This is a genomic window from Glycocaulis albus (assembly GCF_014639075.1).
Classification (GTDB): domain Bacteria; phylum Pseudomonadota; class Alphaproteobacteria; order Caulobacterales; family Maricaulaceae; genus Glycocaulis; species Glycocaulis albus.
Genome location: NZ_BMFS01000002.1, coordinates 1 through 57,671, shown reverse-complemented (window position 1 = coordinate 57,671; position 57,671 = coordinate 1). Strand labels below are relative to the sequence as shown.

Here is a 57,671-nt window from a genome sequence, read left to right as displayed (position 1 = left end):
CGGATCGTCAGGGCAATCTGTTCAGCGTCACGCATCACGACAATCTCCGATACGCTCGCGGCGTCGAACGTTCCGGCAAGCCAGCGCACCGTGTTGCAAACACCGCTTTCGGTGGTATCGAGCGCCTGGCCGTCGACCGAGACTACCTCATCACCCAGCATCAGGCCTGCCTGCGCCGCGGCGGTGCCGGCAAACAGCTGAACCACCTCGACAGACCGGCCCGTATAGGCCAGCGCGAAGCCGGTCGGACGATCAGGCGTAGCCAGCTCAGCGCGCGGCTCCAGAACAAGGTTGTGGCGGGCAAAGTCGATGGTCACGGCGTAGCGGTCCAGCAGGCCTGCGCCGACAAGGGTTGGGGGATTGGATCGCGAAAGCGCAGGAACGGCCTCAAGCGTATGGCCACCCAGTTCCAGCCGGCTCAGTTCATAGTGGGCGATAGACCGGACAGGGCCGCGCCCGCCCGCGGACTCGCCTTCCGACCCCTCGCCTTCACGCAAGGAGCCGGGCACGATGGCACTGCGGGCCTGGCGGCTATTCATGACGCTTTCGAACACGCTTGCAAAACCGGCACTTCCGGTGTCGAAAAGCGCGCGGTCCTCCACGTCGCCGAGGCGGTAGGAGATCACAGGCGGGAAGGGATAGCCTGCCTGCATCAATTCCAGATCCAGCGCGCCGGCCGAAGGCGTCAGCGCGCCGATCTCCGGGGCGATGGTCATTTCGCCCCGCTCGGTGTCCAGCCGCCACACGCCATGCGGCAGCAGTTCCGAGCCGATAACCCCGCCATCCACCACACACCGTCCGGTTGGAAGGCTTGAAAAGTCGAACACCATCACCGGAATCTGTTCAAACCGCGCCGTGCCAATGTCCAGCGTGTCCAGAACAGCAATACCCATGGTCACCGGGTCGTCATTGGCATCGCGCCCGGTATTGCTCGCCACGATTTCAAGGCCAAGCTCGGCGGCGAGTTCCTCCGAAATTATGGACGGCGAACCGGTGTCGAAGATGAACTCGCGCTCGACCCCGTTGGCGGTGGCCCGCACGAACAGCTTTCCCATGCGGACATCCATCGGGATTGATGTGACGGTACCGGCATGGACAGCCCGCGTCTGCGCGTTCTCGATCACAGAGCGCATATCCTGCGCGGAAGCAGCAGAACTCGCTAACACAAGCCCCGCCAGGGCAACCCGCGAAGCCCTCCAGATTTGTGTGCCTGCCACCGCCGTCTCCCTGCCCTCGAGTTTGGCGCAAAACTATCAGTTCATGGTGAAGCGCAGCATTAAACTTGAGAAAGGCAGATGACCGCTGCAGGCTTATTTCCTGAACGCGTAGGTATTCGACCCGCAATCGCCGTGTTCCCCGCGCGCATGCGCTTCAGCCCGCGAGATCGCGCGGCAAGATAGGGAGCATAGGTGTCCCGCCGTGCGTCCGGGGTCAGTTTTTCTGCCAGCCTGCCCGCCGCATCGAAGTCCTCCAGCGCCGGGACGCCCTACCCGAAATCCTTCATCAGGCGGGCCTTGGAGCGGTTCCACTCGCGCTCCTTGATGGTCTCGCGCTTGTCGATTGTCTTCTTGCCCTTGGCGAGCCCGATCAGGAGCTTGGCAAGGCCCCGGTCATTGAAATAGAGGCGCAGGGGAATGATCGTGCGCCCCTCGCGCTGCACGGCGCCTGCCAGCTGGGCCATCTGCTTTCTGTGCAGGAGCAGCTTACGGTGCCGGCGCGGCTCGTGATTGAAGCGGTTCCCGCCCTCATAGGGCGGGAAATCGGCATTGATCAGATAGAGCGCACCATCGCGCTCCACGCTGACATAGGCCTCGGCGATATTGGCCCGGCCCTGGCGCAGGGACTTCACCTCGGTGCCAACCAGTTGCAGGCCCGCCTCGAGCGTATCCTCGATCTCGTAATCGAAGCGTGCGCGCCGGTTTACGGCGATCACACCCTTATCGTCGCCCTTGCTCATAACAGCGACAACTCTTTGAGCACCTGTGCGATCCGCTCTTTCACCGTCTCAGGGCATTCCACCAGCGGCAGGCGTACTTCGGCGGAGCAAAGCCCCAGCAGACTGGCGGCGTATTTGGCCGGCGACGGGCTGGAATAGGCGAACATCACTTCATGGAGCGGCTGCAGACGGTCATTCAGCTCCCGTGCCTCGTCCCAGCGCCCGTCCAGCGTCGCGTTCTGGAACGTGGCGCACAGTGCCGGGGCGACGTTGGACGATACCGAGATCACGCCCACACCGCCATGTGCGTTATAGCCCAGCGCGCTGGCATCCTCTCCGGAAAGCTGAATGAAATCATCGCCTATAGCCCGGCGGTGCTGGGTCACGCGGGCAATATCGCCCGTCGCGTCCTTGACGCCTACAATGTTCGGGTGCTTCGCGACACGGGCCATGGTCTCAACCGAGATATCCACGATTGACCGGCCAGGCACATTGTAGACGAAGACCGGCACCTCGACCGCATCGGCAATCGCCAGATAGTGGGCCGTCAGCCCATCCTGCGACGGCTTGTTGTAGTAGGGGGCCGCGACCAGCACCGCGTCAGCGCCCGCACTCTTGGCAAAACGGGCCAGCTCGATGGCATGCGCGGTATTGTTCGAGCCTGCCCCGGCGATTACCGGCACCCGGCCCGCCGCAGTTTCAAGTACGGTTTCGACGACATGGCGGTGCTCGTCATGGCTCAGCGTGACACATTCGCCGGTCGTGCCGACAGGAACCAGGCCGTGGGTTCCGGCCTTTATCTGGTGCTCGACCACGCGTTTCAGCGCGGCGGTATCGACCCGGCCGTTGCTGAAAGGTGTGATGAGTGCCGTAAATGAGCCGCGGAACATGGTTTGCATAGCCTTGTGAGATCAGCGCGCCTGCGCAAATGGGCGCGGACCATATCGATTGCAACAGCGCGCGCCAAGACGCTGCAATCGCTGTGGACAGTGCGCGCGCATTCGACGAGTCTGTAGCCCTGCCTGCCGCCAAGAGGTTTTGCCACCATGCTGTTGCGTGCCGCCCTGCTCGCCCTGTCAGTAGCCGCGCTGAGCTCGCCCGCTCTTGGCGATGTGCCGGTGCCGCGGCTGAAGCCGCCCATGGCCAATCATTCCGCCATACTCAACGACGCCGATTTCGACCTTCTGCGCCGGGGGCTGCGGGCCGCCGATGCCGGCGACTGGACCTTCGTGCGCGAGGCGCGTTTCAACATCAGCCACCCGGTTGCGCAGAACCTGCTTCTGTGGCGGCTTGCCTCTTCGGACCCCAGGGCGATCTTTTCCGAACTGCATATGGCGCTGGAAAGGCTCGAAGGCTGGCCGCGCGAGGCTGCCATCCAGCGCGAGGCGGAGTGGAAACTGGCCGATTCCGGCCTTGGCCCGGACCTGACGGCGAGCTGGTTCGCGCAGCGTGAACCCCTGACCGGTGAGGGCCGCATTGCCTGGGGCGAGGCACTGATTGCGCTGGGGCGCGTTGAGGAGGGCCGCGAGCAGATCCGCGAGGCCTGGCGCACCCAGTCCCTGCGCCAGACCTATCAGAGTCAGGTCTTGCGTCAGCACGGTGATTTCCTGACAGCCGCCGACCATGCCGAGCGCGTGGATTTCCTGCTATGGGCGGGACAGCGCAGCCTGGCGAGCGCATTGCTGCCACAACTTGGCGCCGGTGAGCGGCGGCTTGCCGATGCGCGCATCCGGCTGGCGGCGCGCAGTTCCGGTGTGGATGCGGCCGTCGATGCCGTTCCCTCCACCCTTCAGACCAATCCGGGTCTCGTCTTCGAGCGTACGCGCTGGCGCCGCCGCGCCGGCAACGCCGATGGCGCCTTGCAGCTGGCACTGGAATTGCCCGATGCGCATACCAATACCGCCGCGCTGGAATCGATGTGGAGTGAACGCAAGCTGATCATTCTCGATCTGATGCGCTCAAACGACCATGAGACCGCCTACCGGCTGGCCGCATCGAACGGCATGAGTTCCGGTGTCGCCTTTGCCGATGCCGAGTTTCTGGCCGGCTGGCTGGCACTGGTACATCTGAACCAGCCCGAAGATGCCCTCGCCCATTTCAACCGCCTGGAAGCAGGCGTGACCACGCCGGTTTCCCTTGGCCGTGCAAAATACTGGCAGGGACGCGCGGCAGAGGCAGCTGGCAATGCCGTCCTGGCGCGCGACCGCTTCATGGCTGCTGCCCAGCACGCCACCACCTATTACGGCCAGCTGGCCATTCTGGCACTGGGCGGCGACGCGGCCGAACTCGACTTGCCGCCGGATCCGGTCATCACCGAAGCTGACCGGGCCGGCTTCAACAACCGCGACCAGGTGCTCGCGCTGCGCATGCTGGGTGAGTTGAACCAGACTTTCCTCTTCCGCACGTTTGCGGCGCATCTGGAAGGGCGCATGGAGACGCCAGCAGAACAGGCCATGCTCGCCGACATTGCGCTGGATTACCTCCGGCTGCGTGAATCGGTACGGGCTGCCAAGGCTGGCCGCATGCAGGGCATGATCCTCGCCGAACGCGCCTACCCGGTCATCGAGGTGCCTACCGACGCGCCGGTGATGGCTGACCCGGCGCTGACCCTCTCGGTCATACGCCAGGAGACGGAGTTTGACGCCCGCGCGGTGAGTGGTGCCGGCGCGCGCGGCATGATGCAGATGATGCCAGCCACCGCCCGCCAGACCGCACGTCAGCTCGGCCTGCCCTACGAGTTCGAATGGCTGACCGATGATCCCGATTACAATATGCGCCTTGGCATGGCCCACCTTCAGGAGGTCGTGGAGAATTATGACGGCTCACTGGTGATGGCGCTGGCGGCGTATAATGCGGGCGGGGGGCGCGTAACCCGCTGGGTGCAGGAATATGGCGATCCGCGCTACGGAGCGATCGACCCGATTGACTGGGTGGAGAGCCTGCCCTTTGCCGAAACGCGCAACTACGTCCAGCGCGTGATCGAGAATTTGCAGGTTTACCGCGCCCGCCGGGCCGGACACACGGCTGTGCCGCTGGCCATTGAACGCGACATGGTCGGCGCGGGCGCGGGCTTGCGCCGTATCCTTCCCCACCTCTCCGAGGAACAGCTCGCCGAGATCGAGGCGGCGGATGCCGCCGCGCGCGAGGAGCTGGGGATGGCACCGGTCCCGGATGTCGACGCGGAGGATGGCGGGAGTTAGCCCCCTATCGCCTTCGCAAACAGGGCCGGATCCACATTGCCGCCGGTGGCAACAACCACTGTCGTCTTTCCCTTCGCGTCGATTTTCCCTGAAAGCACGGCGGCGAGCGCGCACGCCCCGCCGGGCTCCAGCACGATTTTGAGGTGGCGCCAGGCGAAGGCGACAGCCGCCATGGCCTCCTCATCGCTGACCACGCCAACGCCTTTCAGGCGGGGCTGATTGATCGGGAAGGTCATTGCGCCTGGCGCGTCCGACAGAAGCGCGTCCTGCAGGGAGCCGGAGCTTCGCGCGTTACGCTCACGCTGGCCTGAAAGGAGCGAGCGGGCGTGATCGTCGAAACCTTCCGGTTCCGCGCCATAGACCGCCATACCCGGCGCGCGTTCCGCCAGCGCCAGATTGATGCCGGCCAGCAGTCCGCCGCCGCCGACACAGCAGACAAGCTGATCCGCCGCCTCGCGGCGCTCCGTCAGCTGATCGGCAATCTCCAGCCCGCACGTACCCTGCCCGGCTATGACACCAAAATGGTCAAAGGACGGAATGAGTGTGGCGCCTGTCTCCTCGCACAAACGCCGGGAAATCACCTCCCGGTCCTCGCTTGAGCGATCATAGGTGACAACCTTGCCGCCGCGCGCCCGCACGCCATCGGCCTTGATGGCCGGGGCGTCGGCCGGCATCACGATGGTCGCCCGGATGCCGAACAGCTTTGCTGCCTCGGCAATGCCCTGGGCATGATTGCCCGAGGAGAACGCCACAACACCGCGCACGCGGTCAGCCAGTGTCATCAGGGCGATGGCATTATATGCGCCGCGAAACTTGAACGAGCCGGTGCGCTGCAGGCACTCGGCCTTCACCAGCACACGCCCGCCCACGGCCTCATCCAGCGCAGGGTTCCAGAGCAGCGGCGTTCTGACTGCAAACCCCTGAAGGCGTGCCGCCGCCTCCGCGACATCGTTGAAACCGGGTAGGTGCATCCTAATGCCTCCTCGCGCTGGCCGCAGACTGCTTCACGGCCATATCCGCTGAGGAGGAGTTGCGCAAAAGGTATTGCATCGCAGCGCGGGCAAGACTTTGATGTCGGCAACTTCAAACAACGGGCCAGACAGGCGGGCAGCACGCCCTTACTGTGAATGGCCGGTAGCATCCGAGCGGGAGGACAAACGCCATGTTGCGTGGACAGATGATGAATCGCCAGCTGATGATTTCTGGCATTCTACAGCATGCGGCCGACAATCACGGGGGCCGCGAGATCGTCAGCCGCCTGCCAGATACAGGCCAGATCCACCGTTACGGATGGAAAGACTGTCACGCCCGCTCCAAGCGCCTCGCGAACGTCCTGACCGGTCCGCTGAAGGTGAAATCGGGAGACCGTGTTTCGACGATTGCCTGGAACACGCACCGCCATCTGGAACTCTATTACGCCGTTTCGGGCGTCGGAGCCGTCATTCACACGGTCAATCCGCGCCTGGCACCCGACCAGATCGCCTGGATGCTCGACCACGCCAAGGCCAAGCACGTCTTCTTTGACGTGTCGTTTGCGCCGATCATCGACGCCATCTCGAAAAAGTGCAAAACCGTCAAACGCTTCGTCGTCATGACGGATAGCGCGCACGCACCGAAAATGTCGACGAAGTGCGAGCCCTACGAAGACCTGCTGAACAGCGCTTCGCCGGAATATGACTGGCCGGAGTTTGACGAAAACCTCGCTGCGGGCCTGTGCTACACGTCGGGTACGACGGGCGATCCCAAGGGCGCGCTCTATTCTCACCGCTCTACCGTGCTGCACGCCATGGCGTGCCTCGGTCAGGACGTGCTGGGCGTCGGCTCACGCGGCACGATCATGCCGGTGGTCCCGATGTTTCACGTCAATGCCTGGGGCGTGCCCTATGCGACCGCAATGGGCGGCGGCAAGCTGGTGATGCCGGGCGCGCAGCTGGACGGCAAATCGCTTCAGGAACTGATCGAGCAGGAGCAGGTCACGCAAGTGCTCGGCGTGCCGACCGTCTGGCTCGGCCTGCTGCAGTATCTGCGTGAAAGCGGCAAGCGCATCGACAGCGTCGAGAACGTTCTGATGGGCGGCTCTGCCATGCCTGAAGCGCTGCTGCGCGCCTACGAGAGCGAGTACGGCGTCGACATGCAGCAGGGCTGGGGCATGACCGAGATGAGCCCGCTGGGCACGGTCGGCAAGCTTTTGCCCAAGCATGATGACCTGTCTGACGACGAGAAGATCAAGATCAAGCTGAAGCAGGGCCGGCTTATCTATGGCGTGGAAATGCGCGCCGTGGATGATGATGGCAATGTGCTGCCGCGCGACGGCAAGTCCTCGGGCCATATCCAGGTGCGCGGTCCCTGGATCATCGACAGCTATTTCCGCGGCGCAGGCGCAGAAGCCTTCACAGATGATGGCTGGTTCCGCACCGGCGATGTCGGCTATCTCGACGAAGACGGCTACATGACGATTACCGACCGCTCCAAGGACGTGATCAAGTCCGGCGGCGAGTGGATCAGCTCCATCGACCTTGAAAACGTCGCCATGGGCCACCCGGACGTGCTGATGGCCGCCGCCGTCGGCATGCCGCACCCGAAATGGCAGGAGCGTCCGCTTCTGGTCATCCAGCCCAAGCCCCACACCACGCCGACAGTGGAAGCGATCCAGGAATTCCTGGCCGAGCGCCTGCCCAAATGGTGGGTGCCGGATGGCATCGAGTTCATCGACGAAATGCCGATCGGCGCGACGGGCAAGATCCTCAAGACCCGCCTGCGGGAGATCTACAAGGACTATCAGTTCCCCGACGCGGGGTAGGTCTGCCCAGCTCTCGTTATTCCGGGCGAGCGTAGCGAGACCCGGAACCCAGCCATGGATCCCGGGTTCCCCATTTTCACGGGGACAGGCAAGCCCGGGAACCCGGTTGAAAAGCTCGGTGATAAAAACCGGGTCCCCGCCCCCGAGCGGGGACCCGGTTTTGTTTCCGCAACGCACGGATTGGCGGACATCAACAAGAAACCCGTCCCGCCAAACCACCTCGGTAAAATTACGAACCTGTCACTTGCGGTCGCCGCGAAACACACTACCTTTATCGAAAATCGATAAAAGGAGCCCGTTCATGGAAATCCTCGTTCTTATACTGGTTGGTCACTTCCTGCCCACGCTGATCGCGCTGCTGCGCGGCCATCACAATGGCTTTGCCATCTTCCTGACGAACCTGCTGCTCGGCTGGACCGTGATTGGCTGGGTCGTGGCGCTGATCTGGTCGACCACGGCGACCCAGCGTCGGGTGGAAGTCATCAGCGCCTGATCATTCCGCGGGCTTTACCGGCACCCCGGCCCTTGCCGCCTGTGTCGGTGGCACAACGGGCCGGGCCTTGCTCTCCACGGCACTCATCGGCGCGTAGCGCAGCACGAGAAAGGCCGTAACCGCCCCGGCCAGCACGTTGGCCAGCGCATAGCCGCTGATCATGCCCGCCGGGCCGAACTGTATGGCACCCAGCCAGACCAGTGGCACCAGAAGCAGGAAGCACCGCATCAGATTGACACCAACCCCCAGCAAGGGACGTCCCAGCCCGTTGAAGCCTGCGGCCGCGGCCATGGCAATGCCGTAACCGCCCATGGTCACCGGAGCTATCCACCATGTCAGGCGCGCCATGGCTTGCGCTTCATCTGATGGCAGGAAAAGCCAGGAGAGCGGATAGGCGAGTGCCGCCAGTAAAGCCGCCATCGCCACACCCCAGCCTGCACAGAACAGGAAGGCTGACCGGAACGCCTCGCGCACGCGCTCGATATGACCCGCTCCGCCATTCTGGCCCGTGACGGGACCAATGGAGCCTGACAACGCAAAAAGCGGGATCAGGGCCAGCGCCTCGACACGGCCTGCCACGCCGAAACCGGCGACCACCGGTTCGCCGAACTGCGCAGCGGCGGCAAAGACCAGCGTCATCGCCATCGGGTTGATCATGTTGGATCCAGCGGCGGGCGCGCCGATGCGCGCGATCTCACCCCAGTTCCAGGCCATTTCGGAAAAGCCCGGCCATGACAGGTCGATGATCTTTTCGCGGAAGATCATGATCGCCATGGCGACGATGAAGACAACCAGGTTGGAGATGAGCGTGGCGAGCGCGGCGCCCTGCACTTCCATCGCCGGAACGGGGCCCAGACCGAAGATCAGGATCGGGTCCAGTATCATGTTCAGCACAGCCGCGATGATCATGATGATGCTTGGCAGGATCGCATCGCCCAGCGCGCGGAGAATGTTGCTGGCGATCATCGGGCCGACCATGAAGATGATACCGGCAAACCAGATCGTCATGTAGTCGTGCACGAACGGCATCATCGCCTCGCTCGCGCCCATCAGACGGAAGAGCGGACCGATAAGGGCGATGCCGATGGCTGAAGTGATCGCCGTGATGAGAAGGGCCAGCAGCACCGCATCGGTGGCCACGCGTTTCGTCCGTTCACCATCACCGCGCCCGGCGGCGCGCGCCACAACCGAAACGGCCCCTGCCCCTAGGCCAATGGCGATACTCATCACCGCCATTGAAACGGGAAAGACGAACTGTACGGCGGCCTGCTGCACCGTGCCCAGACGGCCCACCCAGTACGCATCGACAATGCCGACGAGCATCATGGCTACAATGCCGAAGCTCATCGGGATAACCATGCGCATGAGGTGCCCGAACACCGGGCCCTGCGTCAGGTCGCGGGCATTGCGTTTCTGAGCCATGAAGGGAGGTCCGGTCGTTCAGGAATTGCCCCCACATTTAGGCCGCTCCATCCCGTCCCGCCAGAGCCGCTTCATGAATTCTTTGTCACGGCCTGTGGGTAAGGTCGAAACTCGCCATGCCTGCAAGGTTCACGATGTCGGATACCGGCGAGCCGAGCCGGGCGATCTGCACTGACTTTTCGAGCCCCACGAGCAGGCCCTCGATCACTGTCGCGCCGCCGGTCGCTTTCAATAGCCGCGTCGCGATAGACGCCGAATGAACAGCCGGCATCACCAGCACATTGGCAGCGCCAGACAGGCGCGAGAAGCTGTAGGCCTCGTGATGATCGGGGTTCAGGGCGACGTCTGCCGCCATTTCGCCCTCGTATTCAAAATCCACGCCACGCGCGTCCAGCAGGCGCACCGCACTCTGTATCTTTTCGGTGCGGATACCCGGCGGATTGCCGAAGGTGGAATAGGACAGGAAGGCGACACGCGGGGTCAGGCCCAGCTTGCGTGCCGCTGCCGCCGCACCACACGCGATATCGGCCAGTTCCGGCGCTTCAGGGAATTCGGTGACATTCGTGTCGGCGATGACAACCGTCCGCCCGCGGCTGATCGCCAGCGACAGGCCGATCAGACGTCCGCCGGGCGCCTCGTCCAGTACAAGGCGGATGTCGGAGAGCGTGTTCATGAAGTGACGTGTGACGCCCGTCACCATGCCGTCCGCATCGCCAAAACGGAGCATGCAGGCGGAGAAGACATTGCGGTCATTATTGACCAGGCGCTGCACATCGCGGCGCAGATAGCCCTTACGCTGCATGCGCTCGTAGAGGAAATCCACATAATCCGGGTTCTGGTCCGACAGGCGCGCATTCCAGATTTCCAGCGAACCCGGATCGATCCCCAGCTCCTTCATATTGGCCTCGGCGATGCGCTCGCGCGCGACCAGGACCGGCGTTCCAAGCCCCTGTGCCTGGAAGGCAGCGGCGGCGCGGATCACGCTGGGTTCCTCGCCTTCGGCAAACACGATCCGCTTGGGCTCGGCCTTGATGACCTCGGTAATGTGCTGCTGCAGCGCCGCAGTCGGATCGAGACGGCGTGCCAGCCGGGCCCGGTAGCCGGACCCCGCCTCCGGCATGGGCAGGCGCGCCACTCCGCTATCCACGGCAGCCTGTGCCACGTAAGGCGGCACAAACGAGATCAGGCGGGGGTCAAATGGCGAGGGGATTATGTAGTCGCGCCCGAAGCTGAGGCGGGCGGAACGATTGGCTCTGGCCACCTCATCGGGCACATCGGTGCGGGCAAGGTCTGCCAGCGCCCGCGCGGCCGCCAGCTTCATCTCCTCATTGATCGTGGTGGCACGGACATCGAGCGCACCGCGAAAGATGTAAGGAAAGCCCAGTACGTTATTGACCTGATTGGGAAAATCGGACCGGCCCGTCGCAATGATCGCGTCGGAGCGGACCTGCTTGATGAGGTCCGGCATGATCTCCGGCACCGGATTGGCCATGGCGAAAATGATCGGGTCGGCGGCCATGGATTTGACCATGGACTGGCTGACAATGCCGCCCGCCGACAGGCCAAGCATCACGTCGGCATCCACCATGGCCTCATCCAGCGTGCGCAAGTCTGTCTCACGGGCATGCGCCGCAAGGCGCGGATGCAGGTCATCCCGGCCGCTATGCACCACGCCGTTCACATCAATGATGGTGACATGATCGTGCTGCACGCCGAGCGACTTGATGAGCTCCAGGACCGAAAGGCCAGCCGCCCCGGCCCCGATCAGCACAACCTTCAGGTCTTCAAACTTGCGGTTGGTCAGATGGCAGGCATTCATCAGGCCCGCAGCCGCGATTATCGCCGTGCCGTGCTGGTCGTCGTGGAATACCGGAATGGCCAGGCGTTCGCGCAGTTTCGCTTCAATTTCAAAGCATTCGGGAGACTTTATGTCTTCCAGGTTTATGCCGCCAAAACTGTCCCCGAATCCGGCCACGCAATCGATGAATTTTTCGGGATCCTCGTAGTCGATCTCCAAATCGAACGCATCGATATCGGCAAAACGTTTGAACAGCACAGCCTTGCCTTCCATGACCGGCTTTGAAGCCCGCGGTCCCAGATTGCCGAGGCCGAGAATGGCCGTGCCATTGGAGACAACGGCGACCATATTGCCCTTTGAAGTATAGTCGTAGACGGCATCAGGGTCCGCCGCGATGGCCTTGACCGGCGCTGCCACGCCGGGGCTGTAAGCCAGCGCAAGGTCGCGCTGGGTGGCCATGGGCTTGGTCGGTGCCAGAGCCAGCTTGCCCGGCGGTTCCTGGCGATGGAATGCCAGCGCGTCCTCGTCAGTGCGGGACTGGGCAGTCTCGGCGGCGGTCTTCTTGGTCATGAGCAGGTCCGGAAGCTGGATTCGTCTTCGCGTTGTCAGCTTTCAGCCTATAGCCCCGCCCACGCCGGAGGGCCATGGTTTATCTGTTACCGGGAAAGCCTTGCGAGCGCGCGCTGGCGGGACTGCTCATCAAGTGCGGCTGACAGCACCGCAGGAATACATCTGACCAGATCCCCGGCATTGCCGCCGGGCGGTAGCAGAAAGCCCGCCTGACCGTGCAGCCACACGGTACTGACCGCCGCAGCGAAGGGCGCGATGCCTTGCGCCATCAGCCCGCCAATCATGCCCGCCAGCACATCCCCGGTTCCGGCTGTGGCCAGCCGGGCACTGGCGCAGGCATTGATGTGTGCCTCGCCGGAGGGCGGCGCTATTACCGTTGCCGGCCCTTTCAACACGATAACAGCTCCCGCCCTCGCGGATGCCTGTTGTGCGGCCACGAGCGGTGTCGCGCTTTCGTTCAGCACACCGGGGAAGAGGCGCTCAAACTCGCCTGCATGGGGGGTCAGGACCGCGCCCGGATGCAGTGCCGCAAACAGGGCTGCCGGCGCATCTTCAAAAACCGTGAGAGCATCAGCATCCAGCACCAGCGGTGTTCCCGCCCGGAGTGCGGCCAGCACCCGCTCCTTGAGCCGCTGATCGGCACCGGCTCCTGGCCCCATCACCAGAGCGCTGGCGCGATGCGCGGCGAGCGTGTCTGCGAAATCCGCCTCGCGCACCGGACGGGTCATGACCGGCGCAGAGATCTGCGTGGACTCGATCAGCGAAGCGGGCGGGCACAGCAAAGTCACCAGACCGGCACCCATGGCCAGCCCGGCTTCGGCAGACAGCCGCGCCGCACTGGTCGCTCCAGGACCACCGGCCAGCACGCAAAGGCGCCCGCGCTGATGCTTGTGCTGGCTGGCGCGGTGAGCCATGACAGGCATGGCGATGTCTGATAGCGACGAGAGCCGCGCAACCGGGCCCGCCGCTTCCTGCCAGCCGGGCGGGATCCCGATACCCGAGCAGACAAGCTCTCCGCAGTGTTCGCGGGCGGGCGCGAACAGGTGCGCCGGCTTGAGCCGGTGAAAGCTCACGGTCAGATCCGCGTTGAACGCGGCACCTTCCACCGCCGCCGAATCGCCGCTTATCCCGCTGGGAACATCGACCGCCACGCGGATCAGGTCCGCACAATTGGCGGTCTCAACCGCATGGAGCGCGGCACCGTCCAGCGGACGCGACAGCCCTGCCCCGAAAAGCGCATCCACCACCAGCGAGAAGTCAGCCGGATCAAAGGCAGTCAACGGTCGCGCCCTGCCATGCCAGCTATCGGATGCCCGGCGCGCATCCCCGGCGAGCTTTTCCCTGTCACTGGCGAAAAACACTTCCACCGGCCAGCCCTGCTCTGCCAGCAGGCGCGCAACGACACACCCGTCGCCACCATTATTGCCCGGACCACACAATATCGCCGCCGGGCGCGGCGCCCACCGCGCAGTGATAGCGTCGGCGACGGCCTGTCCTGCCCGCTCCATCAATGCGGCTGATGGAACACCCTGATCGACCGCAAAAGCGTCTGAGCGGCGCATCGCGCCGCAGTCCAGCAATTCGGGACCTGGCAGGCCCGCTGCCATACATCTGAACATTCGTGCCTCACATTCGGGCAGGGCTGCCCTGCTGCGATGAGTGGCGCCCGGATTAGCTTGAGACGCGCCGCGCCTGGGCTATGCGTCTGACCATCAAGGAGACCAGCTTCATGAAGAAGATCGAAGCGATCATAAAGCCTTTCAAGCTCGATGACGTGAAGGAAGCCCTTCAGGAAATCGGACTGCAAGGCCTTACGGTAACCGAGGCTAAGGGCTTCGGGCGGCAGAAAGGCCATACCGAGCTCTATCGCGGCGCGGAATACGTGGTCGATTTCCTGCCGAAGATCAAAATCGAACTGGTGATCCCCGACAGCCGCGTGGATGCCGCCGTCGAGGCCATCCAGAATGCGGCCCAGACGGGACGTATCGGTGATGGAAAGATATTCATCATGCCGGTCGAGACCGCCATTCGAATCCGTACTGGAGAAACCGGCGACGACGCGCTGTAGACGCCGCGCCCCGCCTTACCATCATCCCCGAGCGCCTGTTCGGCGCACAACACTGAAACGAGGACGACATGTCAGACGCGATCCTGAAGAAGATCAAGGACGAGAATATCGAGTATGTGGACCTGCGCTTCACCGACACGCGCGGCAAGCTGCAGCACGTCACCTTCGACAAGTCCATGGTCGATGCCGACTTCTTCGAGGACGGCCAGATGTTTGACGGCTCGTCCATCAATGGTTGGAAGGCCATCAACGAGTCCGACATGGTGCTCAAGCCCGACACGGCCGGTGCCTTCGTCGATCCGTTCTTCCAGGAACCGACGCTCGCGGTGTTCTGTGACATCTATGATCCGATTACGGGCGAGCCCTATAATCGCGACCCACGCACAACTGCCAAGAAGGCCGAGACCTACATGGCAGCGGCCGGCATTGGCGACACCGCCTATTTCGGACCGGAAGCGGAATTCTTTGTCTTTGACGATGTGCGCTGGAAAACCGCCCAGAACGAGACTGGTTATGTGCTCGACTCCGAGGAAGGCCCATATAACTCCGGCACCATGATGGAGGGGGGCAATCTGGGACACCGGCCCGGGCCGAAAGGCGGCTACTTCCCTGTCCCGCCGATCGATTCGGCGCAGGACATGCGCACCGAGATGCTGGCCGTCATGCGCGAGCTGGGCCTTGAACCGGAAAAGCACCACCACGAGGTGGCGCCGAGCCAGCACGAGCTGGGGATGAAATTCTCCACGCTGCTGAACATGGCCGACCGGATGCAGCTCTATAAGTACATCGTGCACAACGTTGCCGCGTCCTACGGCAAGACGGCCACGTTCATGCCGAAGCCGGTCTATGCCGACAATGGCTCGGGCATGCACGTCCACCAGTCGATCTGGAAAGACGGCAAGCCGCTGTTTGCAGGCGACAAATATGCCGACCTGTCGGAGATGTGCCTCTACTATATCGGCGGCATCATCAAGCACGCGCGCGCCATCAATGCGTTCGCCAACCCGACCACCAATTCCTACAAGCGTCTGGTGCCGGGGTATGAGGCGCCGGTGCTCCTTGCCTATTCGGCGCGCAACCGTTCCGCCTCGATCCGCATTCCCTATGTCGGCTCACCCAAGGGCAAGCGCATCGAGGCGCGCTTCCCCGACCCGGCCGGCAATCCCTACCTGACCTTCACCGCGCTTCTGATGGCCGGCCTCGATGGAATCGCCAACAAGATCCACCCTGGCGACGCCATGGACAAGGATCTCTACGATCTGCCGCCCGAAGAGCTCAAAGACATCCCGACGGTCAGCCGGAACTTGCGCGAGGCACTGGAAAACCTCGATGCCGACCGTGCCTTCCTGAAAAAGGGCGGCGTGATGGATGATGACCAGATCGATGCCTATATCGATCTGAAAATGGAAGAGGTAAGCCGGATCGAGCACCACCCCCACCCGGTCGAGTTCGAGCTCTACTACAAGGTCTAGCCAGACCATTCTTCGCAAGAAGCAGGCCCGCCGGTTCTCCGGCGGGCCTTTTCGTGACTGTCATGGAAAGATTACAAGCACGTCTGAGTGGTCGACGGGCGCAGAAGCATCGTCTAAGACTCTGCGTGGCTTACTGCGCCGGGCAATTGCCGGGCCAGAGGGGAATGTCCGCCGGAGGGTCTTTATGCGCCGTCGTCTTCTTGCTGCTGCATCGGTTGCAGCCCTGTGCTCATCGCCGGTCTGGGCCGATGAAGAGATCAGCAATGAACGCACCAGCCCGGTGCGCACCTCCACCGCAGGTGATGTCGTCATCACCTCGAGCGGGCGTGTAACCCTCACAGGAAATAGCGGCCCGGCCGTGGTGATCGATTCCGACAACTCGGTGGAAACCGCGTCGGGCAGCGAGATCACAATCAACGACCGGAATGGCGCAGTCGGCATTTTCGCCGAGAGCGGCCGCACAGGCGAAATTGTCCACGGTGGCCGGATCGCAATGGCGGACGCCGACGTTAACGGCAACCAATCCCTCGACGAAGCATTCGAGAATTACACAAATGAACGCGACAAGACCGGAATACTGATCGGCTCCCCCGCCGGCGCGGCATTTTCCGGCGATGTGATAGTCGAAGGCGGCAGTACGATTAACGTCACCGGCCAGGATTCCTATGGTATCCGCGTGGCCTCAGACATTGACGGTGATCTCGCGTTCTCCGGCGGCGTAAATATCGTCGGTGAAAACTCGATCGGCATCGCGATTGAGGGCAACTCTACTGGCGATGTGAGAATTCTGCAGGGGGGGACAGTCAACACGCTGGGTAGCGGATCGACGGCTGTGTCCGTGACTGGCGATGTGGACGGTGCGGTCAGCATCGCGGGACAGGTGCGTTCAAACGGTTTTCGTATTAACGATCGTGCAAGCCAGGCAATCTTCGAAGCTTTGGCTGATCGTGAAGCAAGCGATGTTGCGGAGAATTCACGTCTCGCCGGGGCAGCCGTCATCATTGCAGGCTCCGTTCGAGACGGTGTCTTCATCGCAGGCCCCACTTCGACCAACAGTGCGGGGGGTAGCGTGCAGGTAACCGGTTCGGCGCCAGCGCTGGCCATCCAGCCCGGCGAAAACGCCTCCGGACCAGTTACGATTGGCGAAGTTGTCTACGAAGAGCCTGACACGTCAGAAGGAGCAGAAGAAGGCGACCTCGTTACAGTTGAACGCGGCTACGGCCTGGTCATCGATGGCAACGTCAACGCAGCGGGTGTGTTTGACGGAATCGACACACGCGCAATTCTGATTTCGGGGCGCGATGTTAATGGCAATATCCAAGCGGTAATCCTCGCCGAAGCCGGGATGCAAGTTACAGGCACCGCGACCGCGACGACGTTCGACGGGCACGCTCAGACCATTACGATCGGTGAAGGGGCCCAGATGGCCGGAATCAACAATTCCGGAACAATTTCAGCACTGGTTTTCCGCGGCTACGACGGTGACGGGTTCGGAGATCCAGTGTACGGCCAGGGCACGGCCGTCGCCCTGAGCATCGAGTCCGGTAGTGATGTCGGACGAATCGATAATTCGGGCCTCATTACGGCAACACTGAATGTTGGCGGATCTGCAGCAACAGGCATCGTCATTTCGTCCGACGCCGTTACCGACATCAGTAATACCGGGCGCATAAGGGCCGTTACGTCTAACTATGAGGCCACAAACTCGCCAACGCTCATCGCTGTTGATGCCCGGGCGATGACGTCCGGCCTGACTATCAGCCAGTCCGCACCGGCAGACGAGGATGCTGACGAGCCCGCAATTGTCGGAGATGTGTATTTCGGTGCCGGCGCCGACACCATGTCACTGACGGCTGGCCGGATGGATGGCGATATTTATTTCGGCAATGGCGCTGACCGGCTGATCGTTCACGGTGCGGAATTCAGAGGGGCGCTGAATACTGGTGATGGCCAGTTGGAGATTGATGTCGAAGACGCCACTCTGGCACTCGGCCTGACTAGTCAGACACATATCACGTCGGCGCGCTTCGGAAATGGCGGCGTACTCAACCTTGTCCTGGACAGTGACAGCACATCGAGCGCTGCCCTGATCGCGACCGGCGAGATTGCCTTCGAAGATGGCTCGGAGCTGTCAGTATCGCTGTCCGAGCTCGTCGGGCAAAGCCGCGAATACCGAGTGCTTTCTGCCGGAACACTTACGGTGGTCGACGAATCCGTGATCCTGGAAGCTGTCGACACGCCTTTCCTCTACACGGCAAACCTTGAGCGAGACGCCGGCGATCCCAACTCGCTGGTACTCAGCCTGGAACGCAAGACGGCCGAACAGATCGGGTTCGACCCCAACCGGGCTGCTGTCTATGACGCGGCCATTTCCCTGTTCGATGATGTCAGCTCGCTGGGCAATGCCATCGCCTCCATCCGCGATGCGGATGCGTTCTACAGAGCCTATGACCAGTTGCTGCCCGAGTATGCGGCCAGCGCGATCCAGTTTGCCCTGGCCTCTCACGATGCAGCAGCGGGCGCCGTATCCACGCGCCTGCGCAATGCCCGTCTCTCGCCCTCGGAGCTTGCAGGGCTCTGGATCCAGGAATTCGGCTATTACGCCGACAGGACCGACACGGCCCTCGGCCCGGGCTATCGCGGCTATGGTGTCGGCCTTGCGGTCGGCATCGACCGCCCGCTCGGCCCGTTCTATGCGGTAGGCGTGAGCCTGGCGGGGGCGGCCAGCGAGATCGAACAGATCGGCCTCGACAACGATCCGATGACGACCCTGATGGGTCAGGTGTCAGGCTACGCTGCCATAGACCTTGGCGGTATTGACGCCTCGTTCACCGCCTCAGCAGGCATCAACCGCTTCGAAACACAACGCAATATCGGTATTGGCAGCTATACCGGCTCCACCTCGGCCGACTGGGGTGGCTGGCACTACTCCCTGTCCGCCCAGGCAGGCCGGGACATTCCGCTGGGCAATTGGGTAGTCAGGCCGGAAGCCTCGCTGACCTGGCTTTCGATTTCCGAAGATGGGTTCAATGAAATCGCGCTCGACAATACGGCGCCCGAACTTGCCCTCTTTGTCGATAGCCGCACGACCAGCGCGCTGACGGGCGGCGCCACCGTTACAGTCGCCCGCCGTTTCGAGCGGGCCGGCAGCTGGTGGCTGCCCTATGCGCGTGTCGGCTATCGCGGCGACTTCTCGGGCAATTCAGGCGAGACCACGGCGCGGTTTGGCCAGAACGGCACTCCCTTCACGCTGCGCGCGGCCGAAATGCCGTCGGCCGGCCTGCTGGCTGGCTTCGGTTTCTCTGCGGGGTCAAACTACACGACGTTCACCTTCGCCTACGACGCCGATTATCGCGATGAATACGTGAACCACGTGCTCCGCCTCGTGCTGCGGATGAATTTCTAGGCCGGTTTAACGCCTTTTAACCATGACCGGGGACAATCCGGTCATGGTTATACGTCTGGCCCTATTCTGTGCATTTCTGGCGGCGGCAGCGGCTCTGGTAACCGCGTGCAGCCACCGTGCGCCTCCAGCGCAGGTCCAGAACGCCTGTGCCATCTTCACCCAGTACCCGGCATGGCGCAGGGCCACAGAGCGCGCCGAGCGGCGGTGGGGATTGTCTCAAGGCACCCAGCTGGCCTTCGTCAACCGCGAATCCAGCTTTGTTGCCAACGCACGGCCGCCACGGACCCGGCGTCTCATCGTGCTGCCCGGCCCCCGCGCCTCATCAGCTCATGGCTATGCGCAGGCGCTTGACGGCACCTGGGACTGGTATCGCGAGCAGACGGGCAATCGTTCTGCCCGGCGAACCAATTTCGAGGATGCGGTTGATTTCATCGGCTGGTACGCGTCCATGAGCCAGCGCCTGTCGCGCATCTCGCTAGACGACCCGCGCAATCTGTATTTCGCCTATCACGAAGGCCATACCGGCTATAACCGGGGCACGCACAACTCCAAGGCCTGGCTGCAGCGCGCCGCCAGCCAGGTAGAGGCAGATGCCCGGCGTTATGATTCGCAGCTGCGTTCCTGCCAGCGCAGGCGCTGGTTCCGGTAGGGGACAAGCCGCTCTGAACGCTTTCCCGCACTGCCCGCAATCGGGCATGGTGCAAGGTGATGACCCACGATTCGCAAAATGACCTGTTTGGCGGCGGCGCGCCTGCCCCGAAACCCGCCTCGCCCGCTCCGCGTGCAGAGCCTGAGCCCGTGAAAGCAGCAGAGCCGTCTGCGCCGCGCGCGCCCGCAGCCTCCCCTTCTCCGCCGCCACCGCCGCAGCCCGGCTATAACGCTTCCTCGATCGAGGTGCTTGAAGGGCTGGAGCCGGTGCGCAAGCGGCCGGGCATGTATATCGGTGGCACCGATGAGCGCGCGCTGCACCACCTCTTTGCCGAAGTGCTGGACAACGCGATGGACGAGGCCGTGGCAGGCCATGCCGACCGGATCGAGGTGCGCCTCGATGAGGAAGGCTTCGTCACGGTCACCGATAACGGGCGCGGCATTCCGGTTGACGAGCATCCGAAATTCCCCGGCAAGTCGGCGCTGGAAATCGTGATGACCACGCTGCATTCCGGCGGCAAGTTCTCCGACAAGGCCTACCAGACCGCAGGCGGCCTGCACGGGGTCGGCATCTCCGTCGTCAACGCGCTGTCAGAACGCGTCGAAGTGGAAGTGGCGCGCGACCGCACGGCCTGGGGCCTGAATTTCCAGCGCGGCACGCCGCTGGGCGCGCTGGAAAGAATCGGCGCGGCGCCGAACCGGCGCGGCACCAAAATCCGCTTCAAACCTGATCACGAGATTTTCGGCAGCCGGGCGCATTTCAAACCCGCGCGCCTGTTTGCCATGTCGCGCTCCAAGGCGTTTCTGCGCCGGGGCGTAGAGATACGCTGGTCATGCCCGGCAGAGCTGGTTGAGGGCACCCCCACGCCTGCCGAAGCGGTGCTTGCCTTCCCTGGCGGGCTTGCCGATCACCTCGAAGAACTGGTCAAGGGCGCAGCCCTCGTTACGGAAAACTTCTCCGGGCGTGTCGAGCGCTCCGAAGGACGCATGGGCGCGGTGGAATGGGCCGTCGCCTTCTCTGCAAACGGGTTTGGCGAGCATGACAGCTTTTCCAATTCCTACTGCAATACCGTACCGACCCCGCAGGGCGGCACGCACGAGGCGGGGCTGCGCGCGGCATTGTCCAAGAGCCTGAAAGCGCACGCCGAGCTCGCCGGCAACCGCAAGGCCGGCCTCATCACGCCCGACGATGTTATGGGCGGGGCGGGCGTACTGGTCTCCATCTTCCTCAAAGATCCGGAATTTCAGGGTCAGACCAAGGACCGGCTCTCGACACCGGAGGCGCAGCGCCTTGTCGAAAACGCCATCCGCGACCGGTTCGACCACTGGCTCGCGGCGAGGCCGAAGGAAGCGGCCCGGCTGATCGACTGGGCGGTGGAGCGCGCCGAGGACCGGCTTAAGCGCAAGAAGGAAAAAGAGGTCCAGCGCCAGAGCGCGACCCGCCGCCTGCGCCTGCCCGGCAAGCTGGCGGACTGTTCCACCTCAGGCGCGGACGGGACGGAGATTTTCCTCGTCGAGGGCGATTCGGCCGGCGGTTCGGCCAAGCAGGCACGCGACCGCAAGACGCAAGCCATTCTCCCCCTTCGCGGCAAGATCCTGAATGTCGCGTCGGCTACGGCGGACAAGATTTCTGCCAATCAGGAAATCTCCGACCTGATGCTGGCGCTCGGCACCCGTCCGGGCTCGAAATTCGATCTTGAAGACCTGCGCTATGAACGCGTCATCATCATGTGCGACGCGGACGTGGACGGCGCGCACATCGCCGCACTTCTGGCCACCTTCTTCTACCGTTTCACGCCGGGCCTGATCGAGAGCGGGCGCCTGTTCATGGCCCAGCCGCCGCTCTATCGCCTCACCGTCGGGGCCAAGACGCTCTACGCGCAGGACGAGGCGGAGAAGGACGCCATCATGAATGGCGAGTTCAAGGGCAAGCGCGTGGAGGTGGGCCGGTTCAAGGGTCTTGGCGAAATGACACCCGCCCAGCTGAAAGCCACCACGATGAACCCGCAGACACGCTCGCTCGCGCGCGTGACCATTGATGACGCCTTCCGCGAGGAGGCTGATGATCTGGTTGAAACCTTGATGGGCAAGAAGGCAGAGCTGCGCTTCCAGTACATCCAGGAACACGCACCGTTTGTGGAAGCGATTGATTTGTAGGGCTTAACCGCTCAACTCCTCGTGACGTAACACAATAACCCCCTTCCCCCTCCGGCAGATTCCAGCGAACCTGCTGGGCGCTAAGAAATCTCACGGGGAGGGTTGAACGGTGGCGATACACGGTTCACGGAACAAGGGCGCGCTCTGGCCGCTCATGGCGGGCGCGCTGGCAGGGCTGGCTGCCCTTGGCCTTGCCGCGTGCAATGGCGACACCAGCGATAGCGAAGGGAGCAATGGCGGCTCTGGCGATGGCGAGCTGGTCCGCTTCAACCCGGACCCCTACCCCTCCACCTACACCCCCTTCCCCTCTGAAGTGGTGCTCATCCAGGGCGCGACCGTGTTTGACGGCATTGGCGGCGAGTTCGAGAATTACGACGTCCTCATGCAGGACGGGCGCATCGCCGGTATCGGTGAAGGCCTTGAGGCGCCGGAAGGCGCAACCCTCATTGATGGTCGCGGGCGCTATGTGACCCCCGGCGTCATCGATATTCACTCCCATCTGGGCGTCTACCCCTCCCCGGGCGTCAGCGCCCATCAGGACGGCAATGAAATCACTGCGCCGGTAACGGCAGAGGTCTGGGCCGAACATGGCGTGTGGCCACAGGATCCGGGCTTCGACGCGGCGCTGGCTGGCGGTGTGACCACGCTGCACGTGCTGCCGGGCTCCGCAAACCTGTTTGGCGGGCGCGGCATCACGCTGCGTAACGTGCCGTCGCGCACCGTGCAGGGCATGAAGTTTCCTGATGCCCCCTACACGCTGAAAATGGCGTGCGGGGAAAACCCGAAACGCGTCTATGGCAGTCAGGGCCGCGCGCCCGGCTCGCGCATGGGCAATATGGCCGGATACCGAGAGGCCTGGCAGCGCGCCGTGGAATACCGCCGCAGCTGGCAGCGTTACTGGGACGCAGGCGACGCGGAAGCCACCCCGCCCACGCGCAATCTGGAACTCGATACGCTGATGGGCGTGCTTGAGGGCGAAATCCTAGTCCAGATGCACTGCTACCGCGCCGACGAAATGGCTCAGGTACTCGATATGGCCGACGAGTTCGGCTACCAGGTCACCACCTTCCACCACGCGGTCGAGGCCTACAAGATCGGCGATCTTCTGGCCGAAGAGGATGTGTGCGCGGCCGTCTGGGCCGACTGGGGCGGTTTCAAGATGGAGGCCTATGATTCCATCAATGAAAACCTCGCCCTCGTTCACGCCGCCGGTGCATGCGCGATGATCCATTCCGATGACCAGCTGGGTATCCAGCGGCTCAATCAGGAGGTGGCCAAGGCGCTTGCCGCAGGCCGCAGGCTCGGCATTGAGGTCACAGACGGCGAGGCCGTCGCCTGGTTCACCTCCAACCCGGCACGCGGGCTTGGCATTTTCGACGAGACCGGCTCCATCGAGGAAGGCAAGCGCGCCGATATCGTGCTTTGGTCTGCCCACCCCTTCTCCACCTATGCCGTTGCTGACCATGTCTATATCGACGGGGCGCTGATGTTCGACCGCGAGGATCCCGAACGGCGCACGGTACGTGACTTCACCCTCGGTCAACCCGGCGAAGGAGTGCTGTAAGATGCTGAAATCCATTATCTCCGCAGCCGCCCTCGCCGCCATGAGCCTTGGCGCGGCATCAGCCCAGACTATCGCCGTTACCAATGGCCGGATCGTCACCAATAGCGACGCCGGCATTGTCGAGAACGGATCCGTCCTCATCCAGGACGGCGTCATCGTCGCAGCCGGCGCGAATGTGACCATTCCCGCCGGTGTGGAGACAATCGACGCCAATGGCGGCTGGATCACGCCGGGTATTTTTCACCCGCACACCCAGCTGGGTCTCATTGAGGTCGGGCTTGAAAGCTCCACCTCCGATGTGTCGGCGCCCGGCGCCAGCTTCACCGCCGCCATCGACGTGGCCGACGGCTTCAACCCGGCGGGCGGGCATATCCCCGACAGCCGCCGCCGCGGGATTACGCGCTTTGCGGTATTTCCTTCCACGGCACGGGGCGTGATCGGCGGGCGCGGTGCACTGGCCAACAGCTCGGGGCGTCCGGATTCGCTCTTTGACGACCGCACCTTCCTCTATGTCGACCTGTCGCAATCGGGCGCATCGACGGCTGGCGGATCACGCAATGCGGCCTGGGCATACTTGCGGGCCGCTTTCGAGGATGCCCGTTTCTATCCGGGCCGGTTCATGTCCCACCATGAAGGTGATGCGATCAACCGGTTTGACGCGGCCTCTCTGGTTTCCGCCGTGCGCGGGGAAATTCCGATCGTGCTGCAGGTAGAACGCGCCTCCGACATACGGCGGGCCCTTCGTTTTGCCCAGCAGCATCCGTCGGCACGCTTCATCCTTGTGGGCGCTGCCGAGGCCTGGATGGTGGCCGACGAAATAGCCGCAGCGGGTATTCCGGTCATCATGGACCCGTTGCGCAACCTGCCGGCCAGCTTCGACGTGCTGGCCGCGCGGCTGGACGCCCCGGCCCGCCTTCACGCAGCAGGCGTGCAGACCGCCTACACGACGATCAGTGCAGACCTCTACTTCAATCCGCGCCTGATCACCCAGCATGCGGGCAACGCCGTCGCCAATGGCGCCAGCTGGGACGATGCCTTCCGGGCCATCACGCTGACCCCGGCGGAGATCTATGGTGTCGGAGACCGGTATGGCGCACTGGCGGAAGGCTATGCGGGCGATGTCGTGGTCTGGGACGGTGATCCGCTCGAGGTGATGAGCGCGCCTGTCGCGGTCGTCATTGATGGTGAGAACCAGTCCATGAGTTCACGCCAGTCACGCCTGGCCGAACGCTATGCCGAGAGGGTGCCGGACGGGCAGTACGGCTATCGCCATTAGGCCACAGTGCGGCACGGATACATCACGTCTGCGCTAGGACGCGTTGACACCCAATAGCGTGTGCCTATGTTGCCGGACGCAAGCGGCTTGCGATCCGCGCAACCCGCCCGAACGTACGACAGCGCGCCCCTCGCCGGAAAGGCCGGGGCGGATATGAGGCGCATGACTTTTGATGATCTGGGCTTGAGCCCGAACCTGCTGGCAGCCATCAAGGATGCTGGCTATACCGCCCCCACCCCTATCCAGGCCGGTGCCATTCCGGTGGCACTGACAGGACGCGATGTCCTGGGCATCGCCCAGACGGGTACGGGCAAGACTGCCTCCTTCACCCTGCCGCTGATCGAACGCCTCTCGCGGGGCCGCGCCCGCGCGCGTATGCCACGCTCGCTCATTCTTTGCCCGACACGCGAACTGGCAGACCAGGTCGCGCAGAATGTCCGCCTCTATGCCAAGAATCACAAGCTGACCATGGCGCTGCTGATTGGCGGGGTCGCCTTCCAGCCGCAAAAGGAAATTCTCGACAAGGGTGCGGATATCCTCATCGCGACGCCCGGCCGCCTCCTGGACCATTTCGAGCGCGGCGGGCTGATGCTCATGGGCATCGAGATCATGATCGTCGATGAAGCCGACCGCATGCTGGACATGGGCTTCATTCCCGATATCGAGAAAATTTTCTCGCTGGTGCCTCCGCGCCGTCAGACGCTGTTCTTCTCGGCTACAATGCCCAACGAGATCGTGCGCATTGTGAACACCTTCCTGAAGGATCCAGAACGGGTGGAAGTTTCGCGCCCCGCACAGACGGCGGAGACCATCAAGCAGTATATAGTGCGGGTGTCGGACGGCTCCCCGGCCGGCAAGCGCGCGGCGCTGCGTGCCGCGATAAACCGCGACAACGTCAAGAACGGTATTGTATTCTGCAACCGCAAGCGCGATGTGGACATTGTCGCGCGCTCCCTTCAACGTCATGGCTTCTCTGCCGCTCCGATCCACGGCGATCTGGCGCAGGCACAGCGAACGAAGACGCTGGCGGATTTCAAATCAGACCAGGTACGTATCCTCGTGGCATCCGATGTTGCCGCGCGCGGGCTGGATATCCCGGCTGTCAGCCATGTCTTCAATTTCGATATTCCCCGCAATGCCGACGACTATGTTCACCGTATCGGACGCACAGGCCGCGCAGGCCTGACCGGGGAATCGGTGACGCTGGTAACCGGCGACGACAAGAAGTCGCTCGCCAATGTCGCCAAGCTGATCGGCGGAGAGCCGGAAACACTGGTTCTGGACGGTGCGGCAACGCCCGCTCCGGCGGCGCGTTCGGCATCTGAAAAGGCCGGCGATGCGGAGGGCGAGGTCAAGGCGAGCCGCTCGCGCCGGGCTAGCCGGTCCAAGCCGCGCGGCGCAGCTGAAAAATCTGAAGATCAGGCGGCAGCCAAGGCGCCGCCCCCTGCTCCCGCTCCGGCAAACGATGCCCAGAAAGGCAAGCGTGGAGCTCGGCAGGCCAAGAACAAGGATGTTGAAGCGGCCGGCTTTGGCGACCACGTGCCCGACTTCCTGTTGCGTTCGGCCTTCGGCTAGGCGGGAAAAATAATTCGGAATTTGCCTGCCGCGTTTACCGCATCTTTCCAAAACGCCCCTAATCTCCCGCCTCAAGGGAGTCATTGGTCCGAAGAATTCGGTCTGCGAAAACGGGGAATGTCACGTGAACGGTCGCTTGCAAACAAACGAGGGTATCGATCTGGCGCGGCGCGCGCTGGACCTGATGGAAGAGCACAAGGTTGCTCCAACCCCCCAAAACTACGCCGTCTGGGTTGCCTACGTATCCGACTCCATCCCCGAGCTGTCGGAGACGCTTCAGACCGCCGTGGACAAGGGTGGCCCGATTGATGACGAGCTTTGCGACGAGCTCTATGACCGTCACTTCACATTCAAGCGCATTCAGGACGCCGTCCTGGATACGGGCGGCGCCATGAGCCGTGAGCTGGGCGCCGTCGTCAAGACACTGGAGGCGGCCGAACGCGATACCGCCGCCTATGGCGAGGCACTGGCCGGCGCCTCTGGCCAGCTGGGTGACGCCACCGACACGGTAACCTTCAAGCGGATGGTAGAGGGCCTTGTCTCGGCGACCGCCCGCATGCAGCGCCGCTCCAGAGAGCTGGAGCGCCGGCTGCAGGAAACATCCGTCGAGGTGAACCAGCTGCGCGGCAATCTGGAAAAGGTGCGCGAGGAGGCGATGACAGACGCCCTCACAGGCCTTGCCAACCGCAAGCGCTTCGACGAATCCATGCGCAAGGCCCGCCGCGATTCAGACCTGCAAGGCGATGATTTTTGCCTGGTGCTGTGCGATATCGATCATTTCAAGCGCTTCAACGACACGTGGGGCCACCAGACAGGTGACCAGATCATCCGTTTCGTAGCCGCCTGCCTCTCCCGTTTCGCCAAAGACACGCACATCGTGGCGCGCTATGGCGGCGAGGAATTTGCCATTGTGATGCCGAAGACGACGGTCGCCGATGCGGCCATGATCGCAGAGAAAATCCGGGCCACCGTTGAATCCAAACGCCTGCTGCGCAAATCGACAAACGAGGATCTGGGTCACATCACCGTTTCCATGGGCGTTTCGCAGCATATTTCGGGCGAGGCGGTCGAAGGACTTATAGAGCGGGCCGACACCAATCTTTACAAGTCAAAGCAAACCGGCCGGAACCGGGTTACCGTGGACAGCGCTGAAGACGATACTGGCGTGGCAGCCGCCTAAACGCCCAAGGCAAGCCACTTTTCATAAACGCTGTTTCGAACAAGAATGCACCTCCGTCGACCGGGGGTACATTTTTCATGGCAGGACAGTATTCAGGCGAAGCCGATTTCCGCTGGCGTGGCGAAAGCGTCTCACGGCTGGAGAACTTGTCGGACATCGTCTTTGCTCTTGTTCTGACACTGGCGGCCCTGCAGAGCATCCCGTCCTCGTTCAGTGAGCTCATCGGGCTCTGGCGCGGAGCCTTGTCCATCGCCATCTGCTTTGCGCTCGTGCTCCTGATCTGGCGTACCCACCATGTCTTCTTCCGGCGCTACGGGCTGGATGATGGCTGGGTGACCGGGCTGAATGCCCTGCTGCTCTTCCTGGTGCTGATCTATATCTACCCATTGAAATTCATGACGGATTTCGTCGTGAGCTATTTCACGGGCGGTTTTGATAATGTTGAGGAGATCACCGGCATTCTGACCCTGTCACAGGTGCCGGTGCTCTATGCGGTTTATGGCGGATTTTTCGGCGCCGTCTATGGCGTGTTCGCCCTCCTTCATGCACACGCCCTGCGGCGTGCGGATGATCTGGAGCTCACCCCCGTGGAACGCAGCTGGACACGCTTCGAAATCGAGTTCGCGATCGGCACTGTCGTTCTCAGCCTGGCGGTCATCGCGCTGGCATTCATACTGCCCGAGCCGCTCGCGGCCTTTTCCGGCATGCTGTTCGCGATGATGGGCCTGATTGCCTGGCTATGCTCGGCGCGCGCCAAGGCACGCATCGGCAGGCAGGCGGACCTTCCAGAAAGCTAGGCGCCGGCTGGCGGCGCTGTCAGCTTCAGGCTGTCGCGCTGCTCCCAGCGTTCGAGAAAGGCTCCCAGCTCAGGGTGGGCCGACCGCCAGTCCAGCTCGGAATATCTCAGGTCGAGATAGGACAACGCGACAGCGATCGACAGCGCGCCATGATCCACCGAACGCTCGAACTGGCCGCGCTCGCTGTCGAGCTGCTCCAGAGTGCGGGCGATCCCGCGCTCCCAGCGCTCAATCCACAGCTTGTAGCGCCGGTTGGCCGGACGGTTCATCTCGATGCGGCGGCCAATGGTGAGATCCATCATCCCGTCAGCCAGCGCCTGCTGGCGCATGACCAGCGTGCGGCTTTCACCTTTTGCCGGAATCCAGCGCTCATCATCGAGCGTGTCGATAAATTCGCAGATCAGCGGCGAGTCGATCAGCGCCGGCCCGCTCTTGCGGATCAGGGCCGGCACCTTGCCCAGCGGATTGGCGGCATGCAGCTCTGCGGGATCATCCAGCGGCGAGACTTCGACCAGCTCGATCTTGCTTTCGAGGCTTTTCTCGATGATGAGCGCGCGGCATTTGCGGGCGTAAGGCGATGTCTGGGAATAGAAAAGCTGCATAACAGGCCCCCGAAGATCAGGCCACGGGTTTAAAAACTCGCACCACGTCCGGCAAGCGGGCTAGACGGCGTTAGCCACAGGAATAATGGTGACGCTTTCGCCACACCCGCACGCATCGGTCTGGTTGGGATTTCGGAACACGAATTTGGCGTGCAGCGGCGTCACCTCATAGTCGATCTGGCTGCCGAGCAGGAACAGGATCGCCTTGGAATCAATCACGATCTCCACGCCCTGATCCTCGACGCGCTCATCGAGCGGCGCGGGCGCCTCGACATAGTCCATCGTGTATTCCATGCCCGCACAACCGCCATTCTTCACGCCGACGCGCAAATAGCCTTTGCCCTCGCGTGCCATCAGCGTGCGCACGCGCTCTGCGGCGGTCTCCGTCAGGGTTACAGGCTTGGGTCTTTCGCGGGCCATGTTGGCTCCTAGAGCATATTCAGTTGCAGGCGGGCTTCATCGGTCATCCGGTCGGGCGTCCAGGGCGGATCGAAGGTAAGGTTCACTTCCGTGCGCTCCACACCGTCCACCGTATTGCAGGCATCCTGAACCCAGCCGGGCATTTCACCGGCCACCGGACAGCCCGGTGCGGTAAGCGTCATTTCCACCTTCAAGGTCCGGTCATCGTCCAGATCGACCTTGTAGATCAGGCCCAGCTCATAGATGTCGACCGGGATTTCCGGGTCGAACACGCCCTTGAGCGCCGTCACCACATCATCGGTGATCCGGGCAATCTCGTCGGCCGGAATCGTGCCCTCGCCGTCCGCCGGCGTTTCAGGCGCGACCGGGCGGGCAGGTGTGCCGCCCAGATCGATCACATCGCGCTGGCGGGCCGTTCCGGTTGTGGCATCGTTCGGCATGTCCGGTGTCATCTCCTGCAGCCTAGATGAGGAATTCGCGCGCGCGGCGCAAGGCGTCGAGGAAAGCGTCGACCTCTTCGGCAGTGTTGTAGACGGCAAAGCTGGCACGCACGCTGGCGGTGACGCCAAACCGCTTCATCAGCGGATGGGCGCAGTGATGGCCGGCCCGCACGGCCACGCCATAGCGGTCCATAAGCTGGGCGATGTCGTGCGCGTGGGCGTTTTCGACGACGAAGGAGAGGATTGGCCCCTTGCCGGGTGCGGTGCCGAGGATACGGATACCGTCGATGGCTTTGAGACCGGCGGTGGCAGCCTCTGCCAGTGCGTGTTCATGCGCCAGCGCCTCGGGCGTCACATGGGCGCCCATCCAGTCGAGCGCTGTGCCCAGCGCGATGACATCGGCGATGGCCGGTGTCCCGGCCTCGAACTTGTGAGGAGGCGCGGCGTAGACCACGCCTTCTTCGCTCACCTCGGCGATCATCTCGCCCCCGCCCATGAAGGCCGGCAGACGCTCCAGCCAATCGCCCTTGGCGTAGAGCGCGCCAGTGGCGTTGGGTCCGTAAAGCTTGTGGCCGGTGATGGCGTAGAAATCACACCCGATAGCCGAAACATCGACCGGGCCATGCACGGCGGCCTGCGAGCCATCGAGCAGGATCGGCACACCGTGGCGGTGCGCTATCTCTGTCAGACCCTTCGCATCATTCAGCGTGCCCAGCACATTCGACATGTGGGTGAGCGCTACGAACTTCGTGCGTGACGTGAAGAGAGCTTCATAAGCCTCTAAATCCAATACCCCTTCGTCCGTCACTGGAACCCAGCGTATGACCACGCCGTTGCGCTCGCGCAGGAAGTGCCAGGGCACGATATTGGAGTGGTGCTCCATCTGGCTGAGGATGATTTCATCGCCCTCTCTCAGCCCATGGCCAATCCCGGCCGCCACCAGATTGATGGCCTCGGTCGTCCCGCGCGTCAGCACGATCTCTTCAGGCCATGACGCGCCAAGAAACGCGGCGAGCTTGCCGCGCGTCCCCTCGAACGCCTCTGTCGTCTCGTTGGCGAGGGTATGGAGGCCCCGGTGGACATTGGCGTAGGAGCCGCGCCAGACATCGCCCAGCGCATCAATCACCGCTTCCGGCTTCTGCGCAGAGGCGGCGCTATCCAGATAGACCAGCGGCCTGCCGTGGACCTCGCGCGACAGGATCGGAAATTGCGCGCGGATGGCGGCGACATCAAACCCGGAAGCGGTGCGGGCAAGAGCTGTCACGATACCGCCTCCAAAGCTGCATCGAGCCTGGCCAGCAGCGCCTCGCGAACAGTTTCGTCTTCAATGGCGTCCAGCGGTTCGGCCAGGAAGCTGCGCGTCAGCACGGCGCGGGCTCGCGCCTCGGAGAGACCGCGCTGGCGCATGTAGAACAGCGCTTCATCGTCAACAGCGCCCAGCGCATTGCCGTGTGCGCACACCACATCGTCGGCGTAAATCTCCAGCTCCGGCTTGGCGTAGATTTCAGCGCCATCGCCAAGCAGCAGGCCACGATGGTTCATCTGCGCGTCGGTTTTCTGAGCGGCCTGTTCCACATGGATCTTGCCCTGGAAGACGCCGCGCCCGCCCTTGGCGGCTGCACCCTTGAAGAGCTCGCGCGTCGCCCCGTTCGTACCTGTATGGCGGACAATACCCGTCTGATCGAGATGGAGCCCCGAAGCCACCAGATACGAGCCGCCAAGGACAAGCTGTGCGCCCTCGCCGGCATGGGTGATGTGGGTTTCAAGTCGGGCAAGCTTCGCGCCAAATCCAAGCGTCGTCTGGTGCAGCTTGGCGCGCGGTGAAAGATCGATCCCGGTCGTCACGACCAGTACGCCGTTCGGAGAGGCATCCTGCTCGACAATGCGCGTCAGCGTCGCGCCCTCGCCCAGCACGATGCGCAGGGCGATATTGGCAAATCCGCCCGCCACCACGCGGTAGCGCTCATGCAGCGTCGCGCTGACGCCAGCAGGCACGTTCACGGCTGCGATATGGTGGGATGCGCCCTCACTGCCTTCAAAGTCCAGCGACAGGCTTTCGCCGTCTTTCAGCGCATAGACCGGGCAGCCCTCCGACAGGCCCGCCGCGAGGCGCGGCATGAGCAGGTCCGGCTGGCGGTCCAGCGTTGTGATCTCGTCTGCCTTGCGCGAGGCGTTGACGGAGAGCATGCCGGCCCTGGCAGGCGCCTTGGCGAGCGCAGCGCGCAGATCAGACCATTTCCACGCTTCAATGCGCCGGTGCGGCAAGCCGGCCGTTTCCAGCGCAGCACGCAGCTCGCCCGCCGGCAGGCTGGCAGCGAGCGCCGCCTCAAACGCGGAGAGTTGGGGGGCCACACCCATCAGGCTGCCGCTCCGGTAAATTTCTCATAGCCTTCGGCTTCAAGCTCCAGAGCCAGTTCCGGCCCGCCCGTTTTCACGATGCGGCCGTCCGCCATGACGTGAACCACATCGGGTTTGAGGTATTCCAAGAGGCGCTGATAGTGGGTGATGACCAGCATGCCGCGCTCGGGCGAACGCAGCGCGTTGACGCCATCGGCCACCACGCGCAGCGCATCAATATCGAGCCCTGAGTCCGTCTCATCGAGGATGAGGAATTTCGGCGAGAGCATCATCGCCTGGAAAATCTCCATACGCTTTTTCTCGCCGCCCGAGAAACCGACATTTACAGGTCGCTTGAGCATTTCACTGGAAATGCCGAGTTTTGCGGCGTTTTCCCGTGCGAACTTCATAAATTCCGGGGCCGAAATCTCACCTTCGCCGCGTGCCTTAAGCTGCGCGTTCGCGGCCTCTTTCAGGAAGGTAAGCGTCGGCACGCCGGGGATTTCGACCGGGTACTGGAAGGAGAGGAAGAGGCCCTTCGCCGCACGCTCTTCGGGTTCCAGCTCGCCCATCTCCTCACCGAGGAAGCTGACAGAGCCGTCCGTCACCTCATAGCCCTCATGGCCCGCCAGCACGTAGGAGAGCGTGGACTTGCCGCACCCGTTCGGCCCCATGATGGCATGCACCTCGCCCGCAGGCACGGTCAGGTCGACGCCTTTCAGGATGGCCTTGGCTTCACCCTCTTCCGGGTTCACGCGGGCATGGAGGTTCTTGATCTCAAGCATTGGGTTGGGCTTTCATTTCGGCGTTTTCCCGGCGCACGCCGGGATCCATTTTCTTTTGATGGGTCCCGGCTCGGGGACCGGGACCCCGGTGTTTAAGGCTAATGCCTCTCAACCGGGTTCCCGGGCTTGACCCGGGATCCAGAGGGGCTGGGCACCGGCTTGCGCCGGTGAAACGAAGAGAGTGAGTCATCACCCCACGCTCCCTTCCAGTGAGACCTTGAGGAGCGCCTGCGCCTCGACGGCAAATTCCATCGGCAATTCCTGCAACACCTCCCGGCAGAAACCGTTGACGAGCAGGGCGACGGCCGTTTCCTCGTCCAGCCCGCGTGAGCGCGCATAGAAGAGCTGATCGTCAGAGAGTTTCGACGTCGTCGCCTCGTGCTCCAGCGTGGCCTTGGGCGTTTTCGCCTCGATATAGGGCACGGTATGCGCGCCGCACTGATCGCCGATCAGCAGGCTGTCGCACTGGGTGAAATTGCGCGCGCCTTCGGCCTTCGCGTGTACCGAGACAAGGCCGCGATAGGTCTGGTCGGAGCGCCCTGCCGAAATGCCCTTGGCGATGATGCGCGATTTCGTATTGCGGCCCAGATGGATCATCTTGGTGCCGGTATCGGCCTGCTGGCGGCCATTGGTGACCGCGATGGAGTAAAACTCGCCCTGCGAGTTATCGCCGCGCAGCACGCAGGACGGGTATTTCCAGGTGATCGCCGAGCCGGTCTCGACCTGCGTCCAGCTGACCTTGGAATTGCGCCCCCGGCAGTCGGCCCGCTTGGTGACGAAGTTATAGACCCCGCCCTTGCCTTCGGCGTCGCCCGGCCACCAGTTCTGCACGGTGGAGTATTTGATCTCGGCATCGTCGAGCGCGACCAGTTCCACGACCGCCGCGTGCAGCTGGTTCTCATCGCGCATCGGCGCGGTGCAGCCCTCCAGATAGGAGACGTAAGCGCCCTTGTCGGCGATGATGAGCGTGCGCTCGAACTGGCCGGTGCCTTGCGCGTTCATGCGGAAGTATGTCGACAGCTCCATCGGGCAGCGCACGCCCGGCGGCACGTAGACGAACGAGCCATCGGAGAAGACCGCGCTATTGAGCGTCGCGAAATAATTGTCGGTGACGGGTACCACACTGCCGAGATACTGGCGCACCAGATCGGGGTATTCCTGCAAGGCTTCCGAGATCGGCATGAAGATCACGCCGGCCTTTTCCAGCTCCTTCTTGAAGGTGGTGGCGACGGAAACGGAATCGAACACCGCATCGACGGCGACTTTCGGCGCTTCGCGCGCTTCAGCCGCCGTGCGGTCCTCTGCGCCTTCTACGCCGAGCAGGACTTCGGCCTCACGAAGCGGGATGCCCAGCTTCTTGTAGGTTTCAAGCAGTTCAGCAGGAACTTCGTCCAGCGACTTGTATTTGGCGGCATTTTTTGGTGCCGCGTAGTAATACGCGTCCTGATAGTCGATTTTCGGATGATGGACGTTCGCCCATGTGGGCTCTTCCATCTCCACCCAGCGGCGATAGGCATCGAGGCGCCAGTCGAGCATCCATTGCGGCTCGCCCTTTTTCTCCGAAATGAAGCGGACGATGTCCTCGTTCAGGCCCTTGGGGGCGAACTCCTGCTCGATCTCGGTCGTGAAGCCATACTTGTACTTGTCGGCCTCGAGCCGGCGTACGTCTTCAATCGTTTCCTTCACAGCAGGCATGGAGCCCGTCCTTCCTTTAGTCAGCCTCAAGCGGCGGCCGTTCGGCCTGGCCATTCTTGCATGTGCAAGAATGGTCTGGTCAGTCTCTAACCGGTGGCCGCCAGGCGGGGCCGGATACGCGCGTATTCGCGTATCCAGGCGTCCGCAAAGCGGTCCAAATCGTCTTGCGTACTCGTCCAGCCAAAGCTGATACGGATGGCGCTGGCGGCTTGCGCCTCGCTCGCCCCCATCGCCTCCAGCACGCGGCTTTTCTTCACCTTGCCCGACGAACAGGCAGAGCCTGCGCTGATGGCAAAGCCTGCCAGATCCATGGCGATAACCTGTATTTCGGCGGCCCACCCCTCGGCAGAGAGGCACAGCGTGTTGGGCAGGCGATCCGCCCCTGCCCCCCATATGCGCACGCCTTCTAGCGATTCCAGCCGCAATTGCAGCGCGTCACGCAGAGCGGCCATGCGCGCAGCGTCATCGGCCTCTACGGCTTCGAGTGCGGCAGCAAAGCCTGCGATCCCGGCGACATTCTCGGTGCCAGAGCGGCGGCCCGTCTCCTGACCCCCGCCATGCATCTGGCGGCTCAGCGGCGCATCACACGCCAGCAGCAGAGCGCCAACGCCCTGCGGCCCGCCGCACTTGTGTGCTGACAGCGCCGCGTAATGGGCGAGGCTGCCGGCAAAATCGAACGCGATCTTGCCCGCCATCTGCACGGCATCGACGTGGAACAGGCCCTCAGCCTCGCGTACAAGGCGTCCGGCCGCTTCAACCGGCTGGACGACGCCGGTCTCGTTATTGGCCGCCATCAGCGCCACGAAGGGCGTGCCATCGGCATCGCGGTCCCAGCCCGTAAGGCGATTTTCCAGCCAAACGATGTCAGCCACGCCATCAGGCGTAACCGGCAGGATTTCAACTTGGATACCGCTGGCCGTTGCCGCGTCGCGCACAGCATCATGTTCGATGGCGGAAATGATCAGACGCTTGGCGCCCGCCGCCCTCGCCGACGCGATGACGAGATTATTCGCTTCGGTGCCGCCGGAGGTGAACACGACATCCTCGGCGCGGGTCACGAAATGCTTCGCAATCGCCGCGCGGGCGGTTTCCACAATCGCACGAGCCGCACGCCCCGGCCCGTGCACCGAGGACGGATTGCCGCCTGCATCATAGGCGCGCACCATCGCTTCGCGCGTCTGGCTGCGCAACGGGCTGGTTGCGTTATGATCCAGATAGACGGTCATTCTTCCTGCTATTCTGCGGCAGCAGCCCTGAGAGCGGCGGCCATGCCACGCGGCCCGCTGGCCGAACCGGCGATCCGCCGGCTTACGACATCCTCAAGGCTGACAGAGCTCAGATAGAGATGGATATGGCGCGACAGCTCATCCCAGAGATCATGGGTGATGCAGCGCTGGCCGCTTTCCATGCAGCCCTTCATCTGATGCTGGCAACGCGTGATATCGACCGGCTCATCGACGGCCAGAATGATGTCGGAAATACGCGTGTCGGCAGCGGCGCGGGCCAGCCGGTAGCCGCCGCCAGGACCGCGAACGGCCTTTACGATACCAGCCCGGCGCATCCGCGCGAACAGCTGCTCGAGATAGGACAGGGATATCTCCTGGCGCGATGCAATCTCGGCCAGCGGCACCGGCGTGCCGTCCGTATGGCTGGCCAGATCGGCCATCGCCATTACCGCGTAGCGGCCCTTTGTACTCAGCTTCATCACTGCCTCTCCCAAGCCGCGCAGTACGGTGAATTGTTTACCGCACTCGCATTTCACCAGCGCTATATGCTAAGAGCGCGCACGCCGTGCTGGCATATTTTCGTCCCACCGGAAGTAGGTATCCCAGCTACAGAGTCAAGAATTATTGTCCGGCCCCTTGCAGCTTGCGCCAATAAGCCGCGCGCATACCTGACAGGGCGGCTGGAACAATCAGTTTTCAGGGAAGACCAGATCACCCATGCCTGACGTTATCATTCCCGGCCCCGCCGGCCGCATCGAAGGCAAGTACACGCCCGGTAAAGCCGAGAACGCGCCCGTGGCACTGATTCTTCATGCGCACCCGCGCGGGGGCGGGCACATGGACACGCCCGTATCGCTGATGATGTATGAAGTGTTCAAGCAGCGTGGCTTTGCCGTGCTGCGCTTCAATTTCCGCGGCGTAGGCAGAAGCCAGGGCGTCTATGAGCAGGGTCTGGGCGAGTTGTCCGATGGCGCAACGGCGCTCGACTGGATGCAGGCCCACAATGCCAATGCGCCCTATTGCTGGGTCGCGGGCCACTCGTTCGGTGCGTGGATCGGCATGCAGCTATTGATGCGCCGCCCGGAGATTGCCGGCTTCATCTCCGTCTCGCCTCCAACCAACATGTATGACTTCACCTTCCTGGCGCCCTGCCCGGCTTCGGGTCTGGTGGCGCACGGCGATGCGGACGTGATCGTGCCGCATGACGACATGGAAAAGGTGATGAGCAAGGTGCGCGCCCAGAAGGGTATCGACATCAAGCGCCAGATTATCCCCGGCGCAGGCCATCTGTTCTCGAACCATGTCGAGCCGCTGCAGACCGCTATCGACGATTATCTCGATCTGCGCCTCGTCGAGCTGGACAATCCCAAGCCGAAGATTGCCAAGCGTTAGCGGTTTTTCCCTCGCCCTTTCTCGTTGTCATCACCCGCTTTACCTGTCCCCGCGGAGGCGGGGATGCCGGTGATCCACGCCTGAGAGCTTGACGCTAGCGGGTTCTTTGCATGCATGCGCCCCCCGGCCGCTACGCGGCCGGAGGATGACAGGGACACAAACTCTTGCAGCTTTCCTGCGTTTCACCGGCGCAAGCCGGTGTCCCGCCCGCATGGGTCCCGGGTCAAGCCCGGGAACCCGGTTGAAAGGCTTGGCGGCAAATACCGGGGTCCCGGCCCCCGAGCCGGGACCCATTTTGATGGCGGCAGACCAAATGCCGCCGGCAAAACAAGCAGAAGCTGCAACCACTCCTGCAAGCTCCTTCCGTCTTCGATGAAGTGGTGGATGATCAAGACTGTAATCAGCACCAGCATCGCGAGCGCCACAAACAGAAACCCGCGTAAAAGGCCCATCACAACGTCAAAATAAATCTCTCAAGCGGTCCGCTGAAGTTCCTTATCCATCTAAGCCCCCTCCACCACCTTCCCCCCGCCCATCGGCGCTGCCACGCCCGTCGTGCCGGGGAAGGTGTAGGGCAGGCCCGCCATCACCCGTGCGGCGAGGAAGGCGAAGGCTTCGGCCTCTACCAGATCTCCGCGCCAGCCCAGCGCCTCTGCCGCGTAGACCGGCAAACCTGTAGCCGCCGCGATCAGTTCGGCCAGCGTCTTGTTGCGCCGTCCGCCCCCGCACAGCACAAGCCGCTCCGGCGCGCCTGGCAGGGCCGCAACGCCCATGGCTATCGTCTTTGCCGTCAGACCGGTCAGGGTCGCCGCGCCATCTTCAAGCGACAGATTGCGTACCGCATCGAGGGAAAAATCCCAGCGGTCGAGTGATTTTGGTCCTGGAGCGGTGAAATAGGGGTTGGAAAGGAACTCCGCGAAGGCCGCTTCGTGGATACGGCCACGCGCGGCGATGGCACCGTCCTTGTCCATGGCTTCGCCGGTATGGGCCTCAATAAAGGCATCGATCAGCCCGTTGCCCGGGCCGGTATCAAAGGCCGTCAGCGTGCCGTCCGTACTGACATGCGTAATATTGGCGACCCCGCCGATATTGATGACGCCCAGCGGGCGCTCCAGCCCCGACCATTCGGCCAGAGCCCGGTGATAGACGGGCACCAGAGGCGCGCCCTGCCCGCCTGCGGCCACATCCGCGGAGCGGAAGTCAAAGACCACCCGGCAGCCCAGCCGCGCGGCTAGCGCCTGCCCGTCCCCGATCTGCAGCGTGCGGCCCGGCACGCCGTCTTTGGGCGCCTGATGCAACACGGTCTGGCCGTGAAAGCCCACGCCATCGAGCTCTGATGGCGCGGTGCCCGCCTTGGCGCACACTGCTTCCACAGCTTCGGCATGGGTGGTGGTGAGGACAGCTTCAGCCCCGGCGAACACGCCCGGCGCTTCGCCTTGCCATCGCCATTGCAGCGCGGCATCGACGGCCGCCTGCAGCACCTTGCGCTCTGACGGCGTGTAGGGGCGCTCAAGACCGGGGCCGAAGCGGATCAGCCTTTCGCCATCGCTTTCCAGCAATGCGGCATCTACCCCGTCCAGCGAGGTGCCGCTCATCAGGCCCACCAGCTTCATGTTAGTTCACCCATCCGGTGGCCCTGCGCCTTCCATACCCGCGTGCAATGCTGCTATTAGCGCGCTATTCGCATTCACAGGAAAGCCCTCAGCCATGGCCGCAAGCACTTATGCGTCGGAACTCGTCAAAACGCTGGTGGAGCGCGGCTATCTCTATCAGGCGACCGATATTGACGGGCTGGACAAGCGCGCGGCCAGGGAAACGCTTAGCGGCTATATCGGCTTTGACCTGACGGCGCGTTCGCTCCATGTCGGCTCGCTGGTCCAGATCATGCTGCTGCGGCGTCTCCAGCAGGCTGGCCACAAGCCTGTCGTGCTGATGGGCGGCGCAACCACGAAAGTGGGCGACCCGACGGGGCGCGACACCAGCCGCCCCATGCTGACGCCGGACGTCATCGAAGAGAACAAGGAGGGTATATTAAAGCCCTTCGGCGCTCTGCTCGACATGAAAGAGGCCATCGTCGTCAACAATGACGAATGGCTGGCGGAGTACGGCTATCTCGATTTCCTGCGCGATTACGGCACGCATTTCACAATCAACCGCATGCTCAGCTTTGACAGCGTAAAGCTGCGCCTGGACCGCGAACAGCCCATGACCTTCCTGGAGTTCAACTACATGCTGCTTCAGGCGGTGGATTTTCTTGAGCTGCACCGGCGGTTCGGCACGGCCCTGCAAATGGGCGGCGCGGACCAGTGGGGCAATATCATCAACGGGGTGGAGCTGTGCCGCCGCGTGGACAGCGCCGAGGTGTTCGGCTTCACCACCCCGCTCATCACCAGCGCGTCGGGCGCCAAGATGGGCAAGACGGCAGACGGCGCCGTCTGGCTCAATGCCGACATGAAAAGCGCTTACGAGTACTGGCAGTTCTGGCGCAATACCGAGGATGCCGATGTCGGCCGTTTTCTGAAGCTGTTCACCGACATCCCGCTGGACGAGATCGCGCGCCTTGAAGCGCTGCAGGGCGCGGAAATCAACGATGCCAAGATCGCGCTCGCCAATGCCGCGACCGAAATGCTGCATGGCAAGGTGGCGGCAGAGAAGGCCGAAGCGACGGCAAAGGCAACCTTCGCAGGCGGCGGCGCGGGCGATGCCTTGCCGGCCATCACGGCCGACCTGAATGCTGGCATTGCCCTGCTCGACGCGCTGGTCGATGCGGGGCTTTGCGCTTCCAAGGGCGAAGCCAAGCGCAAGATTGGCGAAGGCGCGGTGAAAGTGAATGACGCCGCAGCGGGTGACATGGCGTTCAGCCTGTCCATTGCCGAGCTCAAGGACGGCGTCATCAAGCTCTCTGTCGGCAAGAAACGTCACGCACTAGTAAGGCCGGGCTAAGGGGAAAGCCCGGCCTCACTGACGGTCCGCCCTGAAGGGCGTGAACTATATCCTCGGCGAACGACCGCGGATCAGCCCAACGACGAGGGCGATCAGGAACAGCACCACAAAGAGGAAGAAAAGTATCTGGGCAATGCTGGCGGCACCGGCGGCAATACCACCAAAGCCGAACACTGCTGCGATAATCGCGACGATAAAGAAGGCCAGCGCTAGACGTAGCATATTGCTATCCTTTCCGATAATTGACACGACCAGATAACGCCGCCCTTCAAATTGCGTTCCCGCACTCGCAAAAAACTTCACATGAAGCTGGAAAAGTCCTGATGGAGAAGCGCTTTCTTACCGCCGACAGCCTCGTTCGCGACGGGTATACGCTGGCAATGGCGGTGATGAGCAGCGGATGGCAGCCGGACCACCTGGCAGGGCTGTGGCGCGGAGGCTGCCCGGTTGCCATTGCCTTGCACGAAGCACTGGCGTTCAAGGGCTGGAATGCCGGGCACTCGCCGCTTGCCGCCCATTCCTACACCGGCATTGATGAGCGCAAGGCGCAGATTGCCATATCCGGTCTGGATGCGCTTACGTCCATTCTGTCACCTGGAAGCCGCCTTCTGGTTGTCGATGACGTGCTCGACAGGGGCCACACGCTCGCGGCGGTTCTCGACGCTCTGGGCGGGCGCTACGAGGTGCGTACCGCCGTCGCCTGGTTCAAGCCGCAACGCAATGAGACGCCCCTGAGGCCCGACTATCATGTCCATGAGACCAATGACTGGCTGGTCTTTCCGCACGAGCTGGAAGAGCTGACAGACGAGGAAATCCGCACGCACAAGCCCGTGCCGGAAGGGTTTTTGTGAGGGGTCCTCCGCCCTTCGTGGGCGAGGTGTCAGCGAAATGATCGCGTTTCCCCGACGAAAGTCGGGGCCCAGAAAGACTGGGCACCGGCGTACGCCGGTGAAACGAGGGTTTGTGTGAGAACCTCTAAGCCGCCTGCCCTGACAGCCTTGCCAGTGCCTTCTCACGGCCGATTAACGCCAACACCATATCCATTTCCGGCCCGTGGTTCTGTCCGGTCAGCGCCTGGCGCAGCGGCATGAAAAGCTCGCGGCCCTTGCGGCCGGTCTCTGCCTTGATGGCGCTGGTCCACGCGCCCCAGCTTTCGCGGGTCAGTTCGCCATCGGGCAGCAGGGATGCTGCCTTGGCGGCATAGTCCGCATCCTCGATCACCGGCGTGATCGGGCCCTCGACCAGTTGCCACCAGTCCGCGGCGTCTTTCAGCCGGTTGAGATTGGGGCGCACGGCATTCCAGAACGTCTCGCCCGCGGTAATGCCCAGCGCTTCCAGCCGGTCCCTCACCGCGAGGAAGCTGGCCTCGTGGAGCAATCTGGCGTTCAGGCGCTCCATCTCGGCAAAGTCGAAGCGTGCAGGCGTGCGCGAGACCTTGGAGAAATCGAGCTCAGAGACGAGCGAGGCCAGATCGGCGCGCGCCTCGATCGGGTCGGACGTGCCAAGCTTGGCCAGCAGGGAGAGGATCGCCATCGGCTCCATCCCCTCCTCCTCGCGAAGGGCCTTCACTGACAACCCGCCAATGCGCTTGGAGAGCTTTTCGCCATCCGAGCCAACCAGAAGCGGGAAATGCGCCATGGCCGGCGCGCTGCCCTTGCCGCCAAGCGCCTCGAAAATCTCGATCTGGGCGGCCGAGTTGGTCACATGGTCCTCACCGCGGATCACGTGAGTAATCTTCGCCTCGAGGTCATCGACGACGCTCGGCAGCGTATAGAGATAGCTCCCGTCCTCGCGGATCAGGATGGGATCGGAGACCGAACTGGTATCGATATGGCTCGCACCACGCACCAGATCATTCCACTCGATGCGCCCGCCTGACAGCTTGAAGCGCCAGTGAGGTTTGCGCCCCTCGGCCTCCAGTTTTGCCTTTTCCACATCGGTCAGGGCGAGTGCGGCGCGGTCATAGACCGGCGGCTTTCCCTGTGCACGTTGCAGCTTGCGCTTGCGGTCCAGCTCTTCCTCGGTCTCGTAGCAGGCATAAAGGAAGCCGGTCTCGACGAGCTTCGCCCGCGCGGCCTCATAGAGGTCAAAACGCTGCGACTGGTTGAAGCGCTCGTCAAAGTCGAGGCCGAGCCAGCGCAGGTCCTCGATGATCTGGTCCTCGAACACCTTGGTGGAGCGCTCCAGATCGGTGTCGTCTATGCGCAGAACGAACGTCCCGCCCTCGCGGCGCGCAAACAGCCAGTTCATCAGGGCAATGCGGACATTGCCCACATGAATGAGCCCGGTCGGGCTTGGCGCGAAGCGGACTTTGACGGACATGGACAGATTTCCAAATGGTGGTTCGTGGCTGAGATGAAGGTCGCTGGCTTTGCCATGCCGGCTGGCAGGCGTCAAATGCGGCGCGCCTACATTCGGCTGAGGCTGCCAGCAGCAGCGTCAATGGCCATGGCCGTCTCCAGAGCCTGCAACCCGGCCCGCCCGTCCGCCGCCGGGCTGGCATGGGCTGGATCAAGCACGCGCGAGACGAAGTTCTGCACGCTGGCGCCCAGCGAATCCTTCGCCATGGGCGCTTCCGCGAAGTCCGGGTTCAGGGCCAGTCCCGCCCCGTTCTCGAAGCGCTTGCGGACGAAATCGACATCAAGCACCGCACCGCCCTCAAACCCGATGGTCATGACCCGGTCGCGCTCAGGCGCGACACGGCTCGATTCCAGTTCGGCCGCCAGTCCGGAGGGAAATTCCAGCCGCGTCACCACATGATCGGCAAGCCCGCCCCGTTCGGCACGCATCTGTGCCTCGATCCTTGACGGGACGCTGCCCGCCAGCGCCAGTACAAGATCGATATCATGGATCATCAGGTCCAGCGTTACGGAGACGTCCAGATTGCGCGGTGACGGCGTGCCCATCCGGCGGGCGGACAGGGTACGCGCCAGCGGTAAGTCGCCGAACAGTCCCATCGCGGCAAAGACAAAGCGCTCCTGGTGGCCGACTTGCAGCACGCGGCCAAACTTCTCCGCCAGGTCCAGGAGCTCGCGTCCCTCTTCGACCGTGGCGCAGATCGGCTTTTCAACAAGGACATGGCGTCCGGCCGACAGGGCCCGGTGCGCCGCGTCGTGGTGAAACAGGGCCGGGCTCGCCACCGTGATGATATCGGCTTCCTCGATCATCGCGTTAAGCGAGGTGAAGGCGATGGCCCCGTACTGACGCGAAATCGCCCGCGCGCGGTCACGCACCGGGTCGAACACGCCGATAAACTCGGTACGCTCATCGCCAGCGTATTTGCCTGCGTGATAGCCGCCAAAGACGCCCGCGCCCACGACCCCGGCGCGCAAGGGTTGAAAAGACTGTGTCATGGCGGCGGAGTTTGCATTTTGAACGCGGTCTGACAAAGGGGGAAAGCAGGCAAGTTCCCATTGCCCGCAGGCGCAGCATCGCTACCATGATACCCGATTGGGGGAGCGGGCGATTATGAGCGCAAATCAGAATGAGACGCCGCCAGCCGGTCCGGAGACTGGGCAGTCGGCGAGCCAGATCGCCAGCGATCTGACCGGCCTGCCGCTGATACCTCTGGCGTTCAGGACCCTTGTCGACACCCTGATTTTCACCCCGCGTGTGGCCCGCGACATCGTCCGTGGCACGCGCGCCTATTTCTCGCCCTTGCGTCTGTTTATCAGCCTGATGGGCCTGCAGTTCGGCATAGCGGCCTTTTTTGGCCTGCCCGCATTCTATTCGCTGGAGGCCCTGCTGGCGCCAGCGGGGTGGGATCTCGCTGAAGCCCATCTGGCCGAACAAGGGCTTAGCTTCACAGAAGTGTCCGCCACGGTGGGGCGGTGGGGCGCCCTGTTGAACTGGCCCCTGATGGCGGTGGGAGCGATTCCCTACCTGGTGGTCATCAAAGCCTTCCGGCCTTCGCTGAGCTGGTGGACACACTTCCAGTGCTATCTGTCGGCCAATAATGCGATGCTGATCGTATCGTTGCTGTGTGTGCCGGCGCTGTTGCTCGGAGAGCTTGCCTTCCTAGCCACACAGGGACTCTCGGCCATCGTCTTCTTCATTGCCATCATGCGAGTCGCGTCTGGCGCCTACGGGCTCAAGCCCCTTCTTCTGGCGGGATTCCTGCTGGTCAATCTCATCATCACCGTGCCGTCCACCATTCTCATGTTCGCCGCAGGCATGTTCAGCGTGCATTTGATCCTGCAGTGGAATTATGATCTGTCGCTGTTCGAGCTCATGTCGATTAGCCTTAATCAGGATTCCCGTCCCCTGGAGGCGCCGCCTCCCCCGCTCCAGACTGAAGAGTAAGCCCATGAAATCGCGTGAAATCCATCTCGTTCGCCATTTCACCGGAGAGGTGAAGCCCGAATACTTCACACTGGCCGAGGTGGAGCTGCCCGAGCCTGCCGATGGTGAGGTGCTGGTGGCCAATGAATGGCTCTCGGTCGATCCGTACATGCGCCCGCGCATGGCTGGGCTGAAGACCTATATCGACCCGTTCATGCCCGGCAAGGCCATGGAAGGCGGCGCCGTCGGCAAGGTGATCAAGTCGCGCTCCGATGCCCTGAAAGAGGGCGACTATGTGATGAGCATGTTTGGGTGGCGCGAAGCCTATGTGGCGCCAGCCAAAGGGCTGATGAAGGTGGATGCCAACCTGCTGCCCGCCCACGCCTATCTGGGCATTGCGGGCCTGACCGGCCTGACCGCCTATGCGGGCCTGAAGCGCATTATCGGCCTCAAGGAAGGCGAGACCTTGTGGATGAGCGCAGGCGCGGGCGCGGTCGGCTCTGCCGGCATCCAGTTCGCCAAGGCCATGGGCGCGCGCGTCATTGCGACCGCCGGCGGCAAGACCAAGACCGATTTCTGCCTGGAGATCGGGGCCGATGCCGCGATCGACTACAAGGCGGTGCCGGATCTGCGCAAGGCGGTCAAGGATGCTGCGCCGGAGGGCGTTGACGCCTATTTCGAGAATGTCGGCGGCGATCATCTCGTGGCCGCGCTGGATGTACTCAAGCAGTTCGGGCGGATCGCGGCTTGCGGGATGATCTCGCGCTATAATGATGAAGCGCCCTCGCCCGGGCCCCACAACATGACCAATATCGTCACCAAGTCGCTGATGATGCGCGGCTTCATCGTGACCGAGCATTTCGACCTGCAGGGCGAGTTCATCAAGGATCTTTCCAGCTGGATGATGAGCGGCAAGGTGAAGAGCCGCGAGACGGTCTATGAAGGGATCGAGAAAATGCCGGAGGCGTTCACCGGTCTCTTCACCGGCGCCAATCTCGGCAAGATGCTGGTGAAAGTGTGAGCGAGGCTGGTCTCGACGCAATAAACGCCGTCAGCGAAGGCAAGCTGCCGGGCCTGGTCGGCCTGGTCATCACCAATGGCGATCCTGCCAGGGTCGAAGGCCACATCGACGTGCGCGAGGATTTGCTGGCCCCCAACGGCTTCCTGCATGCGGCCAGCATCATAGCGCTGGTCGACTCGCTATGCGGCTATGGCGCGATGGCCAATCTGCCCGAAGGCGCCACCAGCTTCACCACGGTGGAGCTGAAATCGAACTTCATGGGCACGGCGCGCGAAGGCCGGGTGCTGGGCGAAGCCAGGCCGGTCCATCTGGGGCGTACCACACAGGTCTGGGATGCGACGGCCCGCCACGAAGCCGATGGCAAGGTGCTCGCCCTCTTCCGCTGCACGCAGGTTCTGCTCTACGCGCGGTGAGCCGGTTCGCGGCGCTGACGCAAGACCCGTCCCAGAACGAAACCGCCGACAACGGCGCCCGTCAGGGCCGACAGGGTGGGACTGGAAAACAGGGCCTCGAAGCCGGCATAGCTCAGGACAGCCACGCTGACCGCGAGGCCCGTGGCGGCGATGATGTTCAATAATGGGGCGCGTTTGGGTTCCATGCTTTCCGTAGCGCAAACACCGGGCCAGATTTCAAGCTTTTGTTTACCATATGGATCGGATCAATGGCAGATGCCTGCGTAAAACCTGCCGACTCGCCTGTATTTCCTTGCTATGCCTTATGAGAATCGCGATTGATTCATCCGTCCAATGAACAGCCAACCTGGCCGCGTGCGGCTGGCGAGGCGTCAAACAACCGGGGGGAACCCTCATGAACAAAGCAGAACTCGCCAAAGCCATCTCCGACAAGGCTGGCATCACCCGCGCCCAGGCCGGCGACGCCATCGACACCTTTGTCGATTCCATTGTTGCCTCGGCCAAGAAAGGCGACACGGTTCAGCTCGCCGGTTTCGGCACCTTCCACGCCAAGCACCGCGAAGCGCGTGAAGTCCGCAACCCGCGTACGGGCGAAAAAATGAAGTCCAAGGCCAAGACCTCGCTGGCATTCCGCCCGGCGTCTGCGCTGAAGGACATCTAGGGGATTTCCGGTTTCCCGCCTGCCAACGGGCCGGGGCACCCCCCTTCATGAAAACGCCGCCGGGCAACCGGCGGCGTTTTTGTTTGCGTGTCAAGTAGCGAGCCTGAGCGCTGTCGAGAGGCATAAGGCCACGCAAGGCAGCGGCGATGAAGCGCTGCAGCCCGCCTAGAAGGGCGCGGTCAGCATGACATAGCCATAGACCGGGTTGTCATCGGCCGCAGCGCCCGGTGCATTCCTGGCGAAGTCTCCCCGGAACAGCACAGATGCGCCGGTTTCCAGCTGCAAGCGGTCCGGGCGCAGCCAGTAGCTCACACGGGCTTCGGCCAGCGTGCCGATCCGGTCACCGGACTGGCCGGTGGCATCGCGCAAGTTTGCCACACGCCAGCGGTCCGTATCCGATGCCAGATAGGATTCCTGCACCTGCAAGGAGATGGCCGCGGGTCCCTCACGCATGTCCAGGCGGGGGCCGAAGGCGATCAGGTTTTCGCGGAAATGCGTGAACGACAGGCCGGTCGTGCCGAAATCGCCCCGGCGCGCGCCAAAGAGCGGGTTGAACCGGTTCCAGTCGGCATCGGCAGGATTGTCGTCGCCGCTGGCATAAACAAGCTGGCCGGACAGGCGCGGACGCCAAGGCGCGTCAAAGCTGTAGCCGAGCGATGCAAACGCCGACCAGGCCCGCACATCGAGCGTGGCGGCGCCTTGTGGCTGCTCGCCGAACTGGCCCATCAGCTCGACCTCGAAGTCATACCGGCCAGCCGCGCGCGGGCTGGAAATCCGCAAGCCCGGCGTGAGCAGGTCCGCGCCGTTTTCCTCATTCAGGCCGAACAGATAGGCCTCGGCCTTCAGATCGCCGGCAAATCCGGTGCGCGTGGCATGCACACCCCAGAAATGCGTGCCCCATTCGGCTTCATCGAGCTGTGCGGTGTTGTTTTCCAGCGCGTTGCGGTCACCCGGCGCGATACGCACCGGCGCGGTGAAGAAGGCCTCGACGCTCCAGTTTTCCGCCGGTGTGAAAAGGCCGCGCACGCCTTCGAAATTGTTGGGCGTGTTGCGGAATCCCTGTTCGGTCGCGAGGCGGCCAGAGCCGACATTCATCACGAAGCGCCCGGCCTGAAACTCGCCGCCCTCAAAGGGCACGCGCACATAGGCCTGCAGCAGTTCAGCCGCATTCACGCTGCCATTGGCGATCACCGAACCGCTATCGGTCAGCCAGGCCCGGGCATCGAGAAATTCGCCGCCGAGCACGAAGCGGCCGGCATCATATTCACCCTTGATGCGCACGCGGGTGGAGAGCATCTGGTCGGAGCCGCTCGATCCGGCGCGAAAGAGCGGATTGATGAATTCATATCGGATACGCGCCGAGCCGGAGAGCGTGAAGGGCGAAGCCGCCGCGTCATCAGACTGGGCGGCGATTGCGGGTGCGGAGACGGACAGGAGGAGTCCGGGGAGAACAAGCGCGAATAATTTCATGTCGAACCTACATAGTTGAAAAAGCTGCGGGCGAATACAGTTGATATTGTTGACCAATCGCTTAACCACTTCGCCAAAAGAACGAATTCATTCCACCTGGACTTGGCCGACAGGCGACTTCGCTAACGCCTCATTAAGTAACCAGCCATCAGCCTCCAGCTAATAGCGGTTGCGTTGATTCTGACTACAATTGTGGCGGGCGCAGCGGCTTGGAAACGGGTTTCAGGGGAGTTTCAACATGCTTTCACGCTTCAAGATTGCGACAAAAATTTTCATCATCATCGGGATCATGGCACTGAGTGCCGCAGCCATTTCCGGTATCGGGGTGTGGGGCCTTCAGGCCGTCACCAACGCCAGCGTTGAGATAAACGAGGCGGGCAGCAACATCCGCATCGGCGCGCGCCTCAATCAGAACATCATCGATATCACCCGGGCCGAGTTCATGGCGGCGGCTGATCCGTCCGGGGTTGAGGAGGCACGCAGTATTGTTGACGACGCCGTCGAGGAGGCCCGTGGCCGGCTTAACGAGCTGAAAGCCGGTGTCGATGCAGACACGCGGACACGGCTTGAGGCCGCCGAAGGCCAGCTCAATACCTATATTCAGCGTGTAAACCAGACACTGAACCTCGCTGAACGTGCCCGGGGGGTCGACATCGCCTCGGCACAGCAGCGTGTCATTGATCAGGCAAATGACAACCGGACGCTCGCACGGACCACGCGGGATAATCTGGCCGCGGTAGTAACCACGCTCGACGTTCATAGTGATCAGATTGCTGAAGAGGCAGAGGTAATTGCCGCAAGCAGCATGGTGATGCTGATTGCGGTGGCGGCCATCGGCATTTTGTCCGGCCTGGCGCTCGGCTTTTTCATCGCCCGCTTCGGTATTGCCCAGCCGCTTTCCGGCGTCATGGGCAACATCAAGCAGATTGCAGATGGCCAACTCGACACCGAAGTGACCGGCACCGAACGCAAGGACGAGATCGGGGAGCTAGCTGGCGTTGCCAACTACTTCCGCGAACAGCTCCAGCGCACGCGTGAGCTTGAGGCCGAAGCCGAGGCCAACGAAGAACGGGCCCGCGAACGCCGCGTTCAGGAAATGAACCAGCTTGCCGACGATTTCGAGACGGCCGTTGGCGAAATCGTTACCCAAGTTGGCGCCGCCGCCGAGCAGCTTCTTGGCAACGCTTCCAACATGGCCGCCATCGCAGAGGAGACGAACCGCCAGGCGACAACTGTTTCTGCAGCAGCCGAACAGGCCAGCACCAACGTCCAGTCCGTCGCCGGTGCAGCGGAGGAGTTTTCGGCCTCCATCACCGAGGTCGCACAACAGATCGGCCAGACCCGTCAACAGGCCCGCGAGGCACTCCAGCAGGCCAACCAGTCCGCGGAGGCCATGGCCAGGCTGCGTGATGTGGTGGAGACCGTGGCCTCCGTGACCGACCTTATTTCCAACATTGCCGAGCAGACCAACTTGCTGGCGCTCAATGCCACGATTGAAGCAGCACGGGCCGGCGAAGCAGGCAAAGGGTTTGCTGTCGTCGCCAGCGAAGTGAAAGCGCTGGCCGAGCAGACCGCCAAGGCAACGGATGAGATCAGCTCGAAAATACAGGGTATGCAGGCTGCGGCTACCGGATCCATTGAAGCGGTCGAGGCCATAACGGGTCAGATTTCGGGCATTACCGAGCGCTCGGAGGGTATTGCAGCGGCAGCTGAAGAACAGCAGGCCACTACCCAGGAAATTGCCCGTAATGTCGCCGAGGCGGCAACCGGAACCGGCGAGGTCACGGCGTCCATGGCCGGCATCGCAGAAGCCTCGAACGCCGCCGGGAAGGCCTCGGCAGAGGTCAAGGACGCCGCCTCCATGCTCTCAGAGCAGACCCGCTCACTGAAGTCCGAAATGAGCGCATTTGTTGAGAAGGTGCGTGCTGCCTGATCCACGACAGAGCCTGCCTTATGCCGCCGGCACGATGCCGGCGGCATAATACGTTCAGAAGCGCGTGCTCAGCGAGATATAGCTATAGACCGAATTGCCAGTGTCCGGCGCGCCCGGTGCGTTGCGCGCAAAGTCGCCCTTGATGAGGGCCGCAGCGCCCCATTCCACCGTCAGCCGGTCTGGAACAGCATCCCACTGGATGCGGGTGTCGATCACCTGACCGACATGGCGGCCTGACGCACCGCTGGCATCTGTCAGGCGCGCCCGCCCCCAGCTGTCCGTGCGCGCGGCAAGATAGACATCATGCGCCACAAGCCGCGCGCGCACCGGGCCGCTGGTCCACTCGGCGCGCGCGCCATAGCTGAGCAGGTTTTCCCGCGCGATCGGGCCGAACAGGCCAGTATGGCCGTAATCAGATCCGCGTCCGCCAAACAGTGGATCGAAACGGTTCCAGTCTGTGCTGCCCTGCCGGTCGCCGCTGGCGTAGCTGATATGGGCCGAGAGCCGCACCGGGTTTTCACGCCCGAATGTATAGCCGGCATTCGCCTGGAAGGCGGCGGCGGCGACATCGCGGCGCGTTGCGCCGACAACCCGATGGCCGGTCTGGAACATCAACTCGGCGTCAAAGTCGTACTGGCCTTCCTGCGGCGGGCGGCGCAGGCGCAGCCCAGGGGTTATCAGGCGGTCTCCGCCATTCTCATCGAGTGCGAAGAGATAGGCCTCTGCACGCAGGCCATACGCCAAACCGTTGCGCGCCAGATGCGCGCCATAAAAGCGGGTATGCCAGTCGGCATAATCCAGCCCCATGCGGTTCTTCGCCAGCGCTTGCCGGTCTGCCGGATCCCGCGTCACCGGCGCGGTAAAGAACCCGATGGCGCGCCAGTTTTCGTCGATATCCAGCTGCAGGCGCACGCCTTCGAAGCTTGCCGGGACGTTGGAAAACGAGCTGGCGTCAGACAAGCGCCCCGAGCCCAGTGGCATGGTGAAGCGCCCCAGCCGCGCGGTCAGCCGTTCGCTGATCCCCGCTTCGATATAGAGCTGGAAGATATCTGCGGCGTTGTAGGCGCTGGAGGAGATGGCCGAGCCATCATCCTGCAGATAGCCGCGGGCATCGATAAGTTCGCCAACGAGACGCAGCGATTCCCCGCTCAGCTCGCCGCGCAGGAAAATCTGTGTCGAAAGAAGCTGGTCGGAACCGTCAAGTCCGGCCCGGTAGACGGCGCCCAGACTTTCATAGCGGAGGCGCGCCGACCCGGAAAATTCAACATTGACAGGGTCTTGCGCCTGCTGTGCCTGCGCAGCGCCGTCCGCCAGCCAGACCAGCGCCGCGGGAAGTATCTGCCAAAGCCTGACCATGAATTGCCGCCCGTCTGCTACGGGCGATTGCCCGTCATGGAAACGTCACGGCACTGTCACATAACGGGTCTGGCGGCGCGATCAAGACATGGTGACAGCCATGCACATTGGCCAGCTGGCACAATGGCGTCAGCGGAAGCCGCCCGTCCTGCCGCCCATCGGCCCCGGCCTGCCTCTTACTCCGCCGCCTCGCGCACGGGCATGGCAGGCTTGAGGGCATCAGCAATTTGAAATGCCATTTCAAGGGCCTGGTCGGCATTCAGGCGCGGATCGCAATGCGTGTGATAGCGGCTGGAGAGGTCGGCCTCGGACAGATGGCCGGCCCCGCCCACGCACTCTGTCACGTCCTGGCCAGTCATCTCGAAATGCACGCCGCCGGGCTCGGCGCCCTCGCTGCGGACCACTTCGATAAAGCTTCTCAGCTCGGAGAGAATATGGTCGAAAGCCCTTGTCTTGTAACCGTTTCCAGCCTTGATCGTATTGCCGTGCATCGGGTCGCACGACCAGACGACATTGCGTCCCTCGGCCACGACCTTTCGGACCAGTGGCGGCAGGCCCTTCTCCACCTTGCCCGCGCCCATGCGTGCGTAGAGCACGAGGCGCCCCGCCTCATTGCGCGGGTTGAGAAGGTCAATAAGTTCAATGAGTTCATCCGGGTCGAGCGTCGGCCCGCATTTCAGGCCAATCGGGTTTTCGACACCCCGGCAATACTCGATATGTGCGCCGTCCGGCTGGCGGGTTCTATCCCCGATCCAGATCAGGTGCGCCGAGGTGCCGTACCAGCGCCCGGACTGGGTCTCCATCCGGGTCATGGCCTCCTCGAAGGGCAGGTGCAGCGCTTCGTGAGACGTATAGAAATCAACACCTTCCAGCGAGGGCGCGGCGTCGGCGGTCACCCCGCAGGCCCGCATGAAGGAGAGCGCCTCGGTGATCCGGTCGGCGTATTCCTGATAGCGTTCGCCGGCCGGACTATCCGAAAGAAAATCGAGCGTCCACTGGTGCACATTATGCAGGTCTGCGTAGCCGCCAGAGGCCAGCGCACGCAGGAGATTGAGCGTCGAGGCCGACTGGTCATAGGCGCGCACAAGGCGGGCCGGATCGGGCACGCGCCCTTCCGGCGTGAACGCCATATCATTAATGGAATCACCGCGATAGGACGGCAACTCAACGCCATCTATCACTTCGGTGTCGCTGGAGCGCGGCTTGGAGAACTGGCCGGCTATCCGCCCGACTTTGACCACCGGTTTTGCGGCTGCGAAGGTCATCACCACCGCCATCTGGAGAAGGACGCGGAACGTATCCCTCACATTGGCGGCGGAGAACTCCTTGAAACTCTCTGCGCAATCCCCCCCTTGCAGCAGGAAGGCCTGGCCCGAGGCGACATTGGCGAGCTGGCGGCGCAGGCGGCGTATCTCGCCGGCAAAGACCAGCGGCGGACGGCGCGAAAGCTCCGCCTCGACCGCTTCAAGCGCGGCCCTGTCAGGATAGTTCGGCAGCTGCAGGGCTTTTCTCGTCCTCCAGCTTGACGGGTTCCATCCACTCATGGCGCTTCTTTCAGTTCGGGCGGGATCCATTTTTCCCGCATGGTTACAAGCTCTTCGGCGACGGTCGGATGCACCGCGCAGGTGGCATCAAACTGCTCCTTGGTCAGCCCGGCTTTTACGGCAATGCCGACCGCCTGGATGATCTCTGGCGCATCATCGCCTACAATATGCACGCCGAGAACCCTCTGTGTGCCGCGCTGCACAATCATCTTCATCAGCATGCGGTCGGGGTTCGGCCCGAGCATACCCTTCATAGGCCGGAAAACGCTTTTATAAACATCGACATCGCCATATTCAGCGCGGGCCGAAGCCTCGCTCATCCCCACGGTACCGACCGGCGGCTGGGTAAACACGGCGCTGGCGATATTGGTGTGATCGTAGGCACTTGGATTGTCGCCAAAGGCCGTTTCGGCAAAGCAGATCGCCTCTCGGATGGCGACCGGCGTCAAATTCACCCGATCGGTCACATCGCCCACGGCATAGATATGCGGCACGTTTGAGCGTGAGTACTCATCGACCTTCACCGCGCCGCGTTCCCCTGTCTCGACGCCCGCCTTCTCCAGGCCCAGCCCCCTGGTATGCGGATCACGTCCAATGGCGAAAACCACTTCATCTACAGGACATTGGTCGCCATTCTTCAGGTGCACGGTCTTGGTGCCATCGCCATTATCAACGATCTTTTCGAACACGGTATGGGTGATGACCCGTACGCCCGACGCCTTCAGCCCTTCGTGCACGAATTCGCGTACGTCATCGTCAAACCCGCGCAAGACCGTGTCGCCGCGATAGACCAGCGTCACGTCAACACCCATCCCGGCAAACACCTGGGCGAACTCGCACGCGATATAGCCGCCGCCGGCTATCAGCATGGTTTTGGGCAGGCGTTTGAGGTGGAAGAGTTCGTCAGACGTGATGGCCAGTTCCAGCCCGTCCAGCCCGTCATGCACATTGGGCCGTCCCCCGGTGGCGATGAGGATAGTTTTCGCGGTTATCCGCCGTCCGCTGGTTTTCAGCTCGATCGTGTGCTCATCGATGAATTCGGCCCGCTCGGAGATCAGTTCGACGCCCGCATTGGCCAAATTCTTCGCGTAGATGCCGGATAGTCTGTCCACTTCCGCATTCATCGCATCGCGGAACTTTGGCCAGTCAAATTGCGGGCTTTCAACGCTCCAGCCATAGGCCTTTGCCAGCTCAAATTGCTTTTTGAAGCCAGAGGCATAGACCATGAATTTCTTCGGGACACAGCCGCGTATCACGCAGGTGCCGCCCGGCCGGTGCTCCTCGGCCACGGCCACTTTATGCCCCTTCATGGCGACCAGGCGCGAGGCCCTTACCCCGCCTGAACCAGCCCCGATGGTGAAGAGATCATAGTCAAAATCGGCCATGGGTATGAAAGCCTCGTTTTATAGGTTCGAAGGCCCCGAAAGTGGGTACGCACACCCCCGATTCATAGGTTTTCAGGGCCAGTTTTCACATGTGGCAAAACCGCCACAGGGTGGGGAGGAGGCAGCCGGTTATCCCATCCCCCGCAATCTGTCCTCATATTTCACTCCTTCGTCATTCCAGAAGCGGCGTGAGCCGCTATCTGGAACCTAGTTGGCGGCTATTGGCCGCCGCAAGCGCGACCGCGCGCCCGCGACTTTTCGCGGAACATAGCAACGCGGATGCGTTGCGGAACTAAAAGGCCTGGGTTCCGGGTCTCGCCTCCGGCTCGCCCGGAATGACGAGGTTGTTGGGTCCTCGCCCTTCAATCTCTGGATGCCCGCCTCTCACGGGCATGACGAAACGGGGAGTCGGAGCGGCGAGGCCGCAGGTTCCAGACTAGGAGATGCGGTACAGGGTCTGGAGGAGGATACAGAAACCCGCCGCCGGGAAGGCGATGAAATAGGCCACCACAATGTGCGGGGCGTCGAGCTTTTCGGCACCGCCAAGCCGGCCGATGTTCAGGACGGTGAACATGAGCGAGGCCAGCGCCAGCAGAATGAAGGGGAGCCGGTAGATATCACTCCCGGCATGCCCCTGCTGTTCGACGACGAAGACAAGTAGTGTGGAGACAAAGGCAGCGAACAGGACCAGAGAGGCTGCGCCAAAAATCAGCGGTATCGCGCGAACAAGCGGGTGCGGCCAGATGATGGCCTGACTATGGAACCACGTATTGAGCCGCAACGCTGTCATGTCGCCCGTCCTTGTTGACCATCTAACACTGTAGCGCGGCATGGTCGGCGAATGAAGACGTTGATCGTTCAATTCCGACCTCCGCAGGGCAGCGCGTTGCGGTCTACTCACCAGCTTACATATTTTCCCAATCCACCCATCCTCGCGTTTCACCGGCGAAAGCCGGTGCCCAGTTTCATTTCTGGATCCCGGCTTTCGCCGGGAAAACGCGCGGTGTGAGCTTGAACTCTGAAATCATGGGTCCCGGCTCGGGGACCGGGACCCCGGTTGTGTTGCCTTTTTTTGAAAGCCTTGCCAGTTTGCCGCTGACCTCGCCGTCGCGTCCCCAGCGGCAAGGCGGCCGCAAACCCCCTCCCCCTGCATCATCACTGGCCATAAGGCGCGCCCGCCTGTATGAGGGCGCGCGAAAAGAACACTTAAACTCCCCAGACGTCAGGAACACCTCCATGACCTTCCCGGTCGAAAAGCTGCGCAATATCGCCATCGTCGCCCACGTTGACCACGGCAAGACCACCCTCGTTGACAAGCTGCTGCGCCAGTCGGGCACGCTCGGCACGCGCGGGGAAGAAGTCGAAAGGGTGATGGATTCCAACGATCTGGAAAAAGAACGCGGCATCACCATCCTGGCGAAGAACACAGCTGTCACCTGGGGTGACTGGCGCATCAACATTGTCGACACGCCCGGCCACGCCGATTTTGGCGGCGAGGTGGAGCGCGTGCTCTCCATGGTCGATTCGGTGCTGCTGCTGGTGGACGCAGTAGACGGGCCGATGCCGCAGACCACCTTCGTGACCAAAAAGGCGCTGGCGCTGGGCCTGAAGCCCATCGTGGTCATCAACAAGATTGACCGTCCGAGCGCGCGCCCGGACTGGGTGGTGGACCAGACATTCGATCTGTTTGACCGCCTGGGCGCGAATGACGAGCAGATGGACTTCCCCGTAGTCTATGCCTCGGCGCTGCAAGGGTTTGCCACGCTCGACCCCAATACCCAGACCGACAATATGGACGCGCTGTTCCAGACCATCGTGGATCGGGTCTCCCACCCGGACGTGGACCCGAATGCACCGCTCCAGCTGCAGGTCTCTGCACTCGATTATTCCAGCTATACCGGCGTGATCGGCATTGGCCGCATCCGGCGCGGCAAGCTGGCGAAAAATCAGCAGGTCTCGGTGATCGGTGCGGACGGCAAGACGCGCAAAGGCAAAGTGCTGCAGGTGTTCGGCTTTCATGGCCTCGAACGCGTGGAGATGGATAGCGCGAGCGCCGGCGACATCATCACCTTTACCGGCATTGATCCTTTGAACATTTCCGACACGCTGTGCGATCCGGAACATATCGAGGCCCTGCCGGCCCTGGTGGTCGACGAGCCAACCATCTCCATGACCTTCCAGGTGAACGATTCCCCCTTTGCCGGCCGCGAAGGCAAGTATGTCACCTCGCGCAATATCAAGGAGCGGCTTGACCGCGAGCTGATCCATAATGTCGCCTTGCGCGTGGTCCAGCTGGACGATGCCGACAAGTTCAAGGTGTCGGGCCGGGGCGAGCTGCACCTGTCCATCCTGATCGAGACCATGCGCCGTGAAGGCTTCGAGCTGGCCGTGGGCCGCCCGGAAGTCATCACCAAGATGATCGACGGCGTGGAAAGCGAGCCCTATGAGAACCTCACCATCGATGTGGAGGAGATCCACCAGGGCGGGGTGATGGAGCGCCTGGGCTCACGCAAGGCCGAGATGAAGAACATGGTGCCGGACGGCAATGGCCGGGTGCGCCTGGATTACATTGTCCCGACGCGCGGCCTGATCGGTTTCCGCTCAGAATTCCTGACCCTGACGCAGGGCTCGGGCCTGATGTTCCACAGCTTTGACCATTACGGGCCGAAGCAGGCGGGCGATGTCGGCCAGCGGCCCAAGGGCGCGATCATCTCCATGGAAACCGGCAAGGCGCTCGCCTATGCGCTCTGGAACATCCAGGAGCGCGGCAAGCTGTTCATCGGCCACGCCACGGAAGTCTATGAAGGCATGATCATCGGCCTGAATGCCCGCGAGGAAGACATGATCGTCAACCCGCTCAAAGGCAAGAAGCTGACCAATATCCGCGCCGCCGGTGCCGACGAGGCCGTGGTGCTGGTGCCGCCCATCCGCGTGACGCTGGAATACGCGCTGGAGTTCATCAATGATGACGAGCTGGTCGAGGTGACGCCGCAATCGATCCGCATCCGCAAGAAGCTGCTGCTGGAGCACGAGCGCAAAAAAGCCGGCCGCGAGAAGGCCTGATCTTGGTTCCGCAGCCCATCCGGGCTGCGATTTTCCGCGCGCGGGCGCGCGGTCGCGCTTTTCGGCGCTGCGCGCCGCAATCCCTCTCCTCGTCATTCCGGCGAAAGCCGGAACCCAGATTTTTCCATGAAATTTGGCTGGGTTCCAGATAAGCGCTCCGCGCTTTCTGGAATGACGAGGTGAGGATGATTTTGGCGGTAAAGGGCCAAAACTCCCATGCCGGGGCCCCGGACTTGATCCGGGGCCATACTTTTTCAGCTTTCGTGATGTCCCGTGGATCCCTGTGTATTGCGATTGTGCGATGTTGGCTGCGGGACGGAGGCCGATGGATCCCCGGGTGTT

At 62.7% G+C, this 57,671-nt stretch carries 48 protein-coding genes (1 of these 48 running past the window's edge); 22 read left to right on the top strand and 26 right to left on the bottom strand.

From position 1 onward, the window contains the following. The 3 genes from IEV75_RS02545 to dapA all read right to left on the bottom strand — a co-directional run. Positions 1–1,133 carry the 5' portion of an aspartyl protease family protein gene (locus IEV75_RS02545; RefSeq protein WP_188450988.1) on the bottom strand. It extends 19 nt beyond the left edge of the window, so only the first 1,133 of its 1,152 coding nucleotides appear in the window; its start codon is at positions 1,131–1,133; its stop codon lies off the left edge, out of view. 353 nt (positions 1,134–1,486) lie between these two features. After that, on the bottom strand, positions 1,487–1,957 hold the full coding sequence (smpB, locus tag IEV75_RS02540; RefSeq protein WP_188450987.1) for an SsrA-binding protein SmpB: 471 nt from the start codon (positions 1,955–1,957) through the stop codon (positions 1,487–1,489). Then, entirely contained in the window at positions 1,954–2,826 is an 873-nt protein-coding gene (gene dapA / locus IEV75_RS02535) for a 4-hydroxy-tetrahydrodipicolinate synthase (protein ID WP_188450986.1), read from the bottom strand. Before dapA ends, smpB begins: the two co-directional genes overlap by 4 nt. A 156-nt stretch (positions 2,827–2,982) precedes the next feature. Here dapA and IEV75_RS02530 point away from each other — a divergent pair, with 156 nt between their 5' ends. Further along, positions 2,983–5,136 carry a lytic transglycosylase domain-containing protein gene (locus IEV75_RS02530; protein ID WP_188450985.1) on the top strand — a complete coding sequence of 718 codons (2,154 nt, stop codon included), beginning with the start codon at positions 2,983–2,985 and terminating at the stop codon, positions 5,134–5,136. Here IEV75_RS02530 and IEV75_RS02525 read toward each other — a convergent pair. Beyond that, positions 5,133–6,107, bottom strand: a complete 975-nt coding sequence (locus IEV75_RS02525; protein WP_188450984.1) for a threonine ammonia-lyase — start codon at positions 6,105–6,107, stop codon at positions 5,133–5,135. The genes IEV75_RS02530 and IEV75_RS02525 overlap by 4 nt on opposite strands. A 191-nt stretch (positions 6,108–6,298) precedes the next feature. Here IEV75_RS02525 and IEV75_RS02520 point away from each other — a divergent pair, with 191 nt between their 5' ends. Both IEV75_RS02520 and IEV75_RS02515 read left to right on the top strand, forming a co-directional pair. Beyond that, positions 6,299–7,936, top strand: a complete 1,638-nt coding sequence (locus IEV75_RS02520; protein ID WP_188450983.1) for a long-chain-fatty-acid--CoA ligase — start codon at positions 6,299–6,301, stop codon at positions 7,934–7,936. A 301-nt stretch (positions 7,937–8,237) separates the two neighbouring features. Beyond that, complete coding sequence (locus IEV75_RS02515) at positions 8,238–8,429, top strand: superinfection immunity protein (RefSeq protein WP_188450982.1); 192 nt, start codon at positions 8,238–8,240, stop codon at positions 8,427–8,429. Here IEV75_RS02515 and IEV75_RS02510 read toward each other — a convergent pair whose 3' ends face one another. The 3 genes from IEV75_RS02510 to IEV75_RS02500 all read right to left on the bottom strand — a co-directional run bounded on the left by IEV75_RS02510 (position 8,430) and on the right by IEV75_RS02500 (position 13,838). Further along, positions 8,430–9,851, bottom strand: a complete 1,422-nt coding sequence (locus IEV75_RS02510) for an MATE family efflux transporter (protein WP_188450981.1) — start codon at positions 9,849–9,851, stop codon at positions 8,430–8,432. Between the two features lie 85 nt (positions 9,852–9,936). Continuing rightward, complete coding sequence (locus tag IEV75_RS02505) at positions 9,937–12,219, bottom strand: NADP-dependent malic enzyme (RefSeq protein ID WP_188450980.1); 2,283 nt, start codon at positions 12,217–12,219, stop codon at positions 9,937–9,939. A gap of 86 nt (positions 12,220–12,305) precedes the next feature. Next, on the bottom strand, positions 12,306–13,838 hold the full coding sequence (locus IEV75_RS02500) for an NAD(P)H-hydrate dehydratase (RefSeq protein ID WP_233351724.1): 1,533 nt from the start codon (positions 13,836–13,838) through the stop codon (positions 12,306–12,308). A 110-nt stretch (positions 13,839–13,948) separates the two neighbouring features. On the opposite strand from IEV75_RS02500, the gene IEV75_RS02495 reads away from it, so the two are divergent. The 10 genes from IEV75_RS02495 to IEV75_RS02450 all read left to right on the top strand — a co-directional run bounded on the left by IEV75_RS02495 (position 13,949) and on the right by IEV75_RS02450 (position 28,362). Continuing rightward, positions 13,949–14,287: a P-II family nitrogen regulator gene (locus IEV75_RS02495; protein ID WP_127567030.1), complete on the top strand. Its 339-nt coding sequence runs from the start codon at positions 13,949–13,951 to the stop codon at positions 14,285–14,287. Between the two features lie 68 nt (positions 14,288–14,355). Continuing rightward, positions 14,356–15,759 carry a type I glutamate--ammonia ligase gene (gene glnA, locus IEV75_RS02490; protein WP_188450979.1) on the top strand — a complete coding sequence of 468 codons (1,404 nt, stop codon included), beginning with the start codon at positions 14,356–14,358 and terminating at the stop codon, positions 15,757–15,759. 184 nt (positions 15,760–15,943) lie between these two features. Beyond that, positions 15,944–19,165: an autotransporter outer membrane beta-barrel domain-containing protein gene (locus tag IEV75_RS02485; RefSeq protein ID WP_188450978.1), complete on the top strand. Its 3,222-nt coding sequence runs from the start codon at positions 15,944–15,946 to the stop codon at positions 19,163–19,165. Between the two features lie 43 nt (positions 19,166–19,208). Next, a complete protein-coding gene (locus IEV75_RS02480) occupies positions 19,209–19,814 on the top strand; it encodes a transglycosylase SLT domain-containing protein (protein WP_188450977.1) in 606 nt (201 codons plus the stop codon). 56 nt (positions 19,815–19,870) lie between these two features. Continuing rightward, positions 19,871–21,970, top strand: a complete 2,100-nt coding sequence (gene parE / locus IEV75_RS02475) for a DNA topoisomerase IV subunit B (RefSeq protein ID WP_373290499.1) — start codon at positions 19,871–19,873, stop codon at positions 21,968–21,970. A 154-nt stretch (positions 21,971–22,124) separates the two neighbouring features. Continuing rightward, positions 22,125–23,534, top strand: a complete 1,410-nt coding sequence (locus IEV75_RS02470; protein WP_188451246.1) for an amidohydrolase — start codon at positions 22,125–22,127, stop codon at positions 23,532–23,534. Between the two features lies 1 nt (position 23,535). Next, positions 23,536–24,810 carry an amidohydrolase family protein gene (locus IEV75_RS02465; protein WP_188450975.1) on the top strand — a complete coding sequence of 425 codons (1,275 nt, stop codon included), beginning with the start codon at positions 23,536–23,538 and terminating at the stop codon, positions 24,808–24,810. A 162-nt stretch (positions 24,811–24,972) separates the two neighbouring features. After that, complete coding sequence (locus tag IEV75_RS02460) at positions 24,973–26,385, top strand: DEAD/DEAH box helicase (RefSeq protein ID WP_188450974.1); 1,413 nt, start codon at positions 24,973–24,975, stop codon at positions 26,383–26,385. A 124-nt stretch (positions 26,386–26,509) separates the two neighbouring features. Next, on the top strand, positions 26,510–27,565 hold the full coding sequence (locus tag IEV75_RS02455) for a GGDEF domain-containing protein (RefSeq protein ID WP_188450973.1): 1,056 nt from the start codon (positions 26,510–26,512) through the stop codon (positions 27,563–27,565). Between the two features lie 77 nt (positions 27,566–27,642). Continuing rightward, a complete protein-coding gene (locus tag IEV75_RS02450; RefSeq protein WP_188450972.1) occupies positions 27,643–28,362 on the top strand; it encodes a TMEM175 family protein in 720 nt (239 codons plus the stop codon). Here IEV75_RS02450 and IEV75_RS02445 read toward each other — a convergent pair. The 9 genes from IEV75_RS02445 to IEV75_RS02405 all read right to left on the bottom strand — a co-directional run bounded on the left by IEV75_RS02445 (position 28,359) and on the right by IEV75_RS02405 (position 36,346). Further along, a complete protein-coding gene (locus tag IEV75_RS02445; RefSeq protein ID WP_188450971.1) occupies positions 28,359–28,964 on the bottom strand; it encodes a glutathione S-transferase in 606 nt (201 codons plus the stop codon). The genes IEV75_RS02450 and IEV75_RS02445 overlap by 4 nt on opposite strands. Before the next feature lie 60 nt (positions 28,965–29,024). Then, positions 29,025–29,384, bottom strand: a complete 360-nt coding sequence (locus tag IEV75_RS02440; RefSeq protein WP_188450970.1) for a HesB/IscA family protein — start codon at positions 29,382–29,384, stop codon at positions 29,025–29,027. An 8-nt stretch (positions 29,385–29,392) separates the two neighbouring features. Next, positions 29,393–29,824 (bottom strand): SUF system Fe-S cluster assembly protein, encoded by a 432-nt coding sequence (locus IEV75_RS02435; protein ID WP_188450969.1) that lies wholly within the window; start codon positions 29,822–29,824, stop codon positions 29,393–29,395. 22 nt (positions 29,825–29,846) lie between these two features. After that, on the bottom strand, positions 29,847–31,088 hold the full coding sequence (locus tag IEV75_RS02430) for a SufS family cysteine desulfurase (RefSeq protein WP_188450968.1): 1,242 nt from the start codon (positions 31,086–31,088) through the stop codon (positions 29,847–29,849). Then, positions 31,085–32,182: a SufD family Fe-S cluster assembly protein gene (locus tag IEV75_RS02425; RefSeq protein WP_188450967.1), complete on the bottom strand. Its 1,098-nt coding sequence runs from the start codon at positions 32,180–32,182 to the stop codon at positions 31,085–31,087. Before IEV75_RS02425 ends, IEV75_RS02430 begins: the two co-directional genes overlap by 4 nt. Next, positions 32,182–32,946 (bottom strand): Fe-S cluster assembly ATPase SufC, encoded by a 765-nt coding sequence (gene sufC, locus IEV75_RS02420; protein WP_188450966.1) that lies wholly within the window; start codon positions 32,944–32,946, stop codon positions 32,182–32,184. Before sufC ends, IEV75_RS02425 begins: the two co-directional genes overlap by 1 nt. Positions 32,947–33,135: 189 nt before the next feature. Beyond that, a complete protein-coding gene (gene sufB, locus IEV75_RS02415) occupies positions 33,136–34,641 on the bottom strand; it encodes a Fe-S cluster assembly protein SufB (protein ID WP_188450965.1) in 1,506 nt (501 codons plus the stop codon). Between the two features lie 86 nt (positions 34,642–34,727). Continuing rightward, on the bottom strand, positions 34,728–35,867 hold the full coding sequence (locus IEV75_RS02410) for a cysteine desulfurase family protein (RefSeq protein ID WP_188450964.1): 1,140 nt from the start codon (positions 35,865–35,867) through the stop codon (positions 34,728–34,730). Between the two features lie 8 nt (positions 35,868–35,875). Next, the gene (locus IEV75_RS02405; protein ID WP_188450963.1) at positions 35,876–36,346 is read right to left on the bottom strand and encodes an Rrf2 family transcriptional regulator; all 471 of its coding nucleotides are present in this window, start codon (positions 36,344–36,346) and stop codon (positions 35,876–35,878) included. A 238-nt stretch (positions 36,347–36,584) separates the two neighbouring features. Here IEV75_RS02405 and IEV75_RS02400 point away from each other — a divergent pair, with 238 nt between their 5' ends. Then, on the top strand, positions 36,585–37,259 hold the full coding sequence (locus IEV75_RS02400; RefSeq protein ID WP_188450962.1) for an alpha/beta hydrolase: 675 nt from the start codon (positions 36,585–36,587) through the stop codon (positions 37,257–37,259). A 503-nt stretch (positions 37,260–37,762) separates the two neighbouring features. Here the strand turns inward: IEV75_RS02400 and IEV75_RS02395 are convergent. Then, a complete protein-coding gene (locus tag IEV75_RS02395; protein WP_188450961.1) occupies positions 37,763–38,872 on the bottom strand; it encodes an anhydro-N-acetylmuramic acid kinase in 1,110 nt (369 codons plus the stop codon). Between the two features lie 94 nt (positions 38,873–38,966). Here IEV75_RS02395 and tyrS point away from each other — a divergent pair, with 94 nt between their 5' ends. Further along, entirely contained in the window at positions 38,967–40,202 is a 1,236-nt protein-coding gene (tyrS, locus tag IEV75_RS02390; RefSeq protein WP_188450960.1) for a tyrosine--tRNA ligase, read from the top strand. A 45-nt stretch (positions 40,203–40,247) separates the two neighbouring features. On the opposite strand, the gene IEV75_RS02385 is transcribed toward tyrS, so the two are convergent. Further along, a complete protein-coding gene (locus IEV75_RS02385) occupies positions 40,248–40,424 on the bottom strand; it encodes a DUF1328 family protein (protein ID WP_188450959.1) in 177 nt (58 codons plus the stop codon). A 101-nt stretch (positions 40,425–40,525) separates the two neighbouring features. On the opposite strand from IEV75_RS02385, the gene IEV75_RS02380 reads away from it, so the two are divergent. Next, a complete protein-coding gene (locus IEV75_RS02380; protein ID WP_188450958.1) occupies positions 40,526–41,053 on the top strand; it encodes a phosphoribosyltransferase in 528 nt (175 codons plus the stop codon). A 124-nt stretch (positions 41,054–41,177) separates the two neighbouring features. Here the strand turns inward: IEV75_RS02380 and gltX are convergent, their stop codons facing one another. Together gltX and IEV75_RS02370 are read right to left on the bottom strand one after the other, a co-directional pair. Beyond that, a complete protein-coding gene (gltX, locus tag IEV75_RS02375; RefSeq protein ID WP_188450957.1) occupies positions 41,178–42,524 on the bottom strand; it encodes a glutamate--tRNA ligase in 1,347 nt (448 codons plus the stop codon). Between the two features lie 86 nt (positions 42,525–42,610). Continuing rightward, entirely contained in the window at positions 42,611–43,555 is a 945-nt protein-coding gene (locus IEV75_RS02370; protein WP_188450956.1) for a Gfo/Idh/MocA family protein, read from the bottom strand. 115 nt (positions 43,556–43,670) lie between these two features. On the opposite strand from IEV75_RS02370, the gene IEV75_RS02365 reads away from it, so the two are divergent. The 3 genes from IEV75_RS02365 to IEV75_RS02355 are packed head-to-tail and all read left to right on the top strand — an operon-like array spanning position 43,671 to position 45,917. Further along, positions 43,671–44,504, top strand: a complete 834-nt coding sequence (locus IEV75_RS02365; RefSeq protein WP_188450955.1) for a hypothetical protein — start codon at positions 43,671–43,673, stop codon at positions 44,502–44,504. A 4-nt stretch (positions 44,505–44,508) separates the two neighbouring features. Continuing rightward, the gene (locus tag IEV75_RS02360; RefSeq protein WP_188450954.1) at positions 44,509–45,504 is read left to right on the top strand and encodes an NADP-dependent oxidoreductase; all 996 of its coding nucleotides are present in this window, start codon (positions 44,509–44,511) and stop codon (positions 45,502–45,504) included. Next, complete coding sequence (locus tag IEV75_RS02355) at positions 45,501–45,917, top strand: PaaI family thioesterase (RefSeq protein ID WP_188450953.1); 417 nt, start codon at positions 45,501–45,503, stop codon at positions 45,915–45,917. Before IEV75_RS02360 ends, IEV75_RS02355 begins: the two co-directional genes overlap by 4 nt. On the opposite strand, the gene IEV75_RS02350 is transcribed toward IEV75_RS02355, so the two are convergent. After that, positions 45,905–46,102 (bottom strand): hypothetical protein, encoded by a 198-nt coding sequence (locus IEV75_RS02350; RefSeq protein WP_188450952.1) that lies wholly within the window; start codon positions 46,100–46,102, stop codon positions 45,905–45,907. The two genes, IEV75_RS02355 and IEV75_RS02350, sit on opposite strands and share 13 nt — an antisense overlap. 209 nt (positions 46,103–46,311) lie before the next feature. Between IEV75_RS02350 and IEV75_RS02345 the strand changes: the two genes are divergently transcribed. Beyond that, complete coding sequence (locus IEV75_RS02345; RefSeq protein ID WP_188450951.1) at positions 46,312–46,578, top strand: HU family DNA-binding protein; 267 nt, start codon at positions 46,312–46,314, stop codon at positions 46,576–46,578. A 165-nt stretch (positions 46,579–46,743) separates the two neighbouring features. Here IEV75_RS02345 and IEV75_RS02340 read toward each other — a convergent pair whose 3' ends face one another. Beyond that, positions 46,744–48,048, bottom strand: a complete 1,305-nt coding sequence (locus IEV75_RS02340) for an alginate export family protein (protein ID WP_188450950.1) — start codon at positions 48,046–48,048, stop codon at positions 46,744–46,746. 238 nt (positions 48,049–48,286) lie between these two features. Here IEV75_RS02340 and IEV75_RS02335 point away from each other — a divergent pair, with 238 nt between their 5' ends. Continuing rightward, positions 48,287–49,981 (top strand): methyl-accepting chemotaxis protein, encoded by a 1,695-nt coding sequence (locus tag IEV75_RS02335; RefSeq protein ID WP_188450949.1) that lies wholly within the window; start codon positions 48,287–48,289, stop codon positions 49,979–49,981. 54 nt (positions 49,982–50,035) lie between these two features. Here the strand turns inward: IEV75_RS02335 and IEV75_RS02330 are convergent, their stop codons facing one another. The 4 genes from IEV75_RS02330 to IEV75_RS02315 form a co-directional block, all read right to left on the bottom strand. Beyond that, the gene (locus tag IEV75_RS02330) at positions 50,036–51,337 is read right to left on the bottom strand and encodes an alginate export family protein (RefSeq protein WP_188450948.1); all 1,302 of its coding nucleotides are present in this window, start codon (positions 51,335–51,337) and stop codon (positions 50,036–50,038) included. Positions 51,338–51,513: 176 nt separating this feature from the next. Continuing rightward, the gene (locus IEV75_RS02325) at positions 51,514–52,881 is read right to left on the bottom strand and encodes a class II 3-deoxy-7-phosphoheptulonate synthase (protein WP_188450947.1); all 1,368 of its coding nucleotides are present in this window, start codon (positions 52,879–52,881) and stop codon (positions 51,514–51,516) included. Beyond that, positions 52,878–54,266, bottom strand: coding sequence for a glutathione-disulfide reductase (gor, locus tag IEV75_RS02320; RefSeq protein ID WP_188450946.1), 1,389 nt, complete (start codon positions 54,264–54,266; stop codon positions 52,878–52,880). The genes IEV75_RS02325 and gor overlap by 4 nt, the downstream gene beginning before the upstream one ends. Before the next feature lie 436 nt (positions 54,267–54,702). Beyond that, a complete protein-coding gene (locus IEV75_RS02315; RefSeq protein ID WP_188450945.1) occupies positions 54,703–55,056 on the bottom strand; it encodes a hypothetical protein in 354 nt (117 codons plus the stop codon). 446 nt (positions 55,057–55,502) lie between these two features. Between IEV75_RS02315 and typA the strand changes: the two genes are divergently transcribed. Then, complete coding sequence (gene typA / locus IEV75_RS02310) at positions 55,503–57,329, top strand: translational GTPase TypA (protein ID WP_188450944.1); 1,827 nt, start codon at positions 55,503–55,505, stop codon at positions 57,327–57,329. The last annotated feature ends 342 nt before the right edge of the window (positions 57,330–57,671 follow it).

Coding starts and splice junctions, on each gene's coding strand:
- smpB (WP_188450987.1), bottom strand. CDS start 1,957: ATGAGCAAGGGCGACGATAAGGGTGTGATCGCCGTAAACCGGCGCGCA.
- dapA (WP_188450986.1), bottom strand. CDS start 2,826: ATGTTCCGCGGCTCATTTACGGCACTCATCACACCTTTCAGCAACGGC.
- IEV75_RS02530 (WP_188450985.1), top strand. CDS start 2,983: ATGCTGTTGCGTGCCGCCCTGCTCGCCCTGTCAGTAGCCGCGCTGAGC.
- IEV75_RS02525 (WP_188450984.1), bottom strand. CDS start 6,107: ATGCACCTACCCGGTTTCAACGATGTCGCGGAGGCGGCGGCACGCCTT.
- IEV75_RS02520 (WP_188450983.1), top strand. CDS start 6,299: ATGTTGCGTGGACAGATGATGAATCGCCAGCTGATGATTTCTGGCATT.
- IEV75_RS02515 (WP_188450982.1), top strand. CDS start 8,238: ATGGAAATCCTCGTTCTTATACTGGTTGGTCACTTCCTGCCCACGCTG.
- IEV75_RS02510 (WP_188450981.1), bottom strand. CDS start 9,851: ATGGCTCAGAAACGCAATGCCCGCGACCTGACGCAGGGCCCGGTGTTC.
- IEV75_RS02505 (WP_188450980.1), bottom strand. CDS start 12,219: ATGACCAAGAAGACCGCCGCCGAGACTGCCCAGTCCCGCACTGACGAG.
- IEV75_RS02500 (WP_233351724.1), bottom strand. CDS start 13,838: ATGTTCAGATGTATGGCAGCGGGCCTGCCAGGTCCCGAATTGCTGGAC.
- IEV75_RS02495 (WP_127567030.1), top strand. CDS start 13,949: ATGAAGAAGATCGAAGCGATCATAAAGCCTTTCAAGCTCGATGACGTG.
- glnA (WP_188450979.1), top strand. CDS start 14,356: ATGTCAGACGCGATCCTGAAGAAGATCAAGGACGAGAATATCGAGTAT.
- IEV75_RS02485 (WP_188450978.1), top strand. CDS start 15,944: ATGCGCCGTCGTCTTCTTGCTGCTGCATCGGTTGCAGCCCTGTGCTCA.
- IEV75_RS02480 (WP_188450977.1), top strand. CDS start 19,209: ATGGTTATACGTCTGGCCCTATTCTGTGCATTTCTGGCGGCGGCAGCG.
- IEV75_RS02470 (WP_188451246.1), top strand. CDS start 22,125: ATGGCGGGCGCGCTGGCAGGGCTGGCTGCCCTTGGCCTTGCCGCGTGC.
- IEV75_RS02465 (WP_188450975.1), top strand. CDS start 23,536: ATGCTGAAATCCATTATCTCCGCAGCCGCCCTCGCCGCCATGAGCCTT.
- IEV75_RS02460 (WP_188450974.1), top strand. CDS start 24,973: ATGACTTTTGATGATCTGGGCTTGAGCCCGAACCTGCTGGCAGCCATC.
- IEV75_RS02450 (WP_188450972.1), top strand. CDS start 27,643: ATGGCAGGACAGTATTCAGGCGAAGCCGATTTCCGCTGGCGTGGCGAA.
- IEV75_RS02445 (WP_188450971.1), bottom strand. CDS start 28,964: ATGCAGCTTTTCTATTCCCAGACATCGCCTTACGCCCGCAAATGCCGC.
- IEV75_RS02440 (WP_188450970.1), bottom strand. CDS start 29,384: ATGGCCCGCGAAAGACCCAAGCCTGTAACCCTGACGGAGACCGCCGCA.
- IEV75_RS02435 (WP_188450969.1), bottom strand. CDS start 29,824: ATGCCGAACGATGCCACAACCGGAACGGCCCGCCAGCGCGATGTGATC.
- IEV75_RS02425 (WP_188450967.1), bottom strand. CDS start 32,182: ATGGGTGTGGCCCCCCAACTCTCCGCGTTTGAGGCGGCGCTCGCTGCC.
- sufC (WP_188450966.1), bottom strand. CDS start 32,946: ATGCTTGAGATCAAGAACCTCCATGCCCGCGTGAACCCGGAAGAGGGT.
- sufB (WP_188450965.1), bottom strand. CDS start 34,641: ATGCCTGCTGTGAAGGAAACGATTGAAGACGTACGCCGGCTCGAGGCC.
- IEV75_RS02410 (WP_188450964.1), bottom strand. CDS start 35,867: ATGACCGTCTATCTGGATCATAACGCAACCAGCCCGTTGCGCAGCCAG.
- IEV75_RS02405 (WP_188450963.1), bottom strand. CDS start 36,346: ATGAAGCTGAGTACAAAGGGCCGCTACGCGGTAATGGCGATGGCCGAT.
- IEV75_RS02400 (WP_188450962.1), top strand. CDS start 36,585: ATGCCTGACGTTATCATTCCCGGCCCCGCCGGCCGCATCGAAGGCAAG.
- IEV75_RS02395 (WP_188450961.1), bottom strand. CDS start 38,872: ATGAAGCTGGTGGGCCTGATGAGCGGCACCTCGCTGGACGGGGTAGAT.
- tyrS (WP_188450960.1), top strand. CDS start 38,967: ATGGCCGCAAGCACTTATGCGTCGGAACTCGTCAAAACGCTGGTGGAG.
- IEV75_RS02385 (WP_188450959.1), bottom strand. CDS start 40,424: ATGCTACGTCTAGCGCTGGCCTTCTTTATCGTCGCGATTATCGCAGCA.
- IEV75_RS02380 (WP_188450958.1), top strand. CDS start 40,526: ATGGAGAAGCGCTTTCTTACCGCCGACAGCCTCGTTCGCGACGGGTAT.
- gltX (WP_188450957.1), bottom strand. CDS start 42,524: ATGTCCGTCAAAGTCCGCTTCGCGCCAAGCCCGACCGGGCTCATTCAT.
- IEV75_RS02370 (WP_188450956.1), bottom strand. CDS start 43,555: ATGACACAGTCTTTTCAACCCTTGCGCGCCGGGGTCGTGGGCGCGGGC.
- IEV75_RS02365 (WP_188450955.1), top strand. CDS start 43,671: ATGAGCGCAAATCAGAATGAGACGCCGCCAGCCGGTCCGGAGACTGGG.
- IEV75_RS02360 (WP_188450954.1), top strand. CDS start 44,509: ATGAAATCGCGTGAAATCCATCTCGTTCGCCATTTCACCGGAGAGGTG.
- IEV75_RS02350 (WP_188450952.1), bottom strand. CDS start 46,102: ATGGAACCCAAACGCGCCCCATTATTGAACATCATCGCCGCCACGGGC.
- IEV75_RS02345 (WP_188450951.1), top strand. CDS start 46,312: ATGAACAAAGCAGAACTCGCCAAAGCCATCTCCGACAAGGCTGGCATC.
- IEV75_RS02340 (WP_188450950.1), bottom strand. CDS start 48,048: ATGAAATTATTCGCGCTTGTTCTCCCCGGACTCCTCCTGTCCGTCTCC.
- IEV75_RS02335 (WP_188450949.1), top strand. CDS start 48,287: ATGCTTTCACGCTTCAAGATTGCGACAAAAATTTTCATCATCATCGGG.
- IEV75_RS02330 (WP_188450948.1), bottom strand. CDS start 51,337: ATGGTCAGGCTTTGGCAGATACTTCCCGCGGCGCTGGTCTGGCTGGCG.
- IEV75_RS02325 (WP_188450947.1), bottom strand. CDS start 52,881: ATGAGTGGATGGAACCCGTCAAGCTGGAGGACGAGAAAAGCCCTGCAG.
- gor (WP_188450946.1), bottom strand. CDS start 54,266: ATGGCCGATTTTGACTATGATCTCTTCACCATCGGGGCTGGTTCAGGC.
- IEV75_RS02315 (WP_188450945.1), bottom strand. CDS start 55,056: ATGACAGCGTTGCGGCTCAATACGTGGTTCCATAGTCAGGCCATCATC.
- typA (WP_188450944.1), top strand. CDS start 55,503: ATGACCTTCCCGGTCGAAAAGCTGCGCAATATCGCCATCGTCGCCCAC.